Annotated in this window: 48 protein-coding genes and 1 tRNA gene (2 of these 49 cut by a window edge); 37 read left to right on the forward strand and 12 right to left on the reverse strand. The window is 71.6% G+C overall.

Annotated features, from left to right (window positions below; all coding sequences use genetic code 11):
• The 14 genes from hisF to gtfA form a co-directional block, all read left to right on the forward strand.
• Positions 1 to 509: the 3' portion of an imidazole glycerol phosphate synthase subunit HisF gene (gene hisF / locus AOM03_RS01615; RefSeq protein WP_062377619.1), read on the forward strand. It extends 262 nt beyond the left edge of the window; 509 of the gene's 771 nt are visible here — the last part of the coding sequence; its start codon lies beyond the left edge, outside the window; its stop codon occupies positions 507 to 509.
• The gene (locus tag AOM03_RS01620) at positions 506 to 2,368 is read left to right on the forward strand and encodes an ABC transporter ATP-binding protein (protein ID WP_062377622.1); all 1,863 of its coding nucleotides are present in this window, start codon (positions 506 to 508) and stop codon (positions 2,366 to 2,368) included. The genes hisF and AOM03_RS01620 overlap by 4 nt, the downstream gene beginning before the upstream one ends.
• Positions 2,365 to 4,134, forward strand: coding sequence for an ABC transporter ATP-binding protein (locus AOM03_RS01625; protein ID WP_062377624.1), 1,770 nt, complete (start codon positions 2,365 to 2,367; stop codon positions 4,132 to 4,134). Before AOM03_RS01620 ends, AOM03_RS01625 begins: the two co-directional genes overlap by 4 nt.
• A 157-nt stretch (positions 4,135 to 4,291) precedes the next feature.
• Positions 4,292 to 4,651, forward strand: a complete 360-nt coding sequence (gene hisI, locus AOM03_RS01630) for a phosphoribosyl-AMP cyclohydrolase (protein WP_062377627.1) — start codon at positions 4,292 to 4,294, stop codon at positions 4,649 to 4,651.
• A complete protein-coding gene (locus tag AOM03_RS01635; RefSeq protein WP_062377629.1) occupies positions 4,648 to 6,189 on the forward strand; it encodes an anthranilate synthase component I in 1,542 nt (513 codons plus the stop codon). The genes hisI and AOM03_RS01635 overlap by 4 nt, the downstream gene beginning before the upstream one ends.
• Before the next feature lie 107 nt (positions 6,190 to 6,296).
• Positions 6,297 to 6,533 (forward strand): HGxxPAAW family protein, encoded by a 237-nt coding sequence (locus AOM03_RS01640; RefSeq protein ID WP_062377630.1) that lies wholly within the window; start codon positions 6,297 to 6,299, stop codon positions 6,531 to 6,533.
• Positions 6,534 to 6,595: 62 nt separating this feature from the next.
• On the forward strand, positions 6,596 to 7,405 hold the full coding sequence (gene trpC, locus AOM03_RS01645; RefSeq protein ID WP_062379087.1) for an indole-3-glycerol phosphate synthase TrpC: 810 nt from the start codon (positions 6,596 to 6,598) through the stop codon (positions 7,403 to 7,405).
• Entirely contained in the window at positions 7,402 to 8,607 is a 1,206-nt protein-coding gene (trpB, locus tag AOM03_RS01650) for a tryptophan synthase subunit beta (RefSeq protein WP_062377632.1), read from the forward strand. The genes trpC and trpB overlap by 4 nt, the downstream gene beginning before the upstream one ends.
• Complete coding sequence (gene trpA / locus AOM03_RS01655) at positions 8,604 to 9,398, forward strand: tryptophan synthase subunit alpha (protein ID WP_062377635.1); 795 nt, start codon at positions 8,604 to 8,606, stop codon at positions 9,396 to 9,398. Before trpB ends, trpA begins: the two co-directional genes overlap by 4 nt.
• The gene (gene lgt / locus AOM03_RS01660; RefSeq protein WP_062377637.1) at positions 9,395 to 10,375 is read left to right on the forward strand and encodes a prolipoprotein diacylglyceryl transferase; all 981 of its coding nucleotides are present in this window, start codon (positions 9,395 to 9,397) and stop codon (positions 10,373 to 10,375) included. The genes trpA and lgt overlap by 4 nt, the downstream gene beginning before the upstream one ends.
• Positions 10,376 to 10,487: 112 nt before the next feature.
• Entirely contained in the window at positions 10,488 to 15,020 is a 4,533-nt protein-coding gene (gltB, locus tag AOM03_RS01665) for a glutamate synthase large subunit (protein WP_062377639.1), read from the forward strand.
• A complete protein-coding gene (locus tag AOM03_RS01670; RefSeq protein WP_062377641.1) occupies positions 15,013 to 16,479 on the forward strand; it encodes a glutamate synthase subunit beta in 1,467 nt (488 codons plus the stop codon). The genes gltB and AOM03_RS01670 overlap by 8 nt, the downstream gene beginning before the upstream one ends.
• Before the next feature lie 18 nt (positions 16,480 to 16,497).
• Entirely contained in the window at positions 16,498 to 17,916 is a 1,419-nt protein-coding gene (gene pyk, locus AOM03_RS01675) for a pyruvate kinase (RefSeq protein WP_062377643.1), read from the forward strand.
• Between the two features lie 178 nt (positions 17,917 to 18,094).
• Complete coding sequence (gene gtfA / locus AOM03_RS01680; RefSeq protein WP_062377645.1) at positions 18,095 to 19,582, forward strand: sucrose phosphorylase; 1,488 nt, start codon at positions 18,095 to 18,097, stop codon at positions 19,580 to 19,582.
• A gap of 12 nt (positions 19,583 to 19,594) precedes the next feature.
• On the opposite strand, the gene AOM03_RS01685 is transcribed toward gtfA, so the two are convergent.
• Positions 19,595 to 20,041 (reverse strand): methylglyoxal synthase, encoded by a 447-nt coding sequence (locus AOM03_RS01685; RefSeq protein WP_227589845.1) that lies wholly within the window; start codon positions 20,039 to 20,041, stop codon positions 19,595 to 19,597.
• A 20-nt stretch (positions 20,042 to 20,061) separates the two neighbouring features.
• Positions 20,062 to 20,135: transfer RNA gene (locus AOM03_RS01690), tRNA-Leu, on the reverse strand.
• 23 nt (positions 20,136 to 20,158) lie between these two features.
• On the opposite strand from AOM03_RS01690, the gene AOM03_RS01695 reads away from it, so the two are divergent.
• Both AOM03_RS01695 and AOM03_RS01700 read left to right on the forward strand, forming a co-directional pair.
• Complete coding sequence (locus tag AOM03_RS01695; protein ID WP_062377649.1) at positions 20,159 to 20,785, forward strand: ANTAR domain-containing response regulator; 627 nt, start codon at positions 20,159 to 20,161, stop codon at positions 20,783 to 20,785.
• Positions 20,786 to 20,960: 175 nt separating this feature from the next.
• A complete protein-coding gene (locus AOM03_RS01700; protein WP_062377651.1) occupies positions 20,961 to 22,232 on the forward strand; it encodes an ABC transporter substrate-binding protein in 1,272 nt (423 codons plus the stop codon).
• Positions 22,233 to 22,528: 296 nt separating this feature from the next.
• Here the strand turns inward: AOM03_RS01700 and AOM03_RS01705 are convergent, their stop codons facing one another.
• The 5 genes from AOM03_RS01705 to AOM03_RS01725 are packed head-to-tail and all read right to left on the reverse strand — an operon-like array spanning position 22,529 to position 26,661.
• Positions 22,529 to 23,278 carry an ABC transporter ATP-binding protein gene (locus AOM03_RS01705; protein WP_062377653.1) on the reverse strand — a complete coding sequence of 250 codons (750 nt, stop codon included), beginning with the start codon at positions 23,276 to 23,278 and terminating at the stop codon, positions 22,529 to 22,531.
• The gene (locus tag AOM03_RS01710; RefSeq protein WP_062377655.1) at positions 23,275 to 24,120 is read right to left on the reverse strand and encodes an ABC transporter ATP-binding protein; all 846 of its coding nucleotides are present in this window, start codon (positions 24,118 to 24,120) and stop codon (positions 23,275 to 23,277) included. Before AOM03_RS01710 ends, AOM03_RS01705 begins: the two co-directional genes overlap by 4 nt.
• Entirely contained in the window at positions 24,113 to 25,087 is a 975-nt protein-coding gene (locus tag AOM03_RS01715; protein ID WP_062377663.1) for a branched-chain amino acid ABC transporter permease, read from the reverse strand. Before AOM03_RS01715 ends, AOM03_RS01710 begins: the two co-directional genes overlap by 8 nt.
• A gap of 3 nt (positions 25,088 to 25,090) precedes the next feature.
• On the reverse strand, positions 25,091 to 26,149 hold the full coding sequence (locus AOM03_RS01720) for a branched-chain amino acid ABC transporter permease (protein WP_227589846.1): 1,059 nt from the start codon (positions 26,147 to 26,149) through the stop codon (positions 25,091 to 25,093).
• A gap of 53 nt (positions 26,150 to 26,202) precedes the next feature.
• Positions 26,203 to 26,661: a PaaI family thioesterase gene (locus tag AOM03_RS01725; protein ID WP_082092016.1), complete on the reverse strand. Its 459-nt coding sequence runs from the start codon at positions 26,659 to 26,661 to the stop codon at positions 26,203 to 26,205.
• Positions 26,662 to 26,680: 19 nt separating this feature from the next.
• On the opposite strand from AOM03_RS01725, the gene polA reads away from it, so the two are divergent.
• The 6 genes from polA (at position 26,681) to AOM03_RS01755 (ending at position 36,019) form a co-directional block, all read left to right on the forward strand.
• Positions 26,681 to 29,335: a DNA polymerase I gene (gene polA / locus AOM03_RS01730; RefSeq protein ID WP_062377666.1), complete on the forward strand. Its 2,655-nt coding sequence runs from the start codon at positions 26,681 to 26,683 to the stop codon at positions 29,333 to 29,335.
• A gap of 9 nt (positions 29,336 to 29,344) precedes the next feature.
• The gene (locus AOM03_RS01735; protein WP_062377668.1) at positions 29,345 to 30,367 is read left to right on the forward strand and encodes a 6-phosphofructokinase; all 1,023 of its coding nucleotides are present in this window, start codon (positions 29,345 to 29,347) and stop codon (positions 30,365 to 30,367) included.
• Positions 30,368 to 30,556: 189 nt separating this feature from the next.
• Positions 30,557 to 32,050, forward strand: coding sequence for a 30S ribosomal protein S1 (gene rpsA, locus AOM03_RS01740; protein ID WP_062377670.1), 1,494 nt, complete (start codon positions 30,557 to 30,559; stop codon positions 32,048 to 32,050).
• A 123-nt stretch (positions 32,051 to 32,173) separates the two neighbouring features.
• A complete protein-coding gene (gene coaE, locus AOM03_RS01745; RefSeq protein ID WP_062377672.1) occupies positions 32,174 to 32,770 on the forward strand; it encodes a dephospho-CoA kinase in 597 nt (198 codons plus the stop codon).
• Positions 32,771 to 32,856: 86 nt separating this feature from the next.
• Positions 32,857 to 34,923 carry an excinuclease ABC subunit UvrB gene (uvrB, locus tag AOM03_RS01750; protein WP_062377674.1) on the forward strand — a complete coding sequence of 689 codons (2,067 nt, stop codon included), beginning with the start codon at positions 32,857 to 32,859 and terminating at the stop codon, positions 34,921 to 34,923.
• Positions 34,924 to 34,969: 46 nt separating this feature from the next.
• On the forward strand, positions 34,970 to 36,019 hold the full coding sequence (locus tag AOM03_RS01755) for a TerC family protein (protein ID WP_082092018.1): 1,050 nt from the start codon (positions 34,970 to 34,972) through the stop codon (positions 36,017 to 36,019).
• A 9-nt stretch (positions 36,020 to 36,028) separates the two neighbouring features.
• On the opposite strand, the gene AOM03_RS01760 is transcribed toward AOM03_RS01755, so the two are convergent.
• On the reverse strand, positions 36,029 to 36,328 hold the full coding sequence (locus AOM03_RS01760) for a YciI family protein (protein WP_062377676.1): 300 nt from the start codon (positions 36,326 to 36,328) through the stop codon (positions 36,029 to 36,031).
• A 169-nt stretch (positions 36,329 to 36,497) separates the two neighbouring features.
• Between AOM03_RS01760 and uvrA the strand changes: the two genes are divergently transcribed.
• From uvrA to AOM03_RS01815, 11 genes are all read left to right on the forward strand, one after another.
• Entirely contained in the window at positions 36,498 to 39,338 is a 2,841-nt protein-coding gene (gene uvrA / locus AOM03_RS01765) for an excinuclease ABC subunit UvrA (protein WP_062377678.1), read from the forward strand.
• Positions 39,339 to 39,355: 17 nt separating this feature from the next.
• Positions 39,356 to 41,239, forward strand: coding sequence for an excinuclease ABC subunit UvrC (gene uvrC / locus AOM03_RS01770; RefSeq protein ID WP_062377680.1), 1,884 nt, complete (start codon positions 39,356 to 39,358; stop codon positions 41,237 to 41,239).
• The gene (gene rapZ / locus AOM03_RS01775; protein WP_062377682.1) at positions 41,236 to 42,156 is read left to right on the forward strand and encodes an RNase adapter RapZ; all 921 of its coding nucleotides are present in this window, start codon (positions 41,236 to 41,238) and stop codon (positions 42,154 to 42,156) included. Before uvrC ends, rapZ begins: the two co-directional genes overlap by 4 nt.
• Positions 42,153 to 43,100, forward strand: a complete 948-nt coding sequence (locus AOM03_RS01780; RefSeq protein ID WP_062377685.1) for a gluconeogenesis factor YvcK family protein — start codon at positions 42,153 to 42,155, stop codon at positions 43,098 to 43,100. Before rapZ ends, AOM03_RS01780 begins: the two co-directional genes overlap by 4 nt.
• A gap of 20 nt (positions 43,101 to 43,120) precedes the next feature.
• Positions 43,121 to 44,104 (forward strand): DNA-binding protein WhiA, encoded by a 984-nt coding sequence (gene whiA, locus AOM03_RS01785; RefSeq protein WP_062377686.1) that lies wholly within the window; start codon positions 43,121 to 43,123, stop codon positions 44,102 to 44,104.
• 421 nt (positions 44,105 to 44,525) lie between these two features.
• Complete coding sequence (gene gap / locus AOM03_RS01790) at positions 44,526 to 45,530, forward strand: type I glyceraldehyde-3-phosphate dehydrogenase (protein ID WP_062377688.1); 1,005 nt, start codon at positions 44,526 to 44,528, stop codon at positions 45,528 to 45,530.
• 107 nt (positions 45,531 to 45,637) lie between these two features.
• Positions 45,638 to 46,828: a phosphoglycerate kinase gene (locus tag AOM03_RS01795; protein ID WP_062377690.1), complete on the forward strand. Its 1,191-nt coding sequence runs from the start codon at positions 45,638 to 45,640 to the stop codon at positions 46,826 to 46,828.
• A gap of 5 nt (positions 46,829 to 46,833) precedes the next feature.
• Positions 46,834 to 47,625, forward strand: coding sequence for a triose-phosphate isomerase (gene tpiA, locus AOM03_RS01800; protein WP_062377692.1), 792 nt, complete (start codon positions 46,834 to 46,836; stop codon positions 47,623 to 47,625).
• A gap of 92 nt (positions 47,626 to 47,717) precedes the next feature.
• Entirely contained in the window at positions 47,718 to 47,963 is a 246-nt protein-coding gene (gene secG, locus AOM03_RS01805; RefSeq protein ID WP_062377694.1) for a preprotein translocase subunit SecG, read from the forward strand.
• A gap of 33 nt (positions 47,964 to 47,996) precedes the next feature.
• Positions 47,997 to 48,365: an RNA polymerase-binding protein RbpA gene (locus AOM03_RS01810; RefSeq protein WP_062377697.1), complete on the forward strand. Its 369-nt coding sequence runs from the start codon at positions 47,997 to 47,999 to the stop codon at positions 48,363 to 48,365.
• A gap of 246 nt (positions 48,366 to 48,611) precedes the next feature.
• Complete coding sequence (locus tag AOM03_RS01815) at positions 48,612 to 48,893, forward strand: SelT/SelW/SelH family protein (RefSeq protein WP_062377699.1); 282 nt, start codon at positions 48,612 to 48,614, stop codon at positions 48,891 to 48,893.
• A 212-nt stretch (positions 48,894 to 49,105) separates the two neighbouring features.
• Here AOM03_RS01815 and pgl read toward each other — a convergent pair whose 3' ends face one another.
• The 4 genes from pgl to tkt form a co-directional block, all read right to left on the reverse strand.
• Positions 49,106 to 50,059, reverse strand: a complete 954-nt coding sequence (gene pgl / locus AOM03_RS01820) for a 6-phosphogluconolactonase (protein WP_062377701.1) — start codon at positions 50,057 to 50,059, stop codon at positions 49,106 to 49,108.
• A complete protein-coding gene (locus AOM03_RS01825) occupies positions 50,056 to 50,976 on the reverse strand; it encodes a glucose-6-phosphate dehydrogenase assembly protein OpcA (protein ID WP_062377703.1) in 921 nt (306 codons plus the stop codon). The genes pgl and AOM03_RS01825 overlap by 4 nt, the downstream gene beginning before the upstream one ends.
• Positions 50,973 to 52,490, reverse strand: a complete 1,518-nt coding sequence (zwf, locus tag AOM03_RS01830; protein ID WP_062377705.1) for a glucose-6-phosphate dehydrogenase — start codon at positions 52,488 to 52,490, stop codon at positions 50,973 to 50,975. Before zwf ends, AOM03_RS01825 begins: the two co-directional genes overlap by 4 nt.
• Positions 52,491 to 52,691: 201 nt before the next feature.
• Positions 52,692 to 54,764 (reverse strand): transketolase, encoded by a 2,073-nt coding sequence (gene tkt / locus AOM03_RS01835; protein WP_062377707.1) that lies wholly within the window; start codon positions 54,762 to 54,764, stop codon positions 52,692 to 52,694.
• Positions 54,765 to 54,936: 172 nt separating this feature from the next.
• Here tkt and AOM03_RS01840 point away from each other — a divergent pair, with 172 nt between their 5' ends.
• The 4 genes in view from AOM03_RS01840 to AOM03_RS01855 are tightly spaced (at most 32 nt apart) and all read left to right on the forward strand, a layout consistent with a single transcriptional unit that may run on beyond the window.
• Complete coding sequence (locus AOM03_RS01840) at positions 54,937 to 55,887, forward strand: heme o synthase (RefSeq protein WP_062377709.1); 951 nt, start codon at positions 54,937 to 54,939, stop codon at positions 55,885 to 55,887.
• Entirely contained in the window at positions 55,884 to 56,804 is a 921-nt protein-coding gene (locus tag AOM03_RS01845; protein ID WP_062377710.1) for a site-specific tyrosine recombinase XerD, read from the forward strand. The genes AOM03_RS01840 and AOM03_RS01845 overlap by 4 nt, the downstream gene beginning before the upstream one ends.
• A gap of 32 nt (positions 56,805 to 56,836) precedes the next feature.
• Positions 56,837 to 57,655, forward strand: coding sequence for a ParA family protein (locus AOM03_RS01850; RefSeq protein WP_062377712.1), 819 nt, complete (start codon positions 56,837 to 56,839; stop codon positions 57,653 to 57,655).
• A gap of 1 nt (position 57,656) precedes the next feature.
• Positions 57,657 to 57,671, forward strand: partial view of a segregation and condensation protein A gene (locus AOM03_RS01855; protein WP_062377714.1) — the start only. The gene runs 819 nt beyond the window's last position; 15 of the gene's 834 nt are visible here — the first part of the coding sequence; the start codon lies at positions 57,657 to 57,659; the stop codon falls past the right edge of the window.

The following is a 57,671-nucleotide window of genomic DNA, read 5'->3' on the forward strand; positions in this document are numbered from 1 at the left end:
ACGACGTGGACCGGCTCCTGCGTGCGGGCGCGGACAAGGTGGGCGTCAACACGGCCGCGATCGCGCGGCCCGAGCTCATCTCCGACATCGCCCGCCGCTTCGGCAACCAGGTGCTCGTGCTGTCCGTGGACGCGCGGCGCTGCCAGGACGGCACCACCACCGAGTCGGGCTTCGAGGTCACCACCCACGGCGGCCGCCGTGGCACCGGCATCGACGCGGTCGAGTGGGCGCGCCGCGGGGCGCAGCTGGGCGCCGGCGAGATCCTGCTCAACTCCATGGACGCCGACGGCACCACCGACGGCTTCGACCTCGAGATGCTGGGACGCGTGCGCGACGTGGTCTCCGTGCCGCTGATCGCCTCGGGCGGGGCCGGCACCGTCGAGCACTTCGTCGAGGCGGCCAAGGCGGGGGCCGATGCGGTGCTCGCCGCGTCCGTGTTCCACTTCCAGACGCTGACGATCGGCGAGGTCAAGGACGCGATGCGCGCCGCCGGGATCGAGGTCAGGTGACCCGGCGCGACGACTACGCGCTGTCGGGGAGCTTCACCCGCAAGTCCGCCCAGCTCATCGGGCAGGCCATGCGGACCGAGCCGGTGAGGTTCTGGACCGCGATCGGCTTCGCCGCGGTGTTCTCCATCTCCACCGTGGTCTTCGGCACGCTGCTGGGCGAGATCACGGACGACGTGGTGATCCCCGGCGTCGCCGGCGACCCGCTGGGCGGCGTGTGGGGCGAGCTGTCGCAGGACCCGCGCACCGCGATCCTGTGGGCGGGCGCGGCGTTCCTGGGCATCGGCGTCATCAACGCGGTCCTGGTGGGCGCGCGCCGCATCGCCCAGGGCTACGGCGTCGCCGGCGTGGGCGCGCACCACCGCAGGACGGTGGCCGATGCGCTGGCCTCCCTGCCGCTCGGCTGGCACCGGGCCAACCCGTCCGGGCGCCTCCTGTCCGCGATGTCGTCCGACTCCGAGACGGCGACCGCGCCCCTGTACCCGTTCGCCTTCACGGTGGGCGCGTTCGTCATGATGTTCGCCGCCGGCTTCTCCATGTGGCGCATGGACCCGTGGCTCGCCGTCACCGGCCTCGCGGTGGTGCCCGTCATCTTCGCCATCAACGTGGTCTACGAGCGCGTCATCACGCCGCGCTGGGACCTGGGCCAGAGCCTGCGCGCCGACGTCTCGACCATCGCCCACGAGTCGTTCGAGGGCGGCACCGTGGTGAAGGCGCTGGGCGCGGAGGAGCGCGAGACGCGCCGCTTCGCGGACAAGGCCAACGCGCTGCGCGACGCGGACACGCGGGTGGGCCGCACGTCGGCGTGGTTCGAGCCCATGATGGACGTCATCGTGCCCCTGGGCGCCGTCGCGCTCATGGTCGTCGGCGCGGTGCGGGCCGAGGCCGGCGCCGTCACCGTCGGCAACGTGGTCTCCGCGATCTACCTGGTCACCCTGCTCGCCGTGCCCATCCGCGGGCTCGGCTGGGTGCTGGGGCAGATGCCGCAGGCGCTCGTGGCCTTCCGCCGCATCGGCGAGATCTCCCAGGCCGCGACCGAGGTCGACGAGCCCGGTCACCTCGACGTCCCGCGCACCGGCGCGGGGGCCATGAGCTTCGACCGCGCGGACATCGGCGCCGACGACGGCGACGGGAACCTCGCGATCATCCTGCGCGAGGTCTCGCTCGACCTCGCGCCCGGCACCGTCACGGCGCTCGTGGGCGCGACCGGCGCGGGCAAGTCGACGGTCGCGCTCGCGGCCTCGCGGCTCGCGCGCCCCACGTCCGGGCGGGTGACGCTGGACGATGCGGACCTCCAGGGGGTCGCGCAGCTCGGGGACCACGTGGCCCTGGTCCCGCAGACGGCCTTCGTGTTCGCGGGCACCGTGCGCGACAACGTCACGCTGGGCGAGGACTACTCCGACGCACGGGTGTGGGAGGCGCTGCGCGCCGCCAACGTGGTGGACGTCGTGGAGAACCTGGGCCGCGACGGCGGCAGCGGCCTCGACGCGGTGCTCGCCGAGCGCGGCATGAACCTGTCCGGCGGCCAGCGTCAGCGCATCGCGCTCGCCCGCGCCCTGGTGCGCCGCCCGCGCGTGCTCGTGCTCGATGACGCCACCAGCGCGGTGGACCCGCGGGTCGAGCGCGACATCCTCACCGGGCTGTCCGGCGACGGCGACGGCCCGACCGTCCTGATCATCGCCTACCGGTTGGCGTCGATCCTGCTGGCCGACCACATCGTCCACGTCGACCGCGGCCGCGTGATCGACGCGGGCGCCCACGCGGACCTGGTCGCGCGCGACGCGGGCTACCGCGAGCTGGTGCTCGCCTACGAGGAGGACTCGCGGCGCCAGGCCGCCGAGGAGGCGGAGCGCATCGGATGACCGAGATGACCTTCCCGCAGCTGTTCCGGCGCGGGCTCGAGCTGAGCCCCGAGTTCCGCCGCGGCCTGGGCGTGACGCTGGCGCTCGCGGCCGTGGCGGCCGCCGGCCGCGCCGCCGTGCCGTTCCTCACCCAGCGCATCACCGACTTCGGCCTGCTCGCGCCCGACGGCGTCGACGTGCGCTTCGTGGTCGAGCACGCCCTCATGGGCTCGGTGGTGCTCGTCCTCGCCGCGATCGTCGCGTGGCGCGTGCGCGCCCGCATGGTCACCGCCGCGGAGGCGGGCCTCGCGACGCTGCGCATCCGCGCGTTCGGCAAGGTGCACGAGCTGTCCGTGCTCACCCAGAACGAGGAGCAGCGCGGCCGCTACGTCTCCCGGGTGACCGGCGACGTCGAGACCATGCGCGACCTCATGCAGTGGACCGGCGCGGCGATGGTCATCTCCGCGCTCGAGTCCGCGGTGGTGTTCTCCGTGATGCTCGCGTACTCCTGGCAGCTGTCGCTGCTGGTGCTGCTCGCCTTCGTGCCGATGGTCGGGTCGCTGCTGTGGATCCAGCCGCGCGTCCGCAAGGCCTTCCAGGGGGTGCGCCAGCGCATGGCGGACCTGCTGGGCCGCACCTCCGAGCAGATCGTCGGCGTGTCGACCATCCGCTCCTACGGCGTCCAGGAGCGCATGCGCTCCCGGCTGCGGGCGGACATCGACGGCATCCTCGCCGCGGAGAAGAAGGCCTCCGTGCTGGCCTCCCTCAACTTCTCCTCGACGGTGGTGGGGCAGTCGCTCGCCACGGGCCTCGCGCTCATCGGCGGCACCTACCTCGCGCTCGACGGCCGCGTGTCCGTGGGCACCGTGGTGGCGTTCGCGTTCCTGGTGCACATGTTCTCCGGGCCGCTCATGTGGATCATCGAGATGCTCGCGGAGATGCAGCGCGCGATCGTGGGCTGGCGACGCGTGGTCGAGCTGGTCGACCAGGAGGTCACCGTCGCGGACCCGGCAGCGTCCGGCACCCCCATCCCGCACGGCCGCGGCGACCTCGCGGTGTCCGGGGTGCGGCTCACGTATCCCGGCGGCCCGGAGGTGCTCAAGGGCATCGACCTCGACCTGCCCGCCGGCCGGCGCCTCGCCCTCGTGGGCCAGACCGGCTCGGGCAAGACCTCGCTCGCGCGCCTGCTGTCGCGCTTCTTCGACCCGACCGACGGCACCGTCCGCGTGGGCGGCGTGGACCTGCGCGAGGTCCCCATGTCCTCGCTGCGCCGGTCCGTGGCCGTCGTGCCGCAGGAGGGCTTCCTCTTCGACGGCACCATCGTGTCCAACCTGTCGTACGCGCTTCCCGACTCCTCGCCCGAGGACCTGCGGGCCCGCGCGGGCGCGGCCTTCGAGTCGCTGGGCCTCGACGGCTGGATCGACACCCTGCCCGAGGGCCTCGACACCCCGGTGGGCCCCCGCGGCGAGCTGCTGAGCGCGGGGGAGCGGCAGCTGGTCTCCATCGCGCGGGCCTACCTGCGCGACCCGGACCTGCTCATCCTCGACGAGGCGACCTCCGCCGTGGACCCCGCCACAGAGGTGCGCATCTCCCGCGCCCTCGAGTCGCTCATGCAGGGTCGCACCGCCGTGGTCATCGCCCACCGCCTGTCCACCGCCGAGCGCGCCGACGTCATCGGCGTCATGGAGCAGGGCGAGCTGGTCGAGGTGGGCCCGCACCGCGAGCTGGTCGAGGCCGGCGGCATCTACGCCAGGCTGCACGAGGCCTGGGTGGCCCAGACCCGGTAGTCCCCTCCGGACACTCCGCACGGATGGGCGGGCGACACGCCGTGGCCGGGCCCCGCATCGGCCCGCATCACCGGCGCGTCGCATCCGAATCCGTGCGCAGTGTCCAACCGGCCGTCCCCAGGGGAGCGTCCCGGGCGCACCGTGGGAGGATGAGCGCATGCCCTTGGACCCGCAGATCTCCGCGCGCCTCAAGCGCGACAGCAACGGCCTCGTCTGCGCGGTGGTGCAGCAGCACGACACGCGCGAGGTGCTCATGGTGGCGTGGATGAACGACGACGCCCTGCACGAGACGCTGACGACCGGCCGCGCCGTCTACTGGAGCCGCTCGCGACAGGAGCTGTGGCGCAAGGGCGACACCTCGGGCAACACCCAGCGCGTCGTCCGCGTCAGCCTCGACTGCGACGCCGACGCGCTCCTGCTCGAGGTCGACCAGCAGGGCCCCGCGTGCCACACCGGCACGCGCACCTGCTTCGAGGCCGGCGGGGACCTGGGCGCCGTGCCGGGGGAGACCCGGTGACCCGCGCCGAGGTCCAGTGGGGCCAGACCTGGCCCGACTTCGACGGCTTCGCGGCGCTCGCCGCCACCCACCGCGTGGTGCCCGTGGTGCGCCGCCTGCTCGCCGACTCGCTCACGCCGGTGGCCGTCTACCGCGCGCTGGGCCAGGAGCGGCCGGGCACCTTCATCCTGGAGTCCGCGGAGCCGGACGGCACCCGCGCCCGATTCTCCTTCGTGGGCGTGCGCTCGCGCGCGATGCTCACCGTCGACGGCGACGAGGCGCGCTGGTCCGGCGACGTGCCCGTGGGTCTCGCGGACGGCGCCCCGCTCGACGTCATCGCCCACGCGCTGCGGGAGCTCGCCTCCGAGCCCATCGAGGGCCTGCCGCCGCTGACCGGCGGCCTCGTGGGTGTCATGGGCTGGGACATCATCCGCCAGTGGGAGCCCACGCTGCCGGCCAAGGCCCCGCGCGAGATCGACGTGCCCGACGTGCTGCTCCTGCTCGCCACGGACCTGGCCGTGTTCGACCACCGCGACGGGTCGGTGTGGCTCATCGCCAACGCGGTCAACGTGGACGCCCAGGACTCGGGCAAGGAGGGCGCCTACGCGGACGCCGTCGCGCGCCTCGACGCGATGCAGCGCGAGCTCGAGTCCGCCCCCGCGGGTGCGGTGTCCGTGCTGGGCGACCACGACGAGCCGGCCGTGGTGCAGCGCAGCGCGCCGGGGGAGTACGAGAAGGCGGTCGACTTCGCCAAGGAGGCCATCCGCGACGGCGAGGTGTTCCAGATGGTGCCCTCGCAGCGCTTCGACCTCGACTGCGACGCGAGCCCGCTCGACATCTACCGGGTGCTGCGCACGCTCAACCCGAGCCCCTACATGTACTGCTTCCAGCTGAAGGACGACCAGGGCCGCGAGTTCGCGGTCGTGGGCTCGAGCCCCGAGTCGCTGTGCACGGTGAAGGACGGCCGGGTCTCGACGTTCCCCATCGCGGGCTCGCGCCCGCGCGGGGCGACGGTCGCGGAGGACCTCGCGCTCGAGGAGGACCTCCTCGCGGACCCCAAGGAGATCGCCGAGCACGTCATGCTGGTCGACCTCGCCCGCAACGACCTGGTGAAGGTGTGCGCGCCCACCTCGGTCGAGGTGGCGCAGTTCATGGCCGTCAACCGCTACTCGCACATCATGCACATCTGCTCCACGGTGCTGGGCGAGCTCGAGGAGCCGCACGGCGCCCTCGACGCCTTCACCGCGGTGTTCCCCGCCGGCACGCTGTCGGGCGCGCCCAAGCCGCGCGCGATCCAGCTCATCGACGAGATCGAGCCGACCCGCCGCGCGTTCTACGGCGGCGCCGTGGGCTACTTCGACTTCGCGGGCAACATGGACATGGCGATCGCCATCCGCACCGCGCTGCTCGAGGGCGGCAAGGCGCACGTGCAGGCCGGCGCGGGCATCGTCGCGGACTCCGTCCCGGAGAACGAGGCGGCGGAGACCCGCCACAAGGCGGCCGCGATGATCCGCGCGATCTCGACGGCATCGCGCCTGGTCAAGTCCTCGGAGGGGTAGCGCCCGCGGCCACGACGGCGGAAGGCGACGCCCCCGCGAAGGAGGCCCCGCATCGGCCCGGGACCACCCCTACACTGGCGGCACGTCCCCGTCCCCAAGGAGTCGCCATGTCGTCCGTCAACCTCGAGCCCGAGGACCTTCCCGACGTCGCCCCGCACAACCACGGCCGCACGCGCGCGGCGTGGGTCACCAACGTCGGCCTGGTCATCGCCGCGGTGCTCGTGTCCATCGGCATCGGCTGGACGGTGTGGCCCGTCGTGTGGGTGGGCGTGGGCGTCGCGGTCGTGTCCCTCGTGGTCGGCGCGGTGATGCGCGCGCTGGGCCACGGCCAGCCCCTCAGGTAGCGCCCGCGTGACGGGAGCGCCCGTGCGCCCGCGTTACGATTGTCCGCATGGGTGAGGGTGGATTGACCGTTCTGGACGCTATCGTCGCGGGAGTGCGCGAGGATCTCGCGGTCCGCCAGGAGGCCGTCTCGATGGACGCGCTCAAGGAGCGCGCCGCCGCCATTCCGGCGGCCATCGACGCGCGCCGGATCCTTGCGGGCGACGCGATCTCCATCATCGCGGAGGTGAAGCGGTCGAGCCCCTCGAAGGGGGAGCTGGCGGAGATCTCCGACCCCGCGCTGCTCGCCACCGAGTACGCCGCCGGCGGCGCCTCCGTCATCTCCGTCCTGACCGAGCAGCGCCGCTTCCACGGCTCGCTCGAGGACCTCGACAACGTGCGCGCCAAGGTGGACATCCCCATCCTGCGCAAGGACTTCATCGTCACCCCGTACCAGGTGTGGGAGGCGCGCGCCCACGGCGCGGACGTGGTCCTGCTCATCGTCGCCGCGCTCGAGCAGCTCGCGCTCGAGAGCCTCATCGAGCGGGTGCACTCCCTGGGCATGACCGCCCTGGTCGAGGTGCACGACGAGGAGGAGGTGATGCGCGCCGCCGACGCGGGCGCCACCGTCATCGGCGTCAACGCCCGCAACCTGCGCACCCTCGAGGTGGACCGCGGCACGTTCTCGCGCATCGCGCCCTCGATCCCGGACGGGATCCTGCGCATCGCGGAGTCCGGCATCCGCGACAGCCACGACGTGGTCGAGTACGCCCGCATGGGTGCCGACGCGGTGCTCGTGGGCGAGGCGCTCGTGAAGGACAGCGACCCCCGCGCGACCGTCGCCGCCATGGTCGCGGCCGGCGCCCACCCCGCGCTGCGGTCGGTGCGCCCGTGACCGAGTCGCTGCAGGCCGCGCCGGGCCCCTACTTCGGCGACTTCGGCGGCACGTTCGTCCCCGAGGCCCTCATGGCGGCCCTCGACGAGCTCTCCGACGCGTACGACAAGGCGCGCATCGACCCCGAGTTCACGCGCGAGCTCGACCGACTGGCCCGCGACTACACGGGCCGCCCGTCGATCGTCACCGAGGTGCCCCGCTTCGCCGCCCACGCCGGCGGCGCGCGCGTCATCCTCAAGCGCGAGGACCTCAACCACACCGGCTCGCACAAGATCAACAACGTGCTGGGCCAGGCGCTGCTGACCAAGCGCATCGGCAAGACCCGCGTCATCGCGGAGACGGGCGCGGGCCAGCACGGCGTCGCCTCCGCCACCGCGGCCGCGCTCATGGGCCTCGAGTGCACGGTGTACATGGGCGAGGAGGACACCCGCCGCCAGGCGCTCAACGTCGCCCGCATGCGCCTGCTGGGCGCGGAGGTCATCCCCGTCACCACGGGCTCGCGCACCCTCAAGGACGCGATCAACGAGGCGTACCGCGACTGGGTCGCGAACGTCGAGACCACCAACTACCTGTTCGGCACCGCGGCCGGCCCCCACCCGTTCCCCGCGATGGTGCGCGACTTCCAGCGCGTGATCGGCGTCGAGGCGCGCGCCCAGCTGCTCGAGCTGGGCGGCCTGCCCGACGCCGTGGTCGCGTGCGTGGGCGGCGGCTCCAACGCGATCGGCGTCTTCGACGCCTTCCTGGACGATGCCTCGGTCCGGCTGATCGGCTGCGAGGCGGCCGGGCACGGGGTCGAGACGGGCGAGCACGCCGCGACACTGACGGCCGGCCGGCCGGGCGTGCTGCACGGCTCGCGCTCGTACATCCTGCAGGACCAGGACGGCCAGACCATCGAGTCGACGTCGATCTCCGCGGGCCTCGACTACCCGGGCGTGGGCCCCGAGCACGCGTTCCTGCACTCGATCGGCCGCGCCGAGTACCGCCCCATCACGGACGCGCAGGCGATGGACGCCTTCCGCCTGCTGTGCCGCACGGAGGGCATCCTGCCCGCGATCGAGTCCGCGCACGCCCTCGCCGGCGCGCTGGACCTGGGCCGCGAGCTGGGGCCCGACGCCACGATCCTGGTGAACCTCTCCGGGCGCGGCGACAAGGACGTCGAGACCGCCGCGCGCTGGTTCGACCTGCTGGAGGAGGACGCGTGAGCCTTGTGACCGCCCGGCTCGACGAGGCCGCGGCGGCGGGCCGCGCCGCGCTCATCGGGTACCTGCCCGTCGGCTATCCCGACGTGGAGACCTCGGCCCGCGCCATGGTCGCCATGGTCGAGGAGGGCTGCGACCTCATCGAGGTGGGCATGCCGTACTCCGACCCGGTCCTCGACGGGCCCACCATTCAGCAGGCCGCGGAGGCCGCCCTGCGCGGCGGCGTGCGGGTCTCGGACGTCTTCACCGCGGTCCGCGCCGTGGCCGACGCGGGCGCGCCCGCCGTGGTCATGAGCTACTACAACCCGATGCTCCAGTACGGTCTCGAGCGCTTCGCGGCGGACCTCGCGGCCGCCGGCGGCGCGGGCGTCATCCTGCCGGACCTCACCCCCGAGGTCGCGGGCGACTGGCTCGCCGCGGCGAAGGCCCACGGCCTCGACAGCATCTTCCTCACCGCGCTGTCCTCGACGCCGGAGCGACTGCACATCACCGCGGCCGCCTCGTCGGGCTTCGTCTATGCCGCCTCGATCATGGGCACCACCGGCGGCACGCCGGTGAGCGACGCCGCCGAGCGCCTCGTGGCCGACACGCGCGCCGCGGGCGCCGCCCGCGTGTGCGTGGGCCTGGGCATCACGACGGGGGAGCAGGCCCGCAAGGTGGGCGCCTACGCCGATGGCGTGATCGTCGGCTCGGCGTTCGTGCGTCAGCTGCTCGACCACGAGGGCGAGGCCGGCATCGAGGCGCTGCGCGCCAAGACCCGCGAGCTCGCCTCCGGGGTGCGGTCCGCCCGATGAGGACGTCCATCCCGAGCCCCCCGGTCGAATGGAGCCAGATCCACCTGGGGCCGCTCACCATCCACGTCTACGCGCTGTGCATCCTCGCGGGCATCTTCGCGGCCCTGTGGCTCACGGCCCGGCGCTGGAAGGAGCGCGGCGGCGACCCCGAGAAGGTCATGGACGTCGCCTTCTGGGCGATCCCCTTCGGCATCGTCGGCGGCCGCCTCTACCACGTCATCTCCACGCCCGGCCCGTACTTCGGCGAGGGCGGCGACCCGCTGGCCGCCCTGCGCATCTGGGAGGGCGGCCTGGGCATCTGGGGTGCGGTCGCCCTGGGCGCCTTCGGCGCCTGGCTGGGCGCGCGCCGCGCCGGTGTGAGCTTCCCCACGTTCGCCGATGCGGTGGCGCCGGGCGTCCTGCTCGCCCAGGCGATCGGTCGCCTGGGCAACTACTTCAACCAGGAGCTCTTCGGCGCGCCGACGACGCTGCCGTGGGCGCTCGAGATCGAGCCCGCCTTCCGTCCCGAGGGCTACGAGCAGTTCGCGACCTTCCACCCCACCTTCCTCTACGAGATGGTGTGGAACCTCGCGGGCGTCGCGCTCCTCCTGTGGCTCGACCGGAAGTACGACCTGCGCGGCGGGCGCACCTTCTGGCTCTACGTCATCGTCTACGTGTCCGGCCGGCTGTGGATCGAGGCCGTGCGCATCGACACGGCCGTGCACGTGCTGGGCCTGCGCATCAACATCTGGGTGTCGATCGCGGTCCTCGCGGGCGCTATCGTGGCCTTCATCGTGCTCGGCCGACTCCAGGCCCGCATACCCGCGGAGGAACGACCCGACCGGTCGCGCCTGGCGGCCGCCGAGACCGACGACCCGAGCGAGGCGACCCCGCGCGAGGGCGCGGACGACGACGCGGCCACCCCCGCATCGTCCCCGGGCACCGCCGATGGGCGTGCCCAGACCGAGGACGGTACCGAGCCCGACGAGGGCCGCTGAGCGGCGCTTTCACCCGTGTGAGCGGGCACGGTAGGCTGAACATCCGTGTGAACATGGGTCGACGGCGCCCCGAAACCAACAGGTCCCGCGAGGGACGGCGAAGGACGGTGTGATGGTCGCGCATCTTGGCGCTCCCGAGGCCCACGGCCTCTACAACCCGGCGTACGAGCACGACGCCTGCGGCGTGGCCTTCGTGGCGACGCTGCGCGGGACGCCGGGGCGGGACATCGTCGAGGCGGGCCTCACCGCTCTCAAGAACCTCGAGCACCGCGGCGCCGTGGGTGCCGAGACGGAGACCGGCGACGGCGCGGGCATCCTCACGCAGGTGCCCGACCGCTTCCTGCGCGGCGCCGTCGACTTCGACCTGCCGGCGGCGGGGGAGTATGCGGTGGGCATCGCCTTCCTCACTCCCGGCACCGAGCGCGCCGAGACCGCGGCGTTCGAGCGCGCGGCCCAGATCGAGGGCGTCCGGGTGGTCGGCTGGCGCGACGTGCCCGTCGTGCCGGATCCGCTGGGACCGAGCGCGCGCGCGGCGATGCCCGTGTTCCGCCAGGTGTTCGTCTCCGCAGACGGGCTCGCCGGCATCGACCTGGACCGCCGCGTCTATCGCGTGCGCAAGCGCGCGGAGGCCGCGGGCGGCCCGTTCTTCGCCTCGCTGTCCGCGCGGACGCTCACCTACAAGGGCATGCTCACCACGTACCAGCTCGAGCAGGTCTTCCCCGACCTGACCCACCCGGACTTCGAGTCCGAGCTGGCGCTGGTCCACTCGCGCTTCTCCACCAACACCTTCCCGTCGTGGCCGCTCGCGCAGCCGCTGCGCGGCATCGCCCACAACGGCGAGATCAACACGGTGCAGGGCAACCGCAACTGGATGGCCGCGCGCGAGGGCACGCTGCAGTCGGACCTGCTGGGCGACATGGCGCCGCTCATGCCCGTGTGCACCCCGTCGGCCTCCGACACCGCGTCCTTCGACGAGGTGCTCGAGCTGCTGCACCTGGGCGGCCGGTCCATCGAGCACGCGGTGCTCATGATGATCCCCGAGGCGTGGCAGAACAACGCCGACATGGACCCCGCCAAGCGGGCGTTCTACGAGTACCACTCGTCGCTCATGGAGCCGTGGGACGGTCCTGCCGCCCTGCACTTCACCGACGGCACGGTCATCGGCGCGACCCTCGACCGCAACGGTCTGCGCCCGGGCCGCTTCTGGGTCACCTCCGACGGCCTGGTCGTGTGCGGCTCCGAGGCGGGCCTGCTCGACCTCGACCCGGCCACCGTGGTGCGCAAGGGCCGCCTCCAGCCGGGACGCATGCTCCTGGTCGACACGGGCGCCGGACGCATCGTCGAGGACGAGGAGATCAAGGCGCGCCTGGCCGCGCAGCGCCCGTACGAGCAGTGGGTGGAGGATCACGCGGTCCGCCTGTCCCAGGTCCCCGACCGCGAGCACGTGGTCCACTCGGCCCGCTCCGTCCAGCGCCGTCAGCGCGCCTTCGGCTACACCGAGGAGGAGCTCAAGATCCTGCTCGCGCCGATGGCGAAGACCGGCATCGAGCCCATCGGCGCGATGGGCTCGGACACCCCCATCGCGGTGCTGTCGAAGCGGCCGCGGCTCATGTTCGACTACTTCGTGCAGATGTTCGCGCAGGTGACCAACCCGCCGCTGGACTCGATCCGCGAGGAGATCGTCACCGCGGTGGGCGGCGCGCTGGGCCCCGAGCCCAACCTGCTGGCCGCCACCCCCGAGCACGCGCGCAAGATCATCATCGACTTCCCGGTGATCGACAACGACGAGCTCGCCAAGATCCTCCACATCGACCAGGACCCGAAGCGCCGGGGCGTGTTCTCCTCGCGCAAGATCCGGGGCCTGTACCCCGTGCGCGGGGGAGCGGACGCCCTCGACGCGCGCCTCGCGGAGATCTTCCGAGAGGTCGACGAGGCCATCGAGGACGGCGTGTCCTTCCTGGTGCTGTCCGACCGCGACTCGAACCCGGACCTCGCGCCCATCCCGTCGCTGCTGCTCACGTCGGCCGTGCACCACTACCTGGTGCGCACCCACCGCCGCACGCAGCTGTCCATGGTGGTCGAGGCCGGCGACGTGCGCGAGGTGCACCACGTCGCGCTGCTCATCGGCTACGGCGTGGGCGCGGTCAACCCCTACCTCGCCATGGAGACCGTCGAGGACCTCGCCGCGCGCGGCTACCTGGGCGACGTCACCGGCCCGCAGGCCACGCGCAACCTCATCAAGGCGCTCGGCAAGGGCGTCCTCAAGATCATGTCCAAGATGGGCATCTCCACCATGGCCTCCTACCGGGGCGCCCAGGTGTTCGAGGCGATCGGGCTGTCGCGCGAGCTGGTGGACCTCCACTTCAACGGCACCCCCAGCCAGATCGACGGCGTGGGCCTGGACGTGATCGCCAAGGAGGTGGCGCTGCGCCACGCCGACGCGTACCCCGCCTCGGGAGAGCTGCCGCCGCACCAGCGCCTGCGCACCGGCGGCGAGTACCAGTGGCGCCGCGACGGCGAGGAGCACCTGTTCGACCCGGAGACGGTCTTCAAGCTCCAGCACGCGACCCGCACCCGCCAGTACGACGTGTTCCGCCAGTACACCGACCGCGTGGACGACCAGTCGCGTCGGCTCATGACCCTGCGCGGGCTGCTCGAGTTCCGCTCCGACCGCGAGCCGGTCGACATCGACGAGGTCGAGCCCGTCAGCGAGATCGTCACGCGCTTCAACACCGGCGCGATGTCCTACGGCTCCATCTCGCAGGAGGCGCACGAGACGCTCGCCGTCGCGATGAACCGCCTGGGCGCCCGCTCCAACACCGGCGAAGGCGGCGAGTCCGTCGACCGCCTCTACGACCCCGAGCGGCGCAGCGCGATCAAGCAGATCGCGTCGGGCCGCTTCGGCGTCACGAGCGAGTACCTGGTCAACGCGGACGACATCCAGATCAAGCTCGCCCAGGGCGCCAAGCCCGGGGAGGGCGGCCAGCTGCCGGGCACCAAGGTGTATCCGTGGGTCGCGGAGACGCGTCACTCGACGCCGGGCGTGGGGCTCATCTCCCCGCCGCCGCACCACGACATCTACTCGATCGAGGACCTCAAGCAGCTCATCCACGACGCGAAGAACGCCAACCCCAAGGCGCGCATCCACACCAAGCTCGTATCCGAGGTGGGCGTGGGCACCATCGCCGCGGGCGTGGCCAAGTGCAAGTCCGACGTGGTGCTCATCTCCGGCCACGACGGCGGCACGGGCGCGAGCCCGCTCAACTCGCTCAAGCACGCCGGCGCGCCCTGGGAGATCGGCCTCGCCGACACCCAGCAGACCCTCGTGCTCAACGACCTGCGCGACCGCATCGTGGTCCAGGTCGACGGACAGATGAAGACCGGCCGCGACGTGGTCGTGGCCGCGCTGCTGGGCGCCGAGGAGTTCGGCTTCGCGACCGCGCCGCTCGTGGTCGAGGGCTGCATCATGATGCGCGTGTGCCACCTGGACACGTGCCCCGTGGGCGTGGCGACCCAGAACCCCGAGCTGCGGGAGCGCTTCTCCGGCAAGCCCGAGTTCGTCGTGACCTTCTTCGAGTTCATCGCGCAGCAGGTCCGCGAGCACCTCGCCGCCCTGGGCTTCCGCTCGATCGCCGAGGCCGTGGGCCACGTCGAGGCGCTCGAGACCCGCGCCGCGATCGACCACTGGAAGGCTCAGGGGCTCGACCTCACGCCCGTGCTCGCCCGGCCCCGCGAGGGCGCCGCGCTGCTCAACTCGACCGGGCAGGACCACGGCCTCGAGCACGCGCTGGACAACGACCTCATCGCCGCCGCGGAGCCCGCGCTCGAGCGCGGCGAGCCCGTGACCATCGCCCGCGAGGTGCGCAACACCCACCGCACGGTGGGCACCATGCTCGGCTACGAGGTGACGCGTCGCTACCGTGGCGCGGGCCTGCCGGATGGCACGATCGACATCACGTTGACCGGATCCGCCGGGCAGTCGTTCGGCGCGTTCGTGCCCCGCGGCATCACGCTGCGCCTCGAGGGCGACGCGAACGACTACATCGCGAAGGGGCTGTCGGGCGGCCGCGTCGTCGTGCGCCCGCCCCGCGAGGCAGCCCTCGACGAGGAGCGCGACGTCATCGGCGGCAACGTGGTGGGCTACGGCGCCACCGGGGGAGAGATACTGCTGCGCGGCCAGGTGGGCGAGCGCTTCCTGGTGCGCAACTCGGGTGCGACCGCCGTCGCGGCGGGCGTGGGCGACCACGCGCTCGAGTACATGACCGGCGGCACCGCCGTGATCCTGGGCCGCACCGGGCGCAACCTGGGCGCCGGCATGTCCGGCGGCACCGCATACGTCCTGGACCTGAGGACGGAGCGCGTCAACGCGCAGGCGCTGGCCGCGGGCGAGCTCACCCTGGGCCCGCTCGACGCCGAGGACGAGGTGATCGTCCGGTCGCTGGTCGAGCGGTTCGAGGCGGAGACCGGATCGCCGGTCGCGCGCGAGTTGCTGGGCGACTGGGAGGCCTCGGCCGCCCGTTTCACCCGTGTCCTGCCCGCACAGTACGCCCGCGTCCGCGAGGCGCTGGCCGAGCTCGAGGCGAGGGGCGGCGACCTGCGCGCCCCAGGCGCCTGGGCCGAGTTCCTGGAGGTGACCGGTGGCTGACCCCCGTGGATTCCTGAAGGTTCGCGAGCGGGAGGTGCCGGCGTACCGCCCGGTGCCGGTCCGCCTGCGCGACTGGAAGGAGGTGAGGGACGAACTCGGACGCGACGAGGTGGTCCTCAAGCGCCAGGCCGGTCGCTGCATGGACTGCGGCATCCCGTTCTGCCACCAGGGCTGCCCGCTGGGCAACCTCATCCCCGAGTGGAACGACCTGATGTGGCGCGGCCAGGACGCCGACGCGCTCGACCGCCTCCACGCGACCAACAACTTCCCCGAGTTCACCGGACGGATCTGTCCCGCGCCCTGCGAGACCTCGTGCGTGCTCGGGATCAACCAGCCCGCCGTCACCATCAAGAACGTCGAGGTCGAGATCATCGACCGCGGCTTCGAGGCCGGCCGCGTCACCCCGCACATCGCGCAGCGCCACACCGGCCGCACCGTCGCGGTGGTCGGCTCCGGACCCGCCGGACTCGCCGCCGCCCAGCAGCTCACCCGCGCCGGCCACACCGTGGCCGTGTACGAGCGGTCCGACCGCATCGGCGGACTGCTGCGCTACGGCGTGCCCGACTTCAAGATGGAGAAGCACCACATCGACCGCCGCGTGGCGCAGATGGAGCGCGAGGGCACCCGCTTCCGCACCGGCATCGAGATCGGCAAGGACCTCACGTGGGAGGACCTGCGCGCCCGCTACGACGCCGTGCTCATCGCCACCGGCGCGCCGGTCGAGCGCGACCTGCCCATCCCCGGCCGCGACCTCGACGGCGTCCACTTCGCCATGTCCTACCTCGAGCAGGGCAACCGCGCCGCCGCCGGGGAGGACATCCCCGGCCAGCTCACGGCCGAGGGCAAGCACGTCATCGTGATCGGCGGCGGCGACACCGGCTCCGACTGCATCGGCACCGCGCTGCGCCAGGGCGCCGCCTCGGTGACCACGCTCGCGATCGGCAAGAAGCCGCCGGTCGACCGCCCCGGGAACCAGCCGTGGCCCACCGACCCCCGCGTGTTCGAGGTCTCCTCGAGCCACGAGGAGGGCGGCACCCGCGAGTACCTCGCCTCGACCGTCGAGTTCGTGGGCGACGAGTCCGGCCATGTGCGCTCCCTGCGCGTCGCCGTCACGCAGTACAACCCCGACGGCTCGCGCACCCCGACCCCCGGGACGGAGCGCGACATCCCCGCGGACCTGGTCCTCATCGCCATGGGATTCACTGGGCCCGAGGTCACGAGCCTCGCCGCACAATCCCAGGTAGCGTTGACGGCGCGCCGTCATATCGAGCGCACGGACGACTATGCGACTACCCACGACGGGGTGTTCGTGGCCGGCGACGCCGGCCGCGGAGCCTCGCTCGTCGTGTGGGCCATCGCGGAAGGCCGTGCGGCGGCGGCGGCCATAGATGAATACTTGTCGGGGAGCACCGAGCTTCCCGCACCCGTGACGGCGCATCAGGTTGCGCTGCGCGCCTAACCCCTTAGGTTGGAGAACATGCGAAACGCGAAGATTGTCTGCACGATCGGCCCGGCCACCGCGCCGCTGGAGCAGATGCGCAAGCTCGTCGGAGCGGGGATGGACGTCGCCCGCATCAACCGCAGCCACGGCTCGGAGGAGGAGCACGAGCAGGTCTACCGCAACGTGCGTCAGGCCGCCGAGGAGCTCGGCCGCAACGTCGCCGTCCTCGTCGACCTTCAGGGCCCCAAGATCCGCCTCGAGAAGTTCGTCAACGGCCCGCACGAGCTCGCCGTCGGTGACGTCTTCACCATCACGAACCGCGACGTCGAGGGCACCAAGGACATCTGCGGCACCACGTTCAAGGGCCTCCCGGGCGACTGCAAGCCCGGCGACATGCTGCTCATCGACGACGGCAAGGTCCGCCTCGAGGTCACCGACGTGACCGAGACCGACGTCACCACGCGCTGCGTCGTGCCCGGCAAGGTCTCCAACAACAAGGGCATCAACCTCCCCGGCGTCGCGGTCTCCGTGCCGGCGCTGTCGGAGAAGGACGAGTCGGACCTGCGCTGGGGCCTCAAGCTCGGCGCCGACTTCATCGCCCTGTCGTTCGTGCGCAACGCGAAGGACTACGAGGACGTCGCCCGCATCATGGCCGAGGAGGGCCGTTCGGTCCCGGTCATCGCCAAGGTCGAGAAGCCGCAGGCCGTCGACAACCTCGCCGAGATCGTCGACGCGTTCGACGGCGTCATGGTCGCCCGCGGCGACCTGGGCGTGGAGCTCCCGCTCGAGGAGGTGCCGCTGGTCCAGAAGCGCGCCATCGAGCTGTGCCGCTCGCAGGCCAAGCCGGTCATCGTCGCCACCCAGGTGCTCGAGTCGATGACCACCTCCCCGGTGCCCACCCGCGCCGAGACCTCGGACTGCGCGAACGCGATCCTGGACGGCACCGACGCGGTCATGCTCTCGGGCGAGACCTCGGTGGGCGACTTCCCGATCGTCACCGTCGAGACCATGGCGCGCATCGTCTCCAACACGGAGTCGAAGGGCTTCTCGCGCATCGCGCCGTACCTGTCGACCCCGCACACCCGCGGTGGCGCCGTCACGCACGCCGCGGCGGAGATCGCCCAGAACCTCGACATCAAGTACATCGTCACGTTCACCCAGTCGGGCGACTCGGCGCTGCGCATGTCGCGTCTGCGTCCGAACACCCCGATGCTCGCCTTCACCCCGAACGAGCACACCCAGAAGCGCCTCGCGCTGTCCTGGGGCATCCACGCGGAGCTCGTCGAGCGCGTCGACAGCACCGACGCGATGGTGAACCTGGTGGACTCGTTCCTCAAGGAGTCGGGTCGCGCGGTCGACGGCGAGTACGTCGTCGTCGTCTCCGGCACCCCGGTGGGCGTGCCCGGCACGACCAACTCGATCTTCGTCCACAAGGTGGGCCAGGTCCGCGGCTAAGCATCCGCACAGCCTCGAGGGGCCCGTCGGCGTTCGCGCCGGCGGGCCCCTTCGCCGTTTGCACGGCGACGATGCGCGCGGGACCGGGGCGGCGGCCCGGGCCCGGCGTGCGGGCCGCCTCCCGCGCGCGCTAGCCTTCTTGGCGAGGGCACGCCGAGGTGCCATTGAGGAGAGTGTCATGGTCCGCAACGGCGTCCAGCTCATCACCTACGCCGACCGGCTCGCCGGCGACCTCCCGGGCCTGCGTGCCCTCCTGACGGCCGAGCCCTGGGCCTCCGCCTTCACTGGCGTGCACGTCCTCCCGTTCTTCACCCCCTTCGACGGGGCCGATGCGGGGTTCGACCCGGTCGACCACACGCAGGTCGACCCTCGGCTGGGGACGTGGGGAGACCTGGGCGCGATCGCGGCGGACGGCGACGTCATGGTCGACATCATCGTCAACCATGTCTCGAGCGACTCGGCCGACTTCCGCGACTGGCTCGAGCGCGGCGCATCGTCCCCCGCCGACGGCATGTTCCTCACGCTGTCCTCGGTGTTCCCGGACGGCGCCACCGAGGCGGACCTCGCGGGCGTGTACCGCCCCCGGCCCGGGCTGCCGCTGTCGCCGTACACGGTGGCCGGGGAGAAGCGCCTGGTATGGACCACCTTCACGCCCCAGCAGATCGACATCGACGTCACGCACCCGCGGGCGCGCGCCTACCTCGAGGCGATCCTCGACGCGGTGGGGGGCGCCGGAGCGACCATGGTGCGGCTCGACGCCGTCGGCTACGCGGTCAAGACCCCGGGGACCACGAGCTTCATGACGCCGGAGACGTTCGCCTTCATCGACGAGTTCACCGGGCTCGCCCGCGCGCGCGGCGTCGAGGTGCTCGTCGAGGTGCACAGCTACTACCGCAGGCAGATCGAGATCGGCCGGTCCGTGGACCGGGTCTACGACTTCGCGCTGCCGCCGCTCATCCTCGACGCCCTCGCGACCGGGGACGGGGGAGCCCTCGCGGCGTGGCTCGAGGTGCGCCCCGCCAATGCCGTCACGGTGCTGGACACCCATGACGGCATCGGGGTCATCGACGTGGGCGCGGACCAGACCGCGCCGGACGCCCCGGGGCTGCTGCCTCCCGACCGGCTCGACGCGCTCGTGGAGCGCATCCACGAGGCCTCGGGCGACACCTCGCGGCTCGCCACCGGGGCCGCGGCCTCGAACCTGGATCTGTACCAGGTCAACTGCACGTTCTATGACGCGCTGGGTGCGGCGGACCACTCGTACCTCGCCGCCCGCGCGATCCAGTTCTTCACCCCCGGCATCCCGCAGGTGTACTACGTGGGCGCGCTGGCCGGCCGCAACGACCTGGAGCTGCTCAAGGCCACCGGCGTGGGCCGCGACATCAACCGGGCGTACTACACGCCGGGCGAGGTGGCCGCGGAGCTCGAGCGGCCCGTGGTGCGCGCGCTCATGGCGCTGTGCGCGTTCCGCTCGGGGCTGCCGGCGTTCGACGGCGAGTTCTCGTACTCGGTGTCCGGCACCACGCTGACCATGAAGTGGGTGGCGGCGCAGGCGAGCGCGACGCTCGTGGTCGCGCTCGACACGCACGCCGTGGTGCTGGAGTGGGAGCACGACGGCGCCGTGGGATGGACCAAGGACCTGCTGGAGGACCCGCCGGTGCTGTGAGGGCGGACCGACCTACTCGGGCGCGGTGAGCGCCTGCCAGTCGCGCGGCGCCTGGTCGGGCATGCGCCGTTCGTAGCCCGCCGCGAACAGCGGCGAGGAGATCACGTGGTCCGCCGTCGCGACGTTCGACGCGATGGTGATGTTCCACAGCGCGCCCAGGCGCAGGAGCGCCTTGACGTCGGGGTCGTGCGGCTGCGGCTCGAGCGGGTCCCAGAAGAAGATGAGCGTGTCGATGCGGCCCTCGGCGATCGCGGCGCCGATCTGCTGGTCGCCGCCCACCGGGCCGGACAGGAACCGGTGCACGTCGAGGTCGAGCGCGTCGGCCAGCATGGAGCCGGTCGTGCCGGTGGCGTAGAGACGATGCGGGGCGAGGCTGTCGCGGTTGAAGCGCGCCCACTCGAGGAGCTCGGCCTTCTTGTGGTCGTGGGCGACCAGCGCGATGTTCCTGGTGGTGGTCACGCGTGCCTCTTTCTGCATCGTGCCCCGAGAGGGATTTGAACCCTCACTGGGACGGGTTTGAGCCGTCTGCCTCTGCCAGTTGGGCTATCGGGGCTGGGCCCCACTAGGCTAGCGCCTGTGACAGACGCGAATGACGCTCCGGTGGAGCAGAACGAGACCAAGGCCACGAAGCAGCTGCGTGCGGTGGTCGCCGAGGACGAGGCCCTGATCCGCATGGACATCGTCGAAACGCTCCGTGAGGGCGGCTACGACGTGGTCGGCGAGGGAGCGAACGGCGAGGAGGGCGTGGCGCTCGCCAGCGAGCACAAGCCCGACGTCGTGGTGATGGACGTGAAGATGCCCGTCATGGACGGCATCACCGCGGCCGAGCAGATCGCGAAGGAGCGCCTCGCGCCCGTGGTCCTGCTGACCGCCTTCTCGCAGACCGAGCTGGTCGAGCGCGCCCGCGACGCCGGCGCCATGGCGTACGTCGTGAAGCCGTTCACGCCCGGCGACCTGCTGCCGGCCGTCGCGATCGCGAGCTCGCGCTTCCAGGAGATCCGTGCGCTCGAGTCGGAGATCGCGGACATCACCGAGCGCATGGAGACCCGCAAGAAGGTCGAGCGCGCCAAGGGTCTGCTCATGGAGAAGATGAAGCTCAACGAGCCCGAGTCGTTCCGCTGGATCCAGAAGACGTCGATGGATCGCCGCCTCACCATGCGCGAGGTCGCCGAGGCCGTCATCGAGCAGATGGGCGGAAAGTAGTCCAAAGTGCCATAAACCTCTCGACACGCTAGGACCTTGGTCACGAAATCGTGACAAGGGCGACGCTTTCGCGAAATGTGGCGTCGCTAGCGTGACCGCTAACGAACCCGGGGGAGGGCCTCGGGGATCGTCAAGCGAGACGGGTACCGGACCCGTCCCAGTGGGAGGAAACAACATGGCACGATGGAAGACCATCGCCCGCGGCGCAGCGTTCGCCGGGGTGGCCGCCCTGTCCCTGGCCGCGTGTGCGGGCTCTGAGAGCTCGGATGACGCGACCGACGGCGGCGACGCCGCGGGCGGCTCGGGTGACGGCCTCAAGATCGGAACGCTGCTGCCGCTGACCGGCTCGCTCGCGTTCCTGGGCCCGCCGGAGGTCGCCGGCGTCGACCTGGCTGTCCAGGAGATCAACGAGGCCGGAGGCGTCAACGGCGCCGACGTCGAGGTGATCCACAAGGACTCCTCCGACACCGACAACCCGCAGATCGCCTCGCAGTCGGTGTCCGACCTCATCTCGGACGGCGTCGGCGCGATCATCGGGGCGGCCTCGTCGTCCGTGTCGCTCAACGTGGTCGACGACATCGCCGCGGCGGGCGTCGTGCAGATCTCGCCCGCGAACACCTCGACGGCCCTGTCCGGGTACTCCGACTTCTACTTCCGCACCGCCCCGCCGGACACCGTCCAGGGCAGCGCGCTCGCCAACCTCATCCTCGACGACGGCATCGAGAACCTGGGCATCCTGCTCTTCGCCGACGACTACGCCACCTCGCTGCGCGACGTGGTCCAGGGCGTCGTGGAGGAGGCCGGCGGCACCATCACGTACGGCACCTCCGGCGACGAGTTCCAGACCGACGCGCAGAACTTCGAGTCGATCGTCCAGGACGTCCTGGCGACCAGCCCCGACGGCATCCTCATCATCGCGTTCGACCAGACCAAGGCCGTCATCCCGGCCCTGATCGGCGCCGGCTACCCCGCGGACCAGCTGTACCTCACGGACGGCAACACGGCGGACTACTCGGCCGACTTCGAGGAGGGCACCATGACCGGCGCCCAGGGCACCATCCCCGGCGCCAACCCCTCGGAGGACTTCGCGGCCCTGCTCGAGTCCGTCGCCGACGGCGGCTCGCTCGACTCGTTCGCCTACGGCGCCGAGTCCTACGACGCCACCATGCTCGCGGCCCTCGCGGCCGTGAAGGGCGGCGCCAACGACGGCCAGACCATCGCGGACAACATGGCGGCGGTCTCCGGCGCCACCGGCGGCACCGAGTGCACCGGCTTCGCGGACTGCCTCGAGCTGCTCGAATCCGGTGAGGAGATCTTCTACCAGTCGGTCTCCGGCGTCGGCCCGTTCAACGAGGACAACGACCCCTCGAGCGCCTACGTGGGCGTCTACGAGTACGGCGACGACAACGTCCAGACCTGGGTCAAGGAGGTCTTCGGCGAGGTCTGATCCTCTCACCGAGCCTTCCCGGCACGAGGCCCCCGGCGCGCTGCGCCGGGGGCCTCGTCGCGTCCGGGTGGGGCGTCGGCGCCGTTCCCCACCGCAGCGCAGTGCGCCCCGCCGAGAGCGCGCACCCTGCGCCCTCCCGGGCGCCACCGCATCGTCTCCACTGACCGGTCTCCACGCCCGCCCCGTCGTCCCGTGCCCGCGGCGCCCGCACACGCCGCATCGTCCCCACGCCGGACGCACCGAGGCCCCTGCATCCGGGGACGATGCAGGGGCCTCGTGAGCGGGCCGCGCGGGGTCTACGCCCCGAGGGTGCCCAGGTAGAGCTCGATGACCTTGGGGTCCTTGAGCAGCTCCTTGCCGGTGGCCGTGTAGGCGGAGGTGCCCTGGTCGAGCACGTAGCCGCGGTCGCAGATCTGCAGGCAGCGGCGGGCGTTCTGCTCGACCATGATCACGGTGACGCCGGTCTTGTTGATCTCGCGCGTGCGGACGAAGGTCTCGTCCTGGCGCGCGGGGGACAGGCCCGCGGAGGGCTCGTCGAGCAGCAGCACCTTCGGATCCATCATGAGCGCGCGGGCCATCGCGACCATCTGACGCTCACCGCCGGAGAGCGAGCCCGTGCGCTGGTGGCGGCGCTCGCCCAGGACGGGGAACAGCTCCACGATCTTGTCGAACTGCTCGTGGTACGACTTGTGGTGCTGGAAGGCCCCCATCTCGAGGTTCTCCATGATGGTGAGCGACGGGAACACGTTGTTCGTCTGCGGGACGAACCCCACGCCCATGCGCACCAGCTGGTCGGCGCGCCGGTTGGTGATGTCCTCGCCGCCCAGCGTCACGGACCCGGAGCGCACCGGCACCAGCCCGAACAGCGCCTTGAGGAAGGTCGACTTGCCCGCGCCGTTCGGGCCGATGATCCCGATGAGCTCGCCCTCGGCGACGCTCATCGAGCAGCCGTTGAGGATGTCGACGCCGGGGAGGTAGCCGGCGATCAGGTCGTCAGCGACGAGCACGGGTGCGGGCGCGCCCGCGGGCTCGGGGGCGGCGGTCATGCGGGTCCCTCCTCGGACAGGTCGGTGTCGTGGTGCACGCCCAGGTACGCGGCCTGCACCTCCTCGTTCTGCATCACGGTGGACGGCGGCCCCTCGGCGATGATGCGGCCCTCGGCCATCACCACCACCCAGTCGGAGATCCGTCGCACCATGTGCATGTCGTGCTCGACGAACAGGACGGTGACGCCCTCGTTCTTGAGCTCGACGATGTGATCGAGCAGCGACTCGGTCAGTGCCGGGTTGACGCCCGCCATGGGCTCGTCGAGCATCACCATCTCCGGCTCGGACATGAGCGCGCGCGCCATCTCGAGGAGCTTGCGCTGGCCGCCGGAGAGCGAACCCGCGTAGTCGTCCTTCTTCTCGTAGAGCTTGAAGCGCTTGAGCAGGACGTGCGCCTGCGCGGTGATCTCCTCCTCGCGCTGCGCCCACAGCTTGGGCACGAACGCCGCGAAGAAGTTCTCGCCGCGCTGCCTCGAGGCGCCCAGGCGCATGTTCTCGATGACCGTCATGCGGCTGAGCGCCTTGGTCAGCTGGAACGTGCGCACCTTGCCGGCGCGGGCGACGGCCGCGGGGGAGACGCCCTTGAGCGAGTGCCCGTTGAACAGCCACTCGCCGCTCTGCGGCTTGTCGAAGCCCGTGAGCAGGTTGAAGAACGTGGACTTGCCGGCGCCGTTGGGGCCGATCAGCGCCGTGATGGCACCGCGCTGAACCTCGAAGTGGTCGACCTCCACGGCGGTGAGTCCGCCGAAGTGACGATGCACGTTGTCGGCCGTGACGATCGGGTCCTTCTTGGGAGCGCCGGGCTCGTGCGGGACGTGTGCGAACGGGTCGGTGTCAGTCATTGAACGCCAGCTCCTTCTTGTCGCCGAGCACGCCCTGTGGTCTGAAGATCACCAGGCACATGAGCGTCACGCCCACGAGCGCCAGCGAGAACGGCTCGAGCTGCTGCGAGCTGAGCACGGTCGTGGGGATGAAGGCCGAGGCCAGCCCCTTGACCAGCACGAGCGAGCACCAGAACAGGATCGAGCCGAGCACCGGCCCGAACACGGTCGCGGCGCCTCCCAGCAGCAGCAGGGTCCACACCCAGAAGGTCGTGGGGCGGCCCATGGAGTCCGGTTGGACCGAGGCCCCCAGCGACCACACGATGCCGGCGAGCGCGCCGATCACGCCGCCGATGACGAGGGCCTGCATCTTGTACGAGTAGACGTTCTTGCCCAGCGAGCGCACGGCGTCCTCGTCCTCGCGGATGCCCTTGAGCACGCGGCCCCACGGCGACTTCGACAGGCGCCAGTAGAGCAGGACCATGAGTCCCACGAGCGTCCACCCGACCAGGACGAGCCACCACGACGTGGAGCGCGTGCCGTGGAAGGTGAACGGGCCGATGGTCACCATCGAGTCCGGGAACGGCGACAGCTCCTCGAACGAGCCCTTGAAGTCGTTGCCGCGGATGCCCGTCGAGGCGCCGGTGAGGTCGTTGAGGTTCTGGGAGCGTCCCAGGTAGCGGATCATCTCCGCGGCGGCGATGGTGACGATCGCGAGATAGTCGCCCCGGAGCTTCAGCGTGGGCCAGCCGAGGATCACGCCGAACACCGCCGCACAGGCGATCGCGACGATGATGCCGAGCCAGATGGGCCCGCCCTCGCGCACGGTGATGGCGTAGCCGTACATGCCCAGCAGCATGAAGCCGGCCTGGCCCATGTTGAGCAGCCCGGTGAGGCCGAAGTGGAAGTTGAGTCCGATGGCCGCGAGCGCGAAGGCCGCGGTCGTGGGCGCGATGGCCTCGCGCAGCAGGTCGAAGAGGAGATCCATGCGCTATCCCACCCTTTCCGCTCGTCCCAGGATGCCTTGTGGCCGCACGAGCAGCACGAGGATGAGGATGCCGAGCGCGGTCGCGTACTTGAGGTCAGGTCCGAGCCACAGGGTCGAGGTCTCGACGACGATGCCGATCACGAGCGAGCCGACCAGCGCGCCGAACGGCTGGCCGAGTCCGCCGAGCGTGACCGCGGCGAACATGAGCAGGAGCAGGCGGGCGCCCACGTCGAACTTGGTGCCCGAGTCGTACAGCGCCATGAGGATGCCGCCGAGCGCGGCGAGCGAGGCGGCCATCACCCACACGAGGCGGATGATCGCGTCGACCTTGATGCCCGACGCGGCCGCGAGCGCGGGGTTGTCGGACACCGCGCGCGTGGCACGGCCCAGGCGGGTGCGCATGAGGAAGTAGCCGACCCCGAGCAGGACGACCACGGAGATCACGATCGACATCGCGGTGATGCTGCCCAGCTGGATGGGCCCGATCTGGTGGCGCTCCTCGATGGCCCGCGAGAGGCGGACGCGGTCGGGGCCGATCCACCACTGGAGGAAGTTGAGCAGGGCGAGGGAGAGACCGATCGACACGATCATCTGCTGGACCACGCCCACGCGCCGCTTGCGCAGCTTCGACCACAGGAACCTGTCCTGCAGCCAGCCGCTGCCGCCGGCGAGCACGATCGCGATGATCGCGGCCAGCCACAGCGGCAGCCCGATAGTGAACTCCACCGGGATCAGCGGGATGCTCACGGGCTGCTGCGTCGCCAGGAAGTACGCCAGCATGGCTCCCAGCGACACCTGCTCGCCGTGAGCGAAGTTGCTCAGGCCCGTGGTGCCGTAGATGAGCGACAGGCCCACCGAGGCCAGCGCCAGCAGCAGTCCGAAGACCACGCCGTTGAAGAAGTTCTGGGCGACACGATTGGTGCCGGGTTCCGAGGTGACGTCCACCTCGGCTGTCGCGCCCGCCGGCCCTGCCAGCGTCAACACGACGGTGATCGCGATGGCTGCGACCACCAGGACGAGGGCCGCTCGAAGCAGCACCCGCCGATCGATTCGAGCTCTCACTGAACCCCCTCCATGGTTCGGATTGCCCGGAACGTATCGCAGTAATGTTTCAGTTATGTGGCCATCCGGTCACGCAATGCGCAGGTAAGACGGCCATTCGCCAGGGTTCGTCCGCTTTGGTCCGTGATGTCGATGACATACGTCGCGACGGTCCGGCCGAGGTGGACCGGAATCGCCACACCGGTGACCGCGCCCTCGCGAGCCCCCCGCACGTGAGTGATGTTGAGATCCACCCCCATGGCGATCCACCCGGGGCCCTGGGTCGCGGCGTGGGCCGCCGCGCCCAGCGAGCCCAGCGTCTCCGCGAGCACGGCGGAGGCGCCCCCGTGAAGGAGTCCGTACGGCTGCGTGTTGCCGGCCACCGGCATGGTTCCCACGACGCGCTCGGGGGTGAGCTCGAGGATCTCGATCCCCATGCGGGCCGCGAGGCCGCCCGCCACGGCGGGCGAGGCGGGCGTGCCGGGGGACGATGCGGTGGCGGGCTGGGAGGCGGACGCGTCGGTGTCGGGCATAGGGCCTAGATTGGCACCTGTGACCGACACGACCAAAGACACCCTGCTCCTCGTCGACGGCCTGTCGATGGCGTTCCGCGCCTTCTTCGGACTGCCGGTGGAGAACTTCACCACCGCCACCGGGACGCCCACCAATGCGGTGTACGGCTTCACCACCATGCTCGCGACGCTCATGAAGGACCACGAGCCCACGCACGTGGCGGTCGCGTTCGACCTGCCTGGCGGCACCTTCCGCACCGAGCGACTGCCCAGTTACAAGGGCACCCGCGACGAGACGCCGCCGGAGTTCGAGCCGCAGGTGCCCCTCATCCGGGAGATGCTCGCCGCCATGGGGATCGAGGCGGTCGACAAGGCGGGCTTCGAGGCCGACGACCTGCTGGCCACGTACGCGCGCCTGGGCCGCGAGGCCGGCATGCGCGTGCTGGTCGTCTCGGGGGATCGGGACACCATCCAGTTGGTGACGGACCAGGTCACGCTGCTCTATCCCCGCAAGGGCGTGTCCGACCTGGTGCGCTTCACGCCGGACGCGGTCGAGGAGAAGTACGGGGTGCGCCCCGAGCAGTACCCGGAGCTCGCGGCCCTCGTGGGGGAGACCAGCGACAACCTGCCCGGCGTGCCCAAGGTGGGGCCCAAGACCGCCGCCAAGTGGATCGCGACGTACGGCGGGCTGGCGGGCATCCTCGACTCCGCGGAGGACGTGCCCGGCGTCGCCGGCAAGAACCTCCGCGAGCACCTCGACCAGGTGCGCCTCAACCGCGAGCTCAACCACCTGCTCACGGACCTCGAGGTCGCCACGCCCTTGTCCGGCCTCCGGTTCGAGGGCGGCGACGCGAAGGCGATCCACCAGATGTGCGACGCCCTGCAGTTCCGCACGCTGCGCGAGCGGCTGCTCCCGCTGACCGCGGGAGACGACGCCCCGGTCGCCCAGGAGTCGACGGTCGCCGTGACGGTGGACGATGCCGTGGCCGGGTTGACGGCGCTGACCGGCCGGGTCGCGGTGCACGTCGACGGCCGGACGGGCGCCGACGCGGACGCCTGGGCCATCGGCGCCGCGTCCTCGGGCGAGGAGGCCTTCGGCATCGACCTCGCGGACCTGTCCGCGGACGACGACGCCGCGCTCGCCGCGTGGCTCGCCGACCCCGCGGTGGAGAAGGTGCTCCACGGCGCCAAGGACGCGTGGCACGCGCTCCGCGCGCGCGGCTGGGAGCTGGGCGGGATCGTCGGCGACACCCAGGTGGCCGCGTTCCTGGTCAACCCCGACCAGCGCGGCTTCGACCTCGAGCCCATCCTCGAGCGTCACCTGGGCGTCCTCCCGGCCGCCGCATCGTCCACCGATCAGCTGGACCTGGGACTGGGCGACTCGCCTGCGCGGGCCGCGGGGGAGCGGGCCGCCCAGGTGCACGCCCTCGCCCACGTGCTCGAGGGCGCGGTCGCCGAGCGCGGCATGGCGGACCTCTACCGCGAGCTCGAGGTGCCGCTCATCGGCGTGCTCGCGCGCATGGAGCACGCGGGCATGGCGGTGGACCTGGGCCACCTCGAGTCGCTCGCGTCCGAGGCGCGCGCTCGTGCCCAGCACGCGGCAGACGAGGCCTACGCCTCGATCGGCGGTGACCGGGTCAACCTCGCCAGCCCCAAGCAGCTCCAGGAGGTGCTCTTCGAGCGACTGGGGATGCCCAAGACCAAGAAGATCAAGACGGGCTTCTCGACCGACGCATCGTCCCTCCAGGAGCTGAGCGAGAAGGCGCCGCATCCGTTCCTCACCGCGCTGCTCGCGCACCGGGACGCGGCCAAGCTGTCGCAGATCATCGAGACGCTCGCGCAGTCCGTGCGGCCCGACGACCGCATCCACACCACGTTCTCGCAGACGGTCGCGGCCACGGGCCGGCTGAGCTCGAAGGACCCGAACCTGCAGAACATCCCCATCCGCACCCCCGAGGGGCACCGGATCCGGGAGGCGTTCGTGGTGGGCGAGGGCTACGAGACGCTCGTGACCGCGGACTACTCGCAGATCGAGATGCGCATCATGGCGCACCTGTCCGGCGACGCGGCGCTCATCGAGGCGTTCGCGTCGGGGGAGGACCTGCACCGGTTCGTGGGCTCCCGGGTCTTCGGGGTCGCGCCGGAGGGCGTCACCCCCGAGATGCGCTCCCAGGTCAAGGCCATGTCCTACGGCCTCGCGTACGGGCTGTCGTCGTTCGGGCTCGCCCGGCAGTTGGGGCTGCCGGTCGGCCAGGCGCAGGCGCTCATGGACGACTACTTCACGCGCTTCGGCGCAGTGCGGGACTACCTGCACGAGGTGGTGGAGCGGGCCCGTCAGGACGGCTACACGGAGACCATCTTCGGGCGGCGCCGCTACGTGCCCGACCTGCAGTCGGACAACCGTCAGCGCCGCGACATCGCCGAGCGGGTCGCGCTCAACGCGCCCATCCAGGGCTCGGCGGCGGACCTCATCAAGCGGGCGATGCTCGCCGTGGAGTCCCGGTTGCGGGACGAAGGTCTTCGGTCCCGGCAGGTGTTGCAGGTCCATGATGAACTGGTGGTCGAGACCGGTCCGTCGGAACGCGACGCGGTCGAGGCCATTCTCCGAGAGGAGATGAGCGCGGCTGCGAAGCTGAGCGTCCCTCTCGACGTCAACGTCGGATCGGGCGCTGACTGGCGCAGCGCCGGACATTAGGGTGGACACATGCGTATTGGACTTCTGACCGGCGGCGGAGACTGCCCCGGACTCAACGCGGCGATCCGTGCGGTCGTCAAGCGAGGCACCTCGGACCTGGGCTGCTCGATCGTGGGCTTCAACAACGGCTGGCGCGGCGTCATCGACGGCGACGCCCGCCCCCTGACGCGGGACGACGTCTCGGGCATCCTCGTGCACGGCGGCACCATGCTCGGCACCGCCCGCTGCCACCCGCACAAGGTGGACGGCGGCATGGAGGCGGTGCGCGACACGTTCGACAACGAGAAGCTCGACGCCTTCATCTGCATCGGCGGCGACGGCACGCTCAAGGCGGCCGGCAAGGTCTCCAAGGAGCTCGGCGTGCCGGTGATCGGCATTCCCAAGACCATCGACAACGACGTGGTCGGCACGGACGCGGCGATCGGCTTCGACACCGCGGTCTCGGTCGCGACCGAGGCGATCGACCGCCTCCACTCGACCGCCGAGTCGCACAACCGCGTCATGGTCGTCGAGCTCATGGGCCGCCACAGCGGCTGGATCGCCGTCACGGCCGGCATCGCGGGCGGCGCGGACATCATCATCGCGCCCGAGGAGCCGTTCGACATCGGCCAGATCGTCAAGCGCATCAAGCACCGCCACCGCTACAAGGACTTCTCGATCGTCGCGGTCGCGGAGGGCGCCGTCCCCGCGGAGGGCACCAAGTGGAAGGGCGGCGAGACCCTCGACGCCAAGGGCAACCCCATCGCCGGTTCGATCGGCACCGAGGTGACCAAGGCCATCGAGGAGGCGACGGGCTTCACCTCGCGCCTCACGACGCTCGGCTACGTCCAGCGCGGCGGCATCCCCACCGCGGCGGACCGCCTCCTGGGCACCCGGATGGGCTTCTCCGCGATCGACGGCATCGTCGCGGGCGAGACGCACAAGTTCACCGCCCTGCAGGGCGAGAAGATCGTGCTCGAGCCCTTCGAGACCATGATGGGCAAGACCAAGTGGGTGCCGGAGCAGCTGCTCCACGCCGCCCGCAGCCTGTAGGACCCGTCCGCCGGTTCCGGGCGCGCCGCGCGGCGCGCCCGGAACCCGGGCGACACGCCTGGGATCCAGGGGCGCGGTCGGTGGCCGCGGGGCCCGGTTCGGGGTAGGATGGTGGGCGGTGTGTGCCGCCCCCGGTGGCGCGTGCCGACAACATCCCATCTATTCCCTGTCCATCGGAGCACCTCCTTAATGTCCGTATCCACCCCCGAGTCCAGCATCGCCGTCAACGACATCGGCTCCGCTGAGGATTTCCTCGCAGCCATCGACGCGACCATCAAGAACTTCGACGACGGCGACCTCGTCGAGGGCACCATCGTCAAGGTCGACCGTGACGAGGTCCTCCTCGACATCGGCTACAAGACCGAGGGCGTCATCCCCTCCCGCGAGCTCTCCATTCGCCACGACGCGAACCCGGACGAGGTCGTCAACGTCGGCGACACCGTCGAGGCCCTCGTCCTCACCAAGGAGGACAAGGAGGGTCGCCTGATCCTCTCGAAGAAGCGTGCGCAGTACGAGCGCGCGTGGGGCTCGATCGAGAAGATCAAGGAGGAGGACGGCGTCGTCTCCGGCACCGTCATCGAGGTCGTCAAGGGCGGCCTCATCGTGGACATCGGCCTCCGTGGCTTCCTCCCCGCCTCGCTCGTCGAGATGCGCCGCGTGCGCGACCTGGGCCCCTACATCGGCCAGCAGATCGAGGCGAAGATCATCGAGCTCGACAAGAACCGCAACAACGTGGTCCTGTCGCGTCGCGCCTTCCTCGAGCAGACGCAGTCCGAGGTGCGCTCGTCGTTCCTCACCGCGCTCAAGCCCGGCCAGGTCCGCAAGGGTGTCGTCTCGTCGATCGTCAACTTCGGTGCGTTCGTCGACCTGGGCGGCGTGGACGGTCTCGTGCACGTCTCCGAGCTGTCGTGGAAGCACATCGACCACCCGTCCGAGGTCGTCTCGGTCGGCCAGGAGGTCGAGGTCGAGGTCCTCACCGTCGAGATGGACCGCGAGCGCGTCTCGCTGTCGCTCAAGGCGACGCAGGAGGACCCGTGGGCCGTGTACGCCCGCACCCACGCGATCGGCCAGATCGTCCCGGGCAAGGTCACCAAGCTCGTCCCGTTCGGCGCCTTCGTGCGCGTGTTCGAGGGCATCGAGGGCCTGGTGCACATCTCCGAGCTCGCCACCCGCCACGTCGAGCTGCCCGAGCAGGTCGTCTCCGCCGATGAGGACGTCTTCGTCAAGATCATCGACATCGACCTCGAGCGTCGTCGCATCTCGCTGTCGATCAAGCAGGCGAACGAGGGCGTGGACCCGCAGGGCGAGGACTTCGACCCCGCGCTCTACGGCATGACCGCCGAGTACGACGCTCAGGGCAACTACAAGTACCCCGAGGGCTTCGACCCGGAGTCGCAGGAGTGGCGCGAGGGCTTCGAGGCCGAGCGCGAGGCCTGGGAGGCCGAGTACGCCAAGGCGCACGAGCGCTGGGAGGCGCACAAGGCGTTCGTCGCGAAGCAGGAGGAGGCCGCCGCAGAGGCGGAGACCGCCGCTCCCGCCGGCGCCGGCGCCCCGCGTCGCCGTGGCCCCAAGAACGACGGCCCGACCTCGTACTCGTCGCACGACGAGGACTCGGCCGACGCCGGCACCCTCGCCTCGGACGAGCGTCTCGCCGCGCTGCGCGAGAAGCTCACGGGCAACTAATTCCGCACGGCCGCTTCCGCGGTCGCTCGGTACGAAGGCCGTCACCCTCCGGGGTGGCGGCCTTCGTCGCGTCCGGGGCGCGCCGTCGTTGCCCCTGGCAGGCGCGACTGGAAGACTGCACGGGTGCTGCGCATCGGACTCACGGGCGGGATCGCCTCCGGCAAGTCGACCGCCTCGGCCCGCTTCGCGGAGCTGGGCGCCCTGGTGGTCGACCACGACGAGCTGGCGCGCCGCGCGGTCGAGCCCGGCTCGGCGGCGCTGGCGGACATCGCGCGCGAGTTCGGCGACGCGGTCATCGTGGACGGCGCGCTCGACCGGCGCGCCCTCGCCGCGATCGTCTTCGAGGACGACGACGCGCGGCGGCGGCTGAACGCGATCGTGCACCCCTACGTGTTCGCCATGGGTGCCGCGGCGGACAAGCGCGCCCACGCCGACGGCGAGAGGGTCGTGGTGCACGACATCCCCCTGCTCGTCGAGGCCGCCGGAGACGACGGCTTCGACATGGTCGTGACGGTCGAGGCGGGTCAGCGGCTGCGGGTGCGGCGCCTCATGGAGGGGCGGGGCATGACCCACGCCGAGGCGCTCGCCCGGATCCGCTCGCAGGCGTCCGACGAGGAGCGCCGCGCCGCCGCGGACGTCGTCCTCGACGGCACCGGCACCGTCGAGGAGCTTCGTCGGCAGGTCGACGAGCTGTGGCGCATGGCGGTGCCCCCGGCCTGAGCGGCGGGAGGGACGATGCACGGACCCCGGCCCCCGCATCGTCCCCCGGGAGGAGGGGTGTCGGAGGCCCGGCGTACTGTGGTCGCATGAGTTCCCCGGACCTGCGTCGCGCCGATCATCCGTTCCAGGTGGTCTCCGAGTACCGGCCCTCGGGCGACCAGCCGAAGGCGATCGACGAGCTGGCCCGGCGCCTGAACGCGGGGGAGGAGCACGTGGTGCTCCTGGGCGCGACGGGCACCGGAAAGTCCGCCACGACGGCGTGGCTCATCGAGCGCCTGCAGCGCCCCACGCTGGTGATGGCGCACAACAAGACGCTCGCGGCGCAGCTGGCGAGCGAGTTCCGGGAGCTGCTGCCGCACAACGCCGTCGAGTACTTCGTCAGCTACTACGACTACTACCAGCCCGAGGCGTACGTGCCGCAGACGGACACGTATATCGAGAAGGACTCCTCGATCAACGAGGAGGTGGAGCGGCTGCGGTACTCGGCGACCAACTCGCTGCTCACCCGGCGTGACGTGGTGGTGGTGTCCTCGGTGTCGTGCATCTACGGCCTGGGCACGCCGGAGGAGTACATCGAGGCCATGGTGACGCTCGCGGTGGGCGACGTGCTCGACCGCGACGGGCTGCTGCGCGAGTTCGTGCAGATGCAGTACACGCGCAACGACCTGGCCTTCACACGCGGCACCTTCCGCGTCCGGGGCGACACGGTGGAGATCATCCCGGTGTACGAGGAGCTCGCGATCCGCATCGAGATGTTCGGGGACGAGGTGGAGGCGCTCTACACGCTCCACCCCCTCACCGGCGAGGTGGTCGAGCGGCGCGAACAGGTGCACATCTTCCCGGCGTCGCACTACGTGGCGTCGGAGGAGCGCATGAACGCCGCGATCCGCACCATCGAGCTCGAGCTCGAGGGGCGCCTGCAGGAGCTCGAGCGCCAGAACAAGCTCCTCGAGGCGCAGCGCCTGAAGATGCGCACCACGTTCGACCTGGAGATGATGCGCTCGGTCGGCACGTGCTCCGGCATCGAGAACTACTCCCGGCACATCGAGCAGCGCGAGCAGGGCACCCCGCCGCACACGCTGCTCGACTACTTCCCGGACGACTTCCTGCTGGTGCTGGACGAGTCGCACGTCACGGTGCCGCAGATCGGCGCCATGTTCGAGGGCGACACGTCGCGCAAGCGCACCCTGGTCGAGCACGGGTTCCGGCTGCCGTCCGCCATGGACAACCGGCCGCTCAAGTGGCAGGAGTTCCAGGAGCGCATCGGGCAGACGGTCTACCTGTCGGCGACGCCCGGCAGGTTCGAGCTCGAGCGCTCCGACGGCGCGGTCGAGCAGATCATCCGACCCACCGGGCTGGTCGACCCGCAGATCGTCGTCAAGCCCACGGAGGGTCAGATCGACGACCTGCTCGAGTCGATCCGCGCGCGCGTCGAGAAGAACGAGCGCGTGCTGGTCACCACGCTCACGAAGAAGATGGCGGAGGACCTCACCGAGTTCCTGGGCGACCGCGGCGTGCGTGTCGAGTACCTTCATTCGGACGTCGACACGCTGCGCCGGGTCGAGCTGCTGCGCGAGCTGCGCATGGGCCGCTTCGACGTGCTCGTGGGCATCAACCTGCTGCGCGAGGGTCTCGACCTGCCCGAGGTGTCGCTCGTGTCCATCCTGGACGCGGACAAGGAGGGCTTCCTGCGCTCGGGCACGTCGCTCATCCAGACCATCGGCCGCGCGGCGCGCAACGTCTCGGGCGAGGTCCACATGTACGCGGACACGGTCACGGACTCGATGGCCTCCGCGATCGACGAGACCAACCGCCGCCGCGCCCTGCAGATCGCGTACAACGAGGAGAACGGCATCGACCCGACGCCGCTGCGCAAGCGCATCGGCGACATCACGGAGATGCTCGCGCGGGAGGAGGCGGACACCGCCGCGACCCTCGAGGAGGCGCGCAGGGCGCCCACCCCCACCGACGCGAAGGGCCGGAAGGCCACCCTCGCGCAACGCCCTGCGGAGGAGCTCTCCCAGCTCATCGAGGACCTCACCGCGCAGATGCGCGCCGCCGCGGCGGAGCTGCAGTTCGAGGTCGCGGCCCGGCTACGCGACGAGATCGGCGAGCTCAAGAAGGAGCTGCGCCAGATGATCGACGCGGGCTAGGGGAAGGGTCCCAGACAACCCAAATCGCTCACTCTAGGATGGGCCGGTGGAATCCACCCTCGTCTGGGCGATCACGGTCGCCGGCATCATCGGCCTGTTCGTCTTCGACTTCGTGGTGGTCGTCGCCAAGCCGCACGTGCCGAGCTTCAAGGAGTCGGCCCTGTGGTCGGTGTTCTACATCGCGCTCGCGCTGGTGTTCGGCGTCTCCATGTACTGGTGGAACCTCCCGCACAAGGGCACCGAGTTCCTCGCGGGCTTCATCACGGAGAAGTCGCTCTCGGTCGACAACCTCTTCGTCTTCCTGGTGATCCTGGGCCGCTTCGCGGTCCCGCCCCGGTTCAGGCAGCGCGTCCTGCTCATCGGCATCGCGATCGCGCTGGTGCTGCGCGGCATCTTCATCGCCGTGGGCGCCGCGGCCCTCGCGACCTTCAGCTGGGTGTTCTACATCTTCGGAGCGTTCCTGCTCTACACCGCGGTGATGGTGGCGCGCGAGGGCGGCGCGGAGGAGGGCGAGGCCGAATACAAGGAGAACGCCCTGGTCCGGTGGGCACGGCGGCTCATGCCCGTCACGGACGGCTACCGCGAGGGCCACTTCACGGTGCGCGAGGCCGGCCGCCGCATGGCGACGCCCATGCTGCTGGTCGTCCTCGCGATCGGCGGCACGGACGTGCTGTTCGCGCTCGACTCGATCCCCGCGATCTTCGGCCTCACGCAGGACCCGTACATCGTCTTCACCGCGAACGCCTTCGCGCTGCTGGGCCTGCGCCAGCTGTTCTTCCTGGTCGACGGGCTCCTGTCGCGCCTCATCTACCTCTCGTACGGGCTCGCGGTGGTGCTCGGGTTCATCGGCGTCAAGCTGGTGCTCGAGGCGCTCGCGCAGAACTCCCTGCCCTTCATCAACGGCGGCGAGCCCGTGCACGTGCCGCACATCGAGACCTGGGTGTCGCTCGTCGTCATCGCGGTGGTGATCGGCGTCGCGGCGCTCGCCTCGGTCATCGCGTCGAATCGCACCGGGCGCACGCTCCACGGGCCCGAAGAGTCAGGGGACGATGCGGGGGTCGCGGAAGGGTCCGAGCGCACCGAGCGCGAGGGCTGAGCGGGCGCCTCAGGCGGGGAAGTCCCGTCCCGGCCACGCGCCGAAGGCGGGCCACTCGCGGATGACGCGCTCGGGCACCAGGCCCGCCTCGACGTACGGGTCGGTGGCGACGATCTGCTCCGCCTCGTCGAGCGAGTCCACGTCGAGCACGATGAGCGCGCCCGGGGCGAGGTCGTCCCCGTAGCGCCCGATGACCGGGCAGCGGCCCGACTCGGCCAGCGCCCGGAAGTGGGCGAGGTGCTCGGGGCGGCGCGCGGCGCGCTCCTCGGCGCGCTCGTCGTACGTGTAGTGGACGGCGTAGAGGCTCATGCGCCCATCCTGGCCCTCGCGAGAGCCGTGCGCCACCGGCCGTCCGGACGGCGCATCGGCCCGTGACCCCGGCCTCGTCCGGGAATACCCGGTGCGCCGTCAGCGAAACGGGGTGATGCCGCCCGCGTTTCGAACAGACGTTCGATGCGCCGGGTCGTAGCATGGCCGGGTGAACGACAGTCTCCTGGTGCGCGGCGCGCGCGAGCACAACCTCAAGGGCGTCGACCTCGACCTTCCCCGCGACTCGCTGATCGTCTTCAGCGGGCTGTCGGGCTCCGGCAAGTCCTCGCTCGCGTTCGACACGATCTTCGCGGAGGGCCAGCGCCGCTACGTCGAGTCGCTGAGCGCGTACGCGCGCCAGTTCCTGGGGCAGATGGACAAGCCCGACGTCGACTTCATCGAGGGGCTCAGCCCGGCGGTGTCGATCGACCAGAAGTCCACCAACCGCAACCCCCGCTCGACGGTGGGCACCATCACGGAGGTCTACGACTACCTGCGCCTGCTGTTCGCGCGCGTGGGCACGCCGCACTGCCCAGAGTGCGGCGAGCGGATACAGGCGCAGACGCCGCAGCAGATCGTCGACTCCGTGCTCGCGCTGCCCGACGGCACCCGCTATCAGGTGCTCGCGCCGGTGGTGCGCGGCCGCAAGGGCGAGTACCAGGACCTGTTCGAGGAGCTGCAGCAGCAGGGCTTCGCGCGCGCCCGGGTCGACGGCGAGGTGGTGCAGCTCACGGAACCGCCGCAGCTCGAGAAGAAGCTCAAGCACGACATCGAGGTCGTGGTCGACCGCCTGGTGGCCCGCGACGGCGTGCGCCAGCGCCTCACCGACTCGGTCGAGACCGCGCTGCGCATCGCGGACGGGCTCGTCGTCATCGACCCGGTCGACGGGGAGATCGCGCCGCGCCGTTACTCCGAGAAGCGTGCGTGCCCCAACGACCACGTGCTCACGCTCGAGGAGATGGAGCCGCGCACCTTCTCCTTCAACGCCCCGTACGGCGCGTGCGCCGAGTGCACGGGCATCGGCGTCCGGCTCGAGGTGGACCCCGACCTGGTGATCCCGGACCCCGACAAGTCCCTCAACGAGGGCGCGGTGGCGCCGTGGGCGAGCACGTCCTCCGACTACTTCGGCCGCACGCTGACCGCGCTGGCCGACGACCTGGACTTCTCGATGGACACCCCGTGGCGGGACCTGCCCAAGAAGGCCCGCACCGCCATCCTCACCGGCAAGGACTACAAGGTCCACGTGCGCTTCCGGAACCGCTACGGCCGCGAGCGCCAGTACACCACCGGCTTCGAGGGCGTCATCACCTGGATCGAGCGCCTGCACGAGCAGACCGAGTCCGAATGGTCGCGTGAGAAGTACGAGTCCTACATGCGCGAGGTGCCCTGCCCGCGGTGCAAGGGCGCGCGCCTCAAGCCCGAGGTGCTCGCCGTGACCATCGGCGACCGGTCCATCGCGGAGGTGTGCGAGCTGTCCATCGCGGACGCGCGCGACTTCCTGCTCACCGCGGAGCTCGACGAGCGCGGCCGGCACATCGCGGTCCAGGTGCTCAAGGAGATCGACGCCCGCCTGGGCTTCCTGCTCGACGTGGGGCTCGACTACCTGACGCTGGCCCGCGCGGCCGGCACGCTGTCCGGCGGCGAGGCGCAGCGCATCCGCCTGGCCACCCAGATCGGCTCGGGGCTCGTGGGGGTGCTCTACGTGCTCGACGAGCCGAGCATCGGCCTCCACCAGCGCGACAACCGCCGCCTCATCGACACCCTCACCCGCCTGCGCGACCTGGGCAACACGCTCATCGTGGTCGAGCACGACGAGGACACCATCCGCGCCGCCGACTGGGTCGTGGACATCGGCCCCGGCGCCGGCGAGCACGGGGGAGAGGTGGTCCACTCCGGCACGTACGAGTCGCTGCTCGAGAACGCGGCCTCCATGACCGGCGCCTACGTGTCCGGCCGCCGCACCATCCCCGTGCCGGACGCCCGGCGCGCCGTCGACCCCAAGCGTCACGTCACCGTCGTGGGCGCGCGCGAGCACAACCTGCAGGGCATCGACGTGCAGTTCCCGCTCGGCGTGCTCACCGCCGTCACGGGGGTCTCTGGCTCGGGCAAGTCGACCCTGGTGAACTCGATCCTCTACACGTCGCTGGCGAACACGCTCAACGGCGCGCGCCAGGTGGCCGGCCGGCACACCCGCATCACGGGCACGGACCAGTTGGACAAGATCGTGCACGTGGACCAGGGGCCCATCGGCCGCACGCCGCGCTCCAACCCGGCGACCTACACGGGCGTGTGGGACAAGATGCGCAAGCTCTTCGCGGACACCCAGGAGGCGAAGGTGCGCGGCTACGGCCCGGGACGCTTCTCCTTCAACGTCAAGGGCGGGCGCTGCGAGTCCTGCGCGGGCGACGGCACGCTCAAGATCGAGATGAACTTCCTGCCGGACGTGTACGTGCCGTGCGAGGTGTGCAAGGGCGCGCGGTACAACCGCGAGACGCTCGAGGTGCGCTTCAAGGGCAGGAACGTGGCCGACGTGCTCGACATGCCCATCGAGGAGGCCGCCGAGTTCTTCGAGGCCATCCCCGCCATCTCGCGCCACCTGCGCACGCTGGTGGACGTGGGACTCGGCTACGTGCGCCTGGGCCAGCCCGCCCCCACCCTGTCGGGGGGCGAGGCGCAGCGCGTCAAGCTCGCCTCCGAGCTCCAGCGCCGCTCCACCGGGCGGACCGTGTACGTGCTCGACGAGCCCACCACGGGCCTGCACTTCGAGGACGTCCGCAAGCTGCTGGGCGTGCTCGAGGGCCTGGTGGAGAAGGGCAACACCGTGATCGTCATCGAGCACAACCTCGACGTCATCAAGTCGGCCGACTGGGTCATCGACATGGGCCCGGAGGGCGGTTCGGGCGGCGGCATGGTGGTCGCGGAGGGCACGCCCGAGGACGTCGCCGCCGTCGCGGCCTCGCACACCGGCACCTTCCTCGCGGAGATCCTGGGCGCGCCCGCGCCCGCCTGATCCCTAGGCTGGCGTCCGTGACGGATCCCTCGACGTACCGCCCGGCCCCGGGCGCCGTCCCCACGAAGCCCGGCGTCTACCGGTTCCGCGACCCCCACGGCCGCGTGGTCTACGTGGGCAAGGCCCGCAACCTGCGCGCCCGCCTCGCCAACTACTTCCAGGACCCCGCCCGCCTCCACCCGCGCACGCGCGCGATGGTGACCACCGCATCGTCCGTCGAATGGACGGTGGTGCGCACCGAGGTCGAGGCGCTCATCCTCGAGCACACCTGGATCAAGCAGTACGACCCGCGCTTCAACGTGGTGTTCCGCGACGACAAGTCATATCCCTACCTTGCCGTCACCATGAACGAGCGCTTCCCCCGCATCCAGGTCATGCGCGGCGAGCGCAAGAAGGGCGTCCGCTACTTCGGGCCGTACGCGAAGGCCTGGGCCATCCGGGAGACGGTCGACACGCTGCTCACCGCGCTTCCCGTGCGCACGTGTGCGCCCGGGGTGTTCCGCAAGGCCGAGCGCCAGGGGCGGCCGTGCCTGCTCGGGTACATCGACAAGTGCGCGGCGCCGTGCGTGGGGCGCATCTCCGAGGAGGACCACCGCGCGCTCGCCACCAAGGTGTGCGAGGTGCTGGGCGGCGAGGCGAAGCCCCTGGTGAGGGACCTGACGCGGACGATGCAGGAGGCGGCCGAGCGCGAGGACTTCGAGGCGGCGGCGCGGGCCAGGGATCGCCTGACGGCGCTGCGCAGCGTGCTCGAGCGCAACGCGATCGTGCTCGATCCCGGCGTCGACGCGGACATCTTCTCGCTCGAGGACGACGAGCTCGAGGCGGCGGCCCACGTCTTCTTCGTGCGCGACGGGCGCATCACCGGCGAGCGCGGCTGGGTGGTGGACAAGCCCGAGCCGCTCGACCCGGCCGCCATGGTGGGCCAGCTGGTCCAGGAGGCGTACGGCAAGGCCGACGCGGAGGACGTGCCGGCGGAGGTGCTGGTCCCGGACCTCCCGGACGAGGCCGCCGCGCTCATGGAGTGGCTGTCCGGCGTGCGCGGTTCGCGGGTGACGATGCGCGTGCCCCAGCGGGGCAAGAAGGCCGAGCTGGCCTCGACCGGCCTGGGCAACGCGCGCCAGGTGCTCGAGCAGCACCGGCTCAAGCGGGCGTCCGACCTCACGACCCGCTCGGCCGCGCTGCAGGACCTGCAGGAGCAGCTGGGCCTGGACGAGGCGCCGCTGCGCATCGAGTGCTACGACATCTCCCACACGCAGGGCACCCATCAGGTGGGCTCGATGGTGGTCTTCGAGGACGCGCTGCCGCGCAAGGCAGAGTACCGCCAGTTCTCGATCGCCGATGCGGTCGACGACACGGAGGCCATGGGCGAGGTGTTGCGCCGGCGCTTCACCCGCTACCTCGAGGAGTCGCAGCTCCCTCCCGAGGAGCGCGAGTCGGCGCGGTTCGCCTACCCGCCCCAGCTGGTCGTGGTCGACGGGGGACTGCCGCAGGTGAACGCCGCGCGGCGCGAGCTCGACGCGGTGGGGGTGCCCCAGATCGCGGTCGTGGGCCTCGCGAAGCGGCTCGAGGAGGTGTGGGTGCCGGGGGACGAGTTCCCGGTGATCCTGCCGCGCGGGTCCGAGTCGCTGTACCTGCTGCAACGCGTGCGCGACGAGGCCCACCGCTTCGCCATCCGCCACCACCGCGCCAAGCGGGGCAAGACCGTCACCGTGTCCGCGCTCGACGAGGTGCCGGGCGTGGGGCCGGCGCGGGCCAAGGCGCTGCTCACGCATTTCGGATCCCTCACGAGGCTCAAGGAGGCGACCGTCGAGCAGATCGCGATGGTCCCGGGCGTGGGCGAGGGCACGGCCAGGACCATCGTGGCGGCGCTGCGCGGCGAGGATGGCATGCTGGAACCATGACGGACGAGGTGCCCGCGATCACGTATCCCTCCGGCATTCCCAAGCCGGTCTTCGATGTCGCGGAGGTGGCCGCGGAGGTCATGGTCCTCACCGGCATGTCCGGCGCGGGCCGCACCCGCGCCGCCGCGGTGCTCGCGGATCTGGGCTGGTACGTGGTGGACAACCTGCCGCCGCAACTGCTCGGCGGGCTCGTGTCGATGGTCGGGAAGAGCGGTCACGACCGGCTCGCCGCCGTGGTCGACGTGCGGGGCCGCGACTTCTTCCAGGACGTCGAGGCGGTGCTCGACGAGCTCGAGGGCCGGGGCGTGCCGGTGCGCCTGGTGTTCCTGGACGCGTCCGACGAGTCCCTGGTCCACCGCTTCGAGGAGGCGCGCCGACCCCACCCGCTGCAGGGCCACGGCACCATCCTTGAGGGCATCGCGCGCGAGCGCGAGGCGCTCACCGCCGTGCGCGACCGCGCGCAGACCGTCATCGACACCAGCAGCCTCAACGTCCATCAGCTGCGCGACGTCATCACGAGCGAGGTGGGGGAGGAGGACACGCCCCTGCGCGTGACCGTGCAGTCCTTCGGCTTCAAGAACGGCGTGCCTAGCGACGCCGACTTCGTCGCCGACGTGCGGTTCCTCCACAACCCCCACTGGGTGCCCGAGCTGCGCCCGCTGACGGGGGTGGACGATGCGGTGCGCGACTACGTGCTGAGCAGCGACGGGGCGAGGGAGTTCCTCGACGGCTACGCGGACGTCATCTCCGGGGTGCTCGAGCGGTATCGCGCGCATGACAAGCCCGGCGTGACCATCGCCATCGGCTGCACGGGCGGCAAGCACCGCTCGGTGGCGATGGCGGGCGAGCTGGCGCGCGTGCTGGAGGATCGCGGCTACCCCGTCCGCGTCACCCACCGCGACCGGCCGGTGTCGTGACCGGTCCGCACGTCGTCGCGCTCGGCGGGGGCCACGGCCTCTACGCGAGCCTCACCGCGCTGCGCGGGGCCTGCGAGGTCATCACCGCGATCGTCACCGTCGCGGACGACGGCGGCTCGTCGGGCCGCATCCGCGCGGAGATGCCCGTCCCGCCGCCGGGGGACCTGCGCATGGCGCTGTCCGCCCTGTGCGAGGACACCGAGTGGGGCCGCACCTGGCGCGACGTGCTGCAGTGGCGCTTCCACACCACGGGATCGCTCGACGGGCACACGGTGGGCAACGTGCTCATCGCGGGCCTGTGGGACCGCACCGGGGGCATCGTCGAGGGGCTCGACTGGGTCGCGCGGCTGCTGCGCTGCGAGGGGCGCGTGCTGCCCGTCTCCACGGAGCCGATCGTGGTGAGCGCCGACGTGGAGACCGCGCACGGCCTCGACCGCGTCGTCGGGCAGGTGGCCGTCGCGACCGCGGAGGGCCGCGTGCGCGGCCTCGCGCTCACGCCGTCGGACCCCGCGGTGCCCGCCGCGACCCTCGAGGCGCTCGCCGATGCGGACGCCGTGATCCTGGGGCCGGGCTCCTGGTACACCTCCGTGCTCACCCACTTCCTGGTGCCCCGCGTCGCCGCGGCCCTGGTCGAGGCGGGGCCGCGCACCGTGCTCACGCTCAACATCGCGCACGAGGACGAGGAGACCGCCGGCACCGACCGCGTGGACGACGTGCGCGCGCTGCGCCAGGTCGCGCCCGACTTCGTGCCCGCCGCAGTGCTCGTCGACGAGCGTCACGACGAGCCCGATCTCCGGCGCGAGGTCGAGCAGTGGGGGGCGAGGCTGGTGGTCGCGCCCCTGCGGGCGGCCGATGCGGTGGACCGTCACGACGTCGCCCGGCTTCGCGAGCACTACCAGGCACTCGTCTCCTGGGTGCGCTCCGGAGGCGCGATCGCCCGCTGAGCAGTGGCACTATTGACGCCATGGCTTTGACGGCACAGGTGAAGGACGAGCTCGCACGGGTCGCCGTCGAGCGCATCTCGGCGCGCAAGTCCGAGGTGGCGGCGACGCTGCGGTTCGCGGGCGGCCTGCACATCGTCTCGGGGCGCATCGTCATCGAGGCGGAGCTCGACACGGCCGCGGCGGCCCGCCGCCTGCGCCACTTCATCGGCGAGACCTACGGGCTCCACTCGGAGATCATCGTGGTCTCCGGCGGAGCGCTCAAGAAGGGCAACCGCTACGTGGTGCGCGTGGTCAAGGAGGGCGAGGCGCTCGCCCGCCAGACCGGCCTGCTCGATCACCGGGGCCGTCCGGTGCGCGGTCTCCCTCCGCACGTGGTGGGCGGCGGCATCGACGACACGGTGGCCGCGTGGCGCGGCGCGTTCCTTGCGCACGGCTCACTCACCGAGCCCGGCCGCTCCGCCGCTCTCGAGGTCACCTCGCCCGGCCCCGAGGCCGCGCTGGCCCTCGTGGGCGCCGCGCGACGCCTGGGGATCACCGCGAAGTCCCGCGAGGTGCGCGGCGTCGACCGCGTGGTGATCCGCGACGGCGACTCCATCGCGTCCCTGCTGGCCCGCCTGGGCGCGCACGACTCGGTGCTCGCCTGGGAGGAGAAGCGGACCCGCCGCGAGGTCCGCGGCACCGCCAACCGGCTCGCGAACTTCGACGACGCCAACCTGCGCCGCAGCGCCCGCGCCGCCGTCGCGGCCGGGGCGCGCGTGCAGCGCGCGTTCGAGATCCTGGGCGACGAGGTCCCCGACCACCTGCGTCAGGCCGGCGAGCTGCGCCTCGCGAACAAGGAGGCCTCGCTCGAGGAGCTGGGCAAGCTCGCGGACCCGCCGCTCACCAAGGACGCCGTCGCGGGCCGCATCCGCCGGCTTCTCGCGACCGCGGACAAGCGCGCCGAGGAGCTGGGCATCCCCGACACGGAGAAGGGCATCGCGCCCGAGCTGCTCGAGCTCGACTGATCTTTCGGCCCGGCCCCGCCCGGCCGTATCCTCGGCCCGGCCCGGCCGCATGCTCGGCCCGGCCCGGCCGCATGCTCGGCCCGGCCCCGCCCGGCCGCATCTTCGGCCCGGCCGCGCCGCGCCGCGTTCCGCCCTCAACCCGGCCACCGCATCGTCCCTCGACCGGTCCTGAGAGCCCCGTGGGGCGCGCAGTCTGCCAGGCGGCGGTCCGTGCTGTCCCCATAGGGGTGAAATGCCTGGTGCGATCGCGCGTCGCGCATCGGCTCCGCCCGGGACCTCCGTCCGCCTGCCTGATTCGTGCGTGAGTAGTAGGCTTCCAAGCAGTGGCCCCGCCTCGGCGGGGCACGGCGCACGCGGCAGTGCGCAACCCACCATCCACAACCGCGATGCCCTGTGGGCAGAGCACCGGAGGAGACATACAGTGACCATCAAGGTCGGCATCAACGGCTTCGGCCGCATCGGACGTAACTTCTTCCGCGCCGCGCGCGAGCTCGGCTTCGACTTCGAGGTTGTCGGCGTCAACGACCTCACCGACAACAAGACCCTCGCGCACCTGCTCAAGTACGACACCGTGCTGGGCAAGTTCGACGGCGAGGTCTCGTTCGACGACGACAACATCTACGTCGACGGCAAGGCCATCAAGGCCCTCGCCGAGCGCGACCCCAAGAACCTCCCCTGGGCCGAGCTGGGCGCCGAGATCGTCATCGAGTCGACCGGCTTCTTCACCGACGCCACCAAGGCCGCCGCGCACATCGAGGCCGGCGCCAAGAAGGTCATCATCTCCGCCCCGGCGAAGAACGAGGACGCCACCTTCGTCGTGGGTGTGAACCACACCGACTACGACCCGGCCGCCCACAACGTGATCTCGAACGCGTCGTGCACCACCAACTGCCTCGCCCCCTTCGCGAAGGCCCTCAACGACGCGATCGGCATCGAGCGTGGCCTCATGACCACGATCCACGCCTACACCGGTGACCAGAACATCCAGGACGGCCCGCACAAGGACCTGCGCCGCGCCCGCGCCGCCGCCCAGAACATCGTTCCCACCACGACCGGTGCCGCCAAGGCCGTCGCGCTCGTGCTCCCCGAGCTCAAGGGCAAGCTGGACGGCTTCGCCATGCGCGTTCCGACCATCACCGGCTCGGCCACCGACCTCACCTTCGAGGCGTCGCGTGAGACCACCGTCGAGGAGGTCAACGCCGCGATCAAGGCTGCCGCCGAGGGCGACATGGCCGGCACCCTGGCCTACACCGAGGACGACATCGTCTCCGCGGACATCGTCGGCGACCCGCACCAGTCGATCTTCGACGCCAAGCTCACCCGCGTGACCGGCTCGACGGTCAAGGTCGTGTCCTGGTACGACAACGAGTGGGGCTACTCCTGCTCGCTCGCCAAGCTCACGAACTACGTCGGCGAGCGCCTCTAAGCACTCTCGATGTGATCACCTCGACGGCCGTGCACGCGCTTGCGTGCGCGGCCGTCGTCGCGTGATCCCACCGACCCCCTCCCACCTCTCTCACGACAGGAACATCAATGAAGACCATCGACTCGCTCGGTGACCTCACCGGCAAGAAGGTGCTGGTCCGCTCGGACCTCAACGTCCCGCTCGACGGCACCACCATCACCGACGACGGCCGCGTCCGCGCCTCGGTCCCCACCATCACCAAGCTGCTCGACGCCGGCGCCGCCGTGATCGTCACCGCGCACCTGGGCCGCCCCAAGGGCACCCCGGACGCGAAGTTCTCGCTCGCGCCCGCCGCGGCCCGCCTGTCGGAGCTGCTCGGCAAGCCCGTCACCCTCGCCGAGGACCTCGTGGGCGACTCGGCCAAGGCCGTCGTCGCCGCGCTCGAGCCCGGCCAGGTCGCGATGCTCGAGAACGTGCGCTTCGACGCGCGCGAGACCTCCAAGGTCGACGAGGAGCGCCAGGCGCTCGCCGCCGAGCTCGCCGCCCTCGCGGACGTGTTCGTCTCGGACGGCTTCGGCGTGGTCCACCGCAAGCAGGCGTCGGTCTACGACGTCGCGCAGGTGCTGCCCGCCGCGGCCGGCACGCTGGTCGAGAAGGAGGTCGTGTCGCTGGGCAAGGCCGTGACCGACCCGGCCCGCCCCTACGCGGTCGTCCTGGGCGGCTCGAAGGTCTCGGACAAGCTCGGCGTCATCGCCAACCTCCTGACCAAGGCGGACCGCCTGCTCATCGGCGGCGGCATGGTCTTCACCTTCCTCGCGGCCAAGGGCTACGAGGTGGGCACCTCGCTGCTCGAGCAGGACCAGATCGACACGGTCAAGGGCTACCTCGCGACCGCCGAGGAGAACGGCGTCGAGATCGTCCTCCCGACGGACATCGTGGCCGCCGACAAGTTCGCCGCCGACGCCGACGCGCTCGTCGTCGCCGCGGACGCGATCCCCGCGGACCGCATGGGCCTCGACATCGGCCCCGACTCGGCCGCGCTCTTCGCGTCCAAGCTCGCCGACGCGCAGACCATCGTCTGGAACGGCCCCATGGGCGTGTTCGAGATGGAGGCGTTCGCGAACGGCACCAAGGCCGTGGCCCAGGCCATGGTCGACTCCGAGGGCTTCTCGGTCGTCGGTGGCGGCGACTCGGCCGCGGCCGTGCGCCTGCTCGGCTTCGACGAGGCCGGCTTCGGCCACATCTCCACGGGCGGCGGCGCGTCGCTCGAGCTTCTCGAGGGCAAGACCCTGCCGGGTCTCGCCGTGCTGGAGGGTTGATCAGAATGGCACGCACCCCGCTCATCGCAGGAAACTGGAAGCTGAACCTCGACCACCTCGAGGCGACGCACACCGTGCAGAAGCTCGCGTGGCACCTGCGCGACGCCAAGCACGACTACTCCGAGGTCGAGGTCGCGGTGCTCGCGTCCTTCACCTCGCTGCGCTCGGTCCAGACCCTGGTCGAGGCCGACAAGCTCGAGCTCAAGTACGGCGCGCAGGACATCTCGCAGCACGCCAAGGGCGCGTACACCGGTGAGGTCTCCGGCACGCAGCTCGCGAAGCTGGGCGTCTCCTTCGTGGCCGTGGGCCACTCGGAGCGTCGCCAGTACCACGGCGAGACCGACGAGGTCGTCGCGGCCAAGACCAAGGCGGCGTTCGAGAACGGCATCGTGCCGATCGTCTGCGTCGGCGAGGGCCTCGACATCCGCAAGGAGGGCCGCCAGGTCGAGTACACGCTCGCCCAGGTCGACGGCGCGCTCGCCGGCCTCCCGGCCGAGCAGGCCAAGGACGTCGTCATCGCCTACGAGCCCGTCTGGGCCATCGGCACCGGCGAGGTCGCGACCCCGGCCGACGCGCAGGAGGTCTGCGGCGCGATCCGCGCCCGCCTCGCGGAGCTCTACGACGCCGAGCTCGCGGACGGCGTCCGTGTCCTCTACGGCGGCTCGGTGAAGTCCAGCTCGATCGCTCAGCTCATGGCCGAGCCCGACGTCGACGGCGGCCTCGTCGGCGGCGCCTCGCTCGACCCGGAAGAGTTCTCCAAGATCGCGCGTTTCAAGGAGCACCAGGTCGGTCTGTAGCCGATCTCACGCGACATGCGCGACCGGTCGGCCTGGTAAGGCCGGCCGGTCGCGTATTCTTGTCTCCGGTCATATTCGTTTTTGGGAGAACCGTGGAAATCCTCAACACCATCCTGTGGGTCGTGCTCGTGCTGAGCTCGCTGCTCCTCCTGGGCCTGGTGCTCATCCACCGCGGCCGCGGCGGAGGCATCACGGACATGTTCGGCGGCGGCATCGCCTCCGGCATCCAGTCGTCCGCCGTGGGCGAGCGCAACCTCACTCGCATGACCTGGACGGTCGCGATCGTGTGGGGCGCCACCGTGGTGCTGCTGGGCCTCGTGGCCCGCTTCTCCGTCTAATTACTGCAGTACGGCAAGACAAGGAGGTCTTCTATGGCAGGCGGAAACGCCATCCGGGGCGCACGCGTGGGCTCGGGTCCGATGGGTGAGAACGAGCGTGGCGAGACCGCCGCGCGTCAGGCGGTCTCGTACTACTGCGCGCGGGGACACGTCACCACGCCGTCGTTCGCGACGGGCGGCGACCAGGTCGTGCCGGTCGAGTGGGACTGCCCGCGCTGCGGCTTCCCCGCGGGCCTGGACCAGGACAACCCGCCGGAGCCGCTGCGCACCGAGCCGTACAAGACGCACCTCGCGTACGTGAAGGAGCGCCGCTCCGATGAGGAGGGCGAGTCCCTGCTCGACGAGGCGCTCTCGGACCTGCGCGAGCGCCGCGGCACGCTGTCGGTCGTCGACGCCGAGTAGCAGCCCGACCAGGCTTCACGAGGGGCCGTCTCCCACCGGGGAGGCGGCCCCTCGTGGCGTCTCCCCGGACGCACCTCTGGACACTCCGCACGGATTCCGGCGCGACACACCGGTGGTGGGGGCCGATGCGGCGGTCGGCTCCGGCGCGTCGCGCGCCACTCCGTGCGGAGTGTCCGGGGGTGCGCCGGCGGGGGCTGGAATGATGGGCGGCGGACCGGGGTTGTCCCGGCGACGGAAGGAGCGTTCATGCTGATCGAGATCGAGTACTGCGTCCCCTGCGGCTACCTGCCGCGCGCCACGGCGGCGCAGACCCGCCTGCTGGAGGAGTTCGGCAACCACATCGAGGGCGTCACCCTCAAGACCGGGCGCAAGGGCGTGTTCACGTTCCGCGCCGACGGCGAGCAGATCTACGCCAAGCCCGCCGAGTTCGATATCGAGGCGATCGTGGCCGAGGTGCGCGGGCGTCTGCCCGAGCGCGAGCACATCGACGCCGAGGGCCGCGACCTGCTCATGGGCAAGCGCCACTGAGTCTCTGAGGCGAGTCGCCGCGTCACCCCTCCACACCGCGTCACCCCTCCACACCGCGTCACCCCTCCACGCGACGTCACCTCTCCACACGGCGCCCGGCGTGTCGTCGGCGTGTCGATGCCTTCCGGGCGCGACACGCCGACGACACGCCCGAACCTGTGTGGAGGGGTGACGCGAGGCGAGGCCGGGCGGAGGCGGGCGAACCAGTGACGCTAGATCTTGGCCGCGGCCTTCGCGTCGAGCAGCCAGAGCGTCTCCTGCGCGCCGTGGACGTGCGCGGCGGGCAGCGCCGCGTCGCCGCCGAGGGCGCGCGCGGCCACATCGGCCTTCTCGGCGCCCGCGGCGACGATCCACACGCGCTTGGCGCGGTTGATGGCGGTCAGGGTGAGCGAGACGCGCTCGGGCGGAGGCTTGGGGGAGTCCGTGACCGCCACGGCGCGCGGACCGACCATCGCGGCTGCCCACGCCTCGGCGGCCCAGTCCACGGAGGGGTCGATGCCGCCGGCGCCGAAGGCCGCACCTGCATCGGCTCCGGCGAGCGCCGCCGCGGCGGCCGTGTCCGAGGCGAGTCCGTGCGAGAAGCTCGCGAGCTCCTCGAAGACGGGGTGGCCGGGGAAGAGCGATGCCACGTGGCCGTCGGGCCCCATGCCGAACATCGCCACGTCGAAGCTGGGATCGCCGTGCTCGCGCAGGAGTGCGTCGTAGGACTCGGCGGCGGCCTCGAGCGAGGCGCCGGGAGTGGAGCCCGTCGCGCCGGACGCCGCACCACCGAACGCCGCACCACCGAACGCCGCAGCCGCATCGGCCGGCGCAGCGGCCGGCATCCGGTGGATGTTCTCCTCGGGCAGCGGGAGAGCTCCCAGCAGCGCGGCCTGCGCCTGGCCCTCGTTGCGGTCGGGGTGGCCGGCGGGCACGAACCGCTCGTCGCCCCACCACACATGCACGGAGGTCCAGTCGATCGCGTCGGCGAGCGGCGACCGGGACACGGCCGCGAGCGTGGCGATGCCGACCGTTCCACCCGTGAGCACCACGTCCGCACGGTCCTGCACGGACAGGGTGTCGAGCAGGGTCACCAGCAGGCGCGCCGCGGTGGCCTCGGCGACAGCGTCCGGCGAGGGGTGGACCACGACGCGGGGCCGGTGCTCCCGGCGCGACCAGAGGCTCACAGCGGCACCACCGTCTCGGACGCGAAGGAGGCGAGCACCTCTCCGTAGAGCGCGTCGTCGTCGAGCCGGCGGAGCTCCTCCGCGAGCGCCTCGTCGAGCGCCCGCGCGGGCAGCGTGATGACGTGATCCGGCTGGCCCGGCTGCGAGAGCGTGGCGTTGCGGCCGTCGGGCCGGGAGATGGACACGGGACCCGAGGGCGTCTCCAGGGTGATGGACTGCAGCGCGGTCACCGAGGCATCGTACGTCGCCTCGATCTCGCACCCCAGGGCCCTCCGCAGCCACGCGCCCAGCAGCAGGATGGACGGGCTGTTGAAGTCGCCGTGCATGCGGGCGACCGACACCCGCGGGTCGGGGACCTGGTCGAGCGCGGAGGCCAGCAGCGCCCGCCAGCGCGTGAGCCGGGTCCAGGCGAGGTCCGTGTCGCCGGGCCGGTAGCAGCGGGCGAGCGACAGCAGCACCGCGGTCGGGTCCTCCTCGCCCTTGGTGTCGGTGATGCGGCGCTGCGCCATGCGGCCCAGCGCACATCCGGCCATGTCCGCGGGCACGTCGGCCGGCCACCACGCGACGATGGGCGCGTCGGGCAGCAGCAGGGGAGTCACCAGGGTGTCCTGGTGGTCGATCTGCTCGCCGGCGGGGCGCAGGACGATCACCTCGGACGCGCCCGCGTCGCCGCCCACGCGGATCTCCGCGTCGAGCCGCGCCTCCGCGGAGTCGCCGGGGGAGATGACGACGATGCGGCACGGGTGCTCCCGGGACGCCACGTTCGCCGTCCGAATGGCCTGCTCGGCGTCGGCGCCGGTCGCGTCGATCACCAGCGTCATGACGCGGGCGAGGGTGACCACGCCGTAGTCCATGCGGCTCTCGACCAGGCGGGCGTTGATCTCCGCCGTCGTCGTCTGCGGAAGGGTGATGATCATGGGCGCCTCCAGACGCGTCCGTCGCGGGCGAGCATCTCGTCGGCCCCCGGGGGACCCCACGTGCCACTGCGGTAGGCCTCCGGGCGGCCCTGCCCGGCCCAGAACTCGAGGATGGGGTCGAGGAGCTTCCAGGACAACGCGACCTCCTCCTGGCGGGGGAACAGCGGCGGGTCGCCCAGGAGCACGTCGAGGATGAGCCGCTCGTACGCCTCCGGGGAGCTCTCCGTGAAGGCGTTGCCGTACGCGAAGTCCATGGTGACGTCGCGCACCTCCATCTGCGTGCCCGGCACCTTCGAGCCGAACCGCAGCGTCACGCCCTCGTCGGGCTGGACGCGGATGACCAGCGCGTTGGTGCCCACGTCGGACCCGGCGATCTCCTGGAAGTACGGCGACGGCGCCTTCTTGAACACGAGCGCGATCTCCGTCACCCGCCGGCCCAGGCGCTTGCCCGCCCGCAGATAGAACGGCGCGCCCGCCCAGCGCCGGTTGGGGATATCGAGACGGATGGCGGCGTACGTCTCCGTCTCCGAGTCCTCCGCGATGCCGTCCTCGTCGAGGAAGCCGCCCACGCGCTCGCCGCCGCGCCACCCGGCCGCGTACTGCCCGCGCGCCGTGGCCAGACCCAGGTCCGCGGGCAGCCGCGCGCTGCGCAGCACCTTCTCCTTCTCCATCCGCAGGTCGTCGGCCTCGAAGGATGCGGGCTCCTCCATGGCGGTCAGCGCGAACAGCTGGAGCAGGTGGTTCTGGATCACGTCGCGCGCGGTGCCGATCCCGTCGAAGTACCCGGCGCGCGAGCCGATCCCGATGTCCTCGGCCATGGTGATCTGCACGTGGTCCACGTAGGTGGAGTTCCACACCGGCTCGAACAGCTGGTTGGCGAAGCGCAGCGCGAGCAGGTTCTGGACCGTCTCCTTGCCCAGGTAGTGGTCGATGCGGAACACCGAGTCGGGCGGGAACACGGACGACACGACGCGGTCGAGCGCCTCCGCGGACTCGAGGTCGTGACCGAAGGGCTTCTCGATGACCACGCGTCGCCACGTGCCCTCGTGCGGGTCCGACAGTCCGGACTCCCGCAGCTGGGTGATGACCTGCGGGAACGCCGAGGGCGGGATGGACAGGTAGAAGGCGTGGTTGCCGCCCGTGCCGCGCGACGCGTCGAGCTCCTCGACGGTGGAGCGCAGCCGGGTGAACGCCTCCGCATCGTCGAACGTGCCGGGCACGAAGCGGATGCCGGACGCGAGCTGCCGCCACGTCTCCTCGCGGAACTCTGTGCGCGCGTGCCGCTCGACGGACTCGCGGACCACCTCCGCGAAACGCGCGTCGTCCCAGTCGCGCCGCGCGAAGCCCGTGAGCGCGAACGCGGGCGGCAGCAGGCCGCGGTTGGCCAGGTCGTAGACCGCGGGCATGAGCTTCTTGCGTGCGAGGTCGCCCGTGACACCGAACATCACCAGGCCGCACGAGCCCGCGATGCGGGACAGGCGGCGGTCGCGGGGATCGCGGAGGGGATTGGTCAACGCGGTGCCTTCCGGAGGGGGAGCGGGGGCGGGGGACGATGCAAGGTCCGGCCGGGCGCGCCCCGCACCGGTGCGGGAGACCGGGTGGGCACGCGGGGCCGTGCGAGGGGAGATGCGGTGATGCTCGCGACTATACGCAACGGGCGCGGCGGGGGCTTCCGGCCCCGCCGCGCCCGTCGCGCGTTCAGCAGTCGGAGTGCGTCAGCAGCAGTCCGCCACGGCCGCGATCGACTCCTTGGCGACGGCCGCGACGTTCTCCGCGGTGTAGCCGTACTTCTTGAGCAGCAGGCCGCCGTCGGCCGACTCGCCGAAGTGGTCGATCGACACGGTGCGACCGCAGTCGCCCACGAACTCGCGCCAGCCGAGCGCCGAGCCGGCCTCGACCGAGACGCGCGCCTTGACGGCCGCGGGGATGACCGACTCGCGGTAGGCGGCGTCCTGACGGGCGAAGCGCTCGACGGACGGCATCGACACGACGCGGGCCTTGACGCCCTCGGCGGCGAGCAGCTCGCGCGCCCCGACCGCCACGGAGACCTCGGAGCCGGTGGCGAGCAGCACCACGTCCGCGTCCTCGTCGGCGCCCGCGAGCACGTAGGCGCCCTTGAGCACACCCTCGGTCGAGGTGCCCTCGAGGACCGGCAGGCCCTGGCGCGACAGGATGATCGCGGAGGGACGGTCGGTGGTCTCGAGGATGGCCTTCCACGCGGCGGCGGTCTCGTTGGCGTCCGCCGGGCGGATCACGTCGAGGCCCGGGATCGCGCGCAGCGTCGCGAGGTGCTCGATGGGCTGGTGGGTGGGGCCGTCCTCGCCCAGGCCCACCGAGTCGTGCGTCCACACGAAGGTGGTGGGGATCTGCATGAGGGCCGCGAGGCGGACCGACGCGCGCATGTAGTCGGAGAACACCAGGAAGGTGCCGCCGTACACGCGGGTGAGGCCGTGGAGCGTGATGCCGTTCATGATCGCGCCCATGCCGAACTCGCGGATGCCGAAGTGCAGCGTGCGGCCGTACCAGTCGCCGTTGGGCCACGAGTGGGTTGAGCGGTGCGGGGGCAGGAACGACGGCTCGCCGGCCATCGTGGTGTTGTTCGAGCCCGCGAGGTCGGCCGAGCCGCCCCACAGCTCGGGGAGCACGGGGGCGAGGGCGCCCAGCACCTTGCCCGACGCGGCGCGCGTCGCGACCTTGGTGCCGACCTCGAAGGTGGGCAGCGCATCGTCCCACGACTCGGGGAGCTCGCGGGCGACCATGCGCTCGAGCAGGGCGGCCCGCTCGGGGTTCTCGGCCTGCCAGCGGGCGAAGCCCGCGTTCCACTCGGAGTGGGCGGCCTGGCCGCGGTCCTTGACCTGCTGCATGTGCGCGAGGATCTCGGGCTCGACGGCGAAGCTGGCCTCGGGGTCGAAGCCGAGCACCTCCTTGAGGCCCGCGACCTCGGTGGCGCCGAGCGCCGAGCCGTGCACGCCGCCCGAGTTCTGCTTGGTGGGCGAGGGCCAGCCGATGATGGTCGACAGGGCGATGAACGACGGCTTGCCGGTCTCCGCCTTCGCGGCCTCGATGGCGTCGTAGAGGGCCTGCGGCTCCTCCTTGTATCCGTCCTCGGTGACCCACGAGACCTTCTGGGTGTGCCAGCCGTAGGCCTCGTAGCGGCCCAGGACGTCCTCGGTGAAGGAGATGTCCGTCTCGTGCTCGATCGAGATCTTGTTGTCGTCCCAGATGACGATGAGGTTGCCCAGCTCCTGGGTGCCCGCGAGCGCGCTCGCCTCGTGGGCGACGCCCTCCTGGAGGCAGCCGTCGCCGGCGATCACGTAGACGTGGTGGTCGAACGGCGAGGTGCCGGGGGCGGCGTTCGGGTCGAGCAGGCCGCGCTCGCGGCGGGCGGCCATCGCCATGCCCACGGAGGACGCGATGCCGGTGCCCAGCGGGCCGGTGGTGATCTCGACGCCGTCCGTGTGTCCGTACTCCGGGTGGCCGGGGGTGAGCGAGCCCTCGGTGCGCAGGGCCTTGAGGTCGTCGAGGCCCAGCGGGTAGCCCGAGGCGAACAGCTGCAGGTACAGGGTGAGCGACGAGTGGCCGGCCGACAGCACGAAGCGGTCGCGACCGATCCAGTGCGAGTCCGACGGGTCGTGGCGCATGACGTTCTGGAACAGCAGGTAGGCGGCGGGCGCCAGCGAGATCGCGGTGCCCGGGTGGCCGTTGCCCACCTTCTCGACCGCGTCGGCCGCGAGCACGCGGAGCGTGTCGACGGCGCGGTGGTCGGCCTCGGTCCAGTTGATGGTCACAGGTGTCTCCCTCGACGTGTGGGTGGTGAGTACGCGCCCAGCCTACCGGCGCGGGAACGTCGTTCTGTCGTGGCCGCGCACCAATGTCGAACGTTCACATTGGGCAGATCGTGCGGAAAAGGGCGGCCGCGCCGGGACCTGGGTCCCGCCCGCCGCGGCTAGACTGCTGGGCATGTCCACCGCCACGGAGGCGCCCGCCGGCGCATCGCCCCGCGCCCCCCGGTCGCCGCTCACGACAGTCCGGGCGTACGTGGCGCTCACCAAGCCGCGCATCATCGAACTGCTGCTGGTCACCACGGTGCCCACCATGGTGCTCGCGGCCGACGGCTGGCCGGACCCGTGGCTGCTGGTCGCGACCGTGCTGGGCGGGGCGCTCTCCGCCGGGGGCGCGAACGCGTTCAACAGCTACCTCGACCGCGACATCGATGCGGTGATGAAGCGCACCAGCCGCCGCCCGCTGGTGACGGGCGAGGCCAGCCCGCGCGGCGCGATCGTGTTCGCGTGGGTGCTCTCCGTGGGCTCCACGCTGTGGTTCTGGTTCGTCGTGGGCTCGCCGCTCGCGGCCGGCCTGTCCGTGCTCGCGATCCTGGGCTACGTCGTGGGCTACACGATGCTGCTCAAGCGACGCACCGCGCAGAACATCGTCTGGGGCGGCGCGGCCGGCTGCATGCCCGTGCTCATCGGCTGGGCGGCCGTCACCCAGTCGCTCGCGTGGACACCGGTCCTGCTGTTCCTCATCATCTTCTTCTGGACGCCGCCGCACTACTGGCCGCTGTCCATGCGCTTCCGCGGCGACTACGGCGCAGCCCGCGTGCCGATGCTCCCCGTGGTGGCCCCCAGCCGCCGGGTGGCGTTCGAGATCTTCGCGTACGCGATCGCCATGGTCGCCACGACGGTGGCCCTGGCCTTCGTCGCCGGCCTCACCTGGGTGTACCTGGGCATCGCGCTCGTGTCGGGCGCGTGGTTCCTCACGGGCTGCCTCTCGCTGTACCGGCGTGCGCGCCGCGGGGAGGCGCGCCTCAAGGAGATGCGGCTGTTCCGCGACTCGATCACGTACCTTTCTGTGGTGTTCGCGGCCATCATGATCGACCCCTTCCTGCCCGCCGCGCTGTCGGTCGGGTGACGCTCGCGGGCGAGCGCGACGCCTACCTCGCGCACGTCACGGTCGAGCGGGGGCTCAGCGCCAACACCGTCGCCGCGTACCGCCGCGACCTCGAGCGCTACCTGCGCTTCCTCGCCTCCCGGGGCATCGACAGCCTGGGCGACGTGGGCCGCGAGGACGTGGGCGCCTTCGCCGAGGCGATCGGCACGGGGGAGGACGGCGGCCGGGCCCTGGCACCCGCATCGGCCTCCCGCGTGGTGGTGTCCATCCGGGGCTGGCACCGCTTCGCGGTGCTCGAGGGCTGGACGGCCCAGGATCCGGCCGCGCAGGTCAAGCCGCGCGCCATCCCCAAGCGCCTGCCCAAGGCGATCGGGACCGATGCGGTGGCCGCCGTCCTCGAGCAGGCCGGCATGGGCGACGGGCCGGGGCCCCTCAGGGACCGCGCGCTGCTCGAGCTCGTGTACGCCTCCGGCGCCCGCATCTCCGAGGCCGTGGGCCTCGACGTCGACGACCTCACCCTGGAGAAGGGGCACGAGGCGGTGCTGCTGCGCGGCAAGGGGCGCAAGGAGCGCATCGTCCCCCTGGGCTCGTACGCCGCCCGGGCGCTCGACGCGTACGTGGTGCGGGCGCGCGGCCCGCTCGCGGAGCACGGCCGGGGCACGTCCGCGCTGTTCCTCAACGCGCGCGGCGGCCGGCTCTCGCGCCAGTCGGCGTGGACCATCCTGCGCGCCGCGGCGGAGCGCGCCGGCGTGCCCGACGTCTCGCCGCACACCCTGCGCCACTCGTTCGCGACCCACCTGCTCTCCGGCGGCGCCGACGTGCGCGTGGTGCAGGAGCTGCTGGGCCACGCCTCCGTCGCGACCACGCAGATCTACACGCTGGTCACCCGCGACACCCTGCGCGAGGTGTACGCGGCGGCGCACCCGCGCGCCCGCTGAGGTCCTGGCAGACCCGGCGGTAGGGTTGGGGCGTGACCGACGACTTCCCCGAGCCCGCCCCCCTGTCCAGCCACGGTCCCGCCCGCGTGATCGCGCTGTGCAATCAGAAGGGCGGCGTGGGGAAGACCACCACGTCGGTGAACGTCGCGGCGGCCATGGCCGAGTACGGGCGCAAGGTGCTGCTGGTGGACTTCGACCCGCAGGGTGCCGCGTCCGCGGGCCTGGGCATCAACGGCGAGGCGCTCGACCGCACGGTCTACAACCTGCTCATGGAGTCCGGCGCGTCGACCCGTGAGGTCATCGTCGAGACCAAGGTGCCGGGGCTCGACCTGCTGCCGGCGAACATCGACCTGTCCGCGGCGGAGGTGCAGCTCGTGGGCGAGGTGGCGCGCGAGAGCGCACTGAGCCGCGCGCTGCGCCCCGTGCTCGACGACTACGACGCGATCCTGGTCGACTGCCAGCCGTCGCTGGGCCTGCTCACCGTCAACGCGCTCGTCGCGGCCCACGGCGTCATCATCCCGCTGGCCGCCGAGTACTTCGCGATGCGCGGCGTCAAGCTCCTGGTCGACACCATCGCCAAGGTGCAGGACCGCCTCAACCCGCGCCTCACCATCGACGCGATCGTGCCCACCCTGTACGACGGCCGCACGCTGCACGCGCAGGAGGTGGTCGAGCGGGTGCGCGAGGCGTTCGGCGACCGCGTCACGGAGACGCAGATCAGCCGCACCGTGAAGTTCCCCGACGCGACCATCGCGGCCGAGCCCATCACCACCTTCGCCCCCACGCACCCGGGTGCGGAGGCGTACCGCAGGCTCGCGCGCGAGCTGGTCGCGCGCGGGGTAGCGGCCTAGCGTGACGGCGGAGGCC

Source organism: Demequina pelophila (assembly GCF_000971175.1).
GTDB lineage: Bacteria > Actinomycetota > Actinomycetes > Actinomycetales > Demequinaceae > Demequina > Demequina pelophila.

Coding starts and splice junctions, on each gene's coding strand:
- AOM03_RS01625 (WP_062377624.1), top strand. CDS start 2,365: ATGACCGAGATGACCTTCCCGCAGCTGTTCCGGCGCGGGCTCGAGCTG.
- hisI (WP_062377627.1), top strand. CDS start 4,292: ATGCCCTTGGACCCGCAGATCTCCGCGCGCCTCAAGCGCGACAGCAAC.
- AOM03_RS01640 (WP_062377630.1), top strand. CDS start 6,297: ATGTCGTCCGTCAACCTCGAGCCCGAGGACCTTCCCGACGTCGCCCCG.
- lgt (WP_062377637.1), top strand. CDS start 9,395: ATGAGGACGTCCATCCCGAGCCCCCCGGTCGAATGGAGCCAGATCCAC.
- gltB (WP_062377639.1), top strand. CDS start 10,488: ATGGTCGCGCATCTTGGCGCTCCCGAGGCCCACGGCCTCTACAACCCG.
- pyk (WP_062377643.1), top strand. CDS start 16,498: ATGCGAAACGCGAAGATTGTCTGCACGATCGGCCCGGCCACCGCGCCG.
- gtfA (WP_062377645.1), top strand. CDS start 18,095: ATGGTCCGCAACGGCGTCCAGCTCATCACCTACGCCGACCGGCTCGCC.
- AOM03_RS01700 (WP_062377651.1), top strand. CDS start 20,961: ATGGCACGATGGAAGACCATCGCCCGCGGCGCAGCGTTCGCCGGGGTG.
- AOM03_RS01705 (WP_062377653.1), bottom strand. CDS start 23,278: ATGACCGCCGCCCCCGAGCCCGCGGGCGCGCCCGCACCCGTGCTCGTC.
- AOM03_RS01710 (WP_062377655.1), bottom strand. CDS start 24,120: ATGACTGACACCGACCCGTTCGCACACGTCCCGCACGAGCCCGGCGCT.
- AOM03_RS01715 (WP_062377663.1), bottom strand. CDS start 25,087: ATGGATCTCCTCTTCGACCTGCTGCGCGAGGCCATCGCGCCCACGACC.
- AOM03_RS01725 (WP_082092016.1), bottom strand. CDS start 26,661: ATGCCCGACACCGACGCGTCCGCCTCCCAGCCCGCCACCGCATCGTCC.
- AOM03_RS01735 (WP_062377668.1), top strand. CDS start 29,345: ATGCGTATTGGACTTCTGACCGGCGGCGGAGACTGCCCCGGACTCAAC.
- rpsA (WP_062377670.1), top strand. CDS start 30,557: ATGTCCGTATCCACCCCCGAGTCCAGCATCGCCGTCAACGACATCGGC.
- uvrB (WP_062377674.1), top strand. CDS start 32,857: ATGAGTTCCCCGGACCTGCGTCGCGCCGATCATCCGTTCCAGGTGGTC.
- AOM03_RS01760 (WP_062377676.1), bottom strand. CDS start 36,328: ATGAGCCTCTACGCCGTCCACTACACGTACGACGAGCGCGCCGAGGAG.
- rapZ (WP_062377682.1), top strand. CDS start 41,236: ATGACGGACGAGGTGCCCGCGATCACGTATCCCTCCGGCATTCCCAAG.
- whiA (WP_062377686.1), top strand. CDS start 43,121: ATGGCTTTGACGGCACAGGTGAAGGACGAGCTCGCACGGGTCGCCGTC.
- AOM03_RS01795 (WP_062377690.1), top strand. CDS start 45,638: ATGAAGACCATCGACTCGCTCGGTGACCTCACCGGCAAGAAGGTGCTG.
- tpiA (WP_062377692.1), top strand. CDS start 46,834: ATGGCACGCACCCCGCTCATCGCAGGAAACTGGAAGCTGAACCTCGAC.
- AOM03_RS01810 (WP_062377697.1), top strand. CDS start 47,997: ATGGCAGGCGGAAACGCCATCCGGGGCGCACGCGTGGGCTCGGGTCCG.
- AOM03_RS01815 (WP_062377699.1), top strand. CDS start 48,612: ATGCTGATCGAGATCGAGTACTGCGTCCCCTGCGGCTACCTGCCGCGC.
- AOM03_RS01825 (WP_062377703.1), bottom strand. CDS start 50,976: ATGATCATCACCCTTCCGCAGACGACGACGGCGGAGATCAACGCCCGC.
- AOM03_RS01840 (WP_062377709.1), top strand. CDS start 54,937: ATGTCCACCGCCACGGAGGCGCCCGCCGGCGCATCGCCCCGCGCCCCC.